The 55,359-nt window shown below is 60.5% G+C and carries 57 protein-coding genes (1 of these 57 only partly in view); 23 read left to right on the forward strand and 34 right to left on the reverse strand.

The features are described 5' to 3' along the window. The first annotated feature begins 139 nt into the window (after positions 1-139). On the forward strand, positions 140-1,489 hold the full coding sequence (gene glpT, locus AABM52_RS29440) for a glycerol-3-phosphate transporter (RefSeq protein WP_008048696.1): 1,350 nt from the start codon (positions 140-142) through the stop codon (positions 1,487-1,489). Here glpT and AABM52_RS29445 read toward each other — a convergent pair. From AABM52_RS29445 to AABM52_RS29475, 7 genes are all read right to left on the reverse strand, one after another. After that, positions 1,465-2,133, reverse strand: coding sequence for a gamma-glutamylcyclotransferase (locus tag AABM52_RS29445; RefSeq protein WP_223443898.1), 669 nt, complete (start codon positions 2,131-2,133; stop codon positions 1,465-1,467). The two genes, glpT and AABM52_RS29445, sit on opposite strands and share 25 nt — an antisense overlap. A gap of 221 nt (positions 2,134-2,354) precedes the next feature. Then, positions 2,355-3,323, reverse strand: a complete 969-nt coding sequence (locus AABM52_RS29450) for a CDP-6-deoxy-delta-3,4-glucoseen reductase (protein ID WP_347909686.1) — start codon at positions 3,321-3,323, stop codon at positions 2,355-2,357. Then, positions 3,323-4,789 carry a 4-hydroxy-3-polyprenylbenzoate decarboxylase gene (ubiD, locus tag AABM52_RS29455; protein ID WP_008048693.1) on the reverse strand — a complete coding sequence of 489 codons (1,467 nt, stop codon included), beginning with the start codon at positions 4,787-4,789 and terminating at the stop codon, positions 3,323-3,325. The genes AABM52_RS29450 and ubiD overlap by 1 nt, the downstream gene beginning before the upstream one ends. Positions 4,790-4,858: 69 nt before the next feature. After that, positions 4,859-6,856, reverse strand: a complete 1,998-nt coding sequence (locus AABM52_RS29460) for an acyltransferase family protein (protein ID WP_347909687.1) — start codon at positions 6,854-6,856, stop codon at positions 4,859-4,861. Between the two features lie 196 nt (positions 6,857-7,052). Then, positions 7,053-8,312: a transcription termination factor Rho gene (gene rho, locus AABM52_RS29465; RefSeq protein WP_046039047.1), complete on the reverse strand. Its 1,260-nt coding sequence runs from the start codon at positions 8,310-8,312 to the stop codon at positions 7,053-7,055. A 247-nt stretch (positions 8,313-8,559) separates the two neighbouring features. Continuing rightward, the gene (trxA, locus tag AABM52_RS29470) at positions 8,560-8,889 is read right to left on the reverse strand and encodes a thioredoxin TrxA (protein ID WP_003206727.1); all 330 of its coding nucleotides are present in this window, start codon (positions 8,887-8,889) and stop codon (positions 8,560-8,562) included. Positions 8,890-9,009: 120 nt separating this feature from the next. Beyond that, positions 9,010-9,717 carry a FadR/GntR family transcriptional regulator gene (locus AABM52_RS29475; protein WP_347909690.1) on the reverse strand — a complete coding sequence of 236 codons (708 nt, stop codon included), beginning with the start codon at positions 9,715-9,717 and terminating at the stop codon, positions 9,010-9,012. 256 nt (positions 9,718-9,973) lie between these two features. Here AABM52_RS29475 and AABM52_RS29480 point away from each other — a divergent pair, with 256 nt between their 5' ends. From AABM52_RS29480 to ppx, 5 genes are all read left to right on the forward strand, one after another. Continuing rightward, positions 9,974-10,759 carry a transporter substrate-binding domain-containing protein gene (locus tag AABM52_RS29480; protein ID WP_046039044.1) on the forward strand — a complete coding sequence of 262 codons (786 nt, stop codon included), beginning with the start codon at positions 9,974-9,976 and terminating at the stop codon, positions 10,757-10,759. Between the two features lie 22 nt (positions 10,760-10,781). Then, positions 10,782-11,450: an amino acid ABC transporter permease gene (locus tag AABM52_RS29485; RefSeq protein ID WP_046039042.1), complete on the forward strand. Its 669-nt coding sequence runs from the start codon at positions 10,782-10,784 to the stop codon at positions 11,448-11,450. Beyond that, positions 11,447-12,097 (forward strand): amino acid ABC transporter permease, encoded by a 651-nt coding sequence (locus AABM52_RS29490; RefSeq protein ID WP_347909691.1) that lies wholly within the window; start codon positions 11,447-11,449, stop codon positions 12,095-12,097. Before AABM52_RS29485 ends, AABM52_RS29490 begins: the two co-directional genes overlap by 4 nt. Continuing rightward, the gene (locus AABM52_RS29495) at positions 12,084-12,821 is read left to right on the forward strand and encodes an amino acid ABC transporter ATP-binding protein (protein WP_347909692.1); all 738 of its coding nucleotides are present in this window, start codon (positions 12,084-12,086) and stop codon (positions 12,819-12,821) included. The genes AABM52_RS29490 and AABM52_RS29495 overlap by 14 nt, the downstream gene beginning before the upstream one ends. Positions 12,822-13,036: 215 nt before the next feature. Further along, positions 13,037-14,539 (forward strand): exopolyphosphatase, encoded by a 1,503-nt coding sequence (ppx, locus tag AABM52_RS29500; RefSeq protein ID WP_347909693.1) that lies wholly within the window; start codon positions 13,037-13,039, stop codon positions 14,537-14,539. A gap of 166 nt (positions 14,540-14,705) precedes the next feature. Here ppx and ppk1 read toward each other — a convergent pair whose 3' ends face one another. Beyond that, the gene (ppk1, locus tag AABM52_RS29505) at positions 14,706-16,934 is read right to left on the reverse strand and encodes a polyphosphate kinase 1 (protein WP_347909694.1); all 2,229 of its coding nucleotides are present in this window, start codon (positions 16,932-16,934) and stop codon (positions 14,706-14,708) included. 18 nt (positions 16,935-16,952) lie between these two features. Next, a complete protein-coding gene (gene hemB, locus AABM52_RS29510; RefSeq protein ID WP_046039035.1) occupies positions 16,953-17,966 on the reverse strand; it encodes a porphobilinogen synthase in 1,014 nt (337 codons plus the stop codon). 208 nt (positions 17,967-18,174) lie between these two features. Between hemB and AABM52_RS29515 the strand changes: the two genes are divergently transcribed. Next, positions 18,175-18,807, forward strand: a complete 633-nt coding sequence (locus AABM52_RS29515; protein ID WP_347909695.1) for a DedA family protein — start codon at positions 18,175-18,177, stop codon at positions 18,805-18,807. Here the strand turns inward: AABM52_RS29515 and AABM52_RS29520 are convergent. After that, positions 18,788-20,023 carry a sterol desaturase family protein gene (locus tag AABM52_RS29520; RefSeq protein WP_347909696.1) on the reverse strand — a complete coding sequence of 412 codons (1,236 nt, stop codon included), beginning with the start codon at positions 20,021-20,023 and terminating at the stop codon, positions 18,788-18,790. The genes AABM52_RS29515 and AABM52_RS29520 overlap by 20 nt on opposite strands. Before the next feature lie 115 nt (positions 20,024-20,138). On the opposite strand from AABM52_RS29520, the gene elbB reads away from it, so the two are divergent. Continuing rightward, positions 20,139-20,807: an isoprenoid biosynthesis glyoxalase ElbB gene (elbB, locus tag AABM52_RS29525; protein WP_347909697.1), complete on the forward strand. Its 669-nt coding sequence runs from the start codon at positions 20,139-20,141 to the stop codon at positions 20,805-20,807. A gap of 85 nt (positions 20,808-20,892) precedes the next feature. On the opposite strand, the gene AABM52_RS29530 is transcribed toward elbB, so the two are convergent. From AABM52_RS29530 to AABM52_RS29550, 5 genes are all read right to left on the reverse strand, one after another. After that, complete coding sequence (locus AABM52_RS29530) at positions 20,893-21,348, reverse strand: YaiI/YqxD family protein (protein WP_347909698.1); 456 nt, start codon at positions 21,346-21,348, stop codon at positions 20,893-20,895. Positions 21,349-21,456: 108 nt separating this feature from the next. Next, the gene (locus AABM52_RS29535) at positions 21,457-23,355 is read right to left on the reverse strand and encodes an FTR1 family protein (RefSeq protein WP_347909699.1); all 1,899 of its coding nucleotides are present in this window, start codon (positions 23,353-23,355) and stop codon (positions 21,457-21,459) included. Positions 23,356-23,515: 160 nt separating this feature from the next. After that, complete coding sequence (gene rhtB / locus AABM52_RS29540) at positions 23,516-24,148, reverse strand: homoserine/homoserine lactone efflux protein (protein WP_347909700.1); 633 nt, start codon at positions 24,146-24,148, stop codon at positions 23,516-23,518. 236 nt (positions 24,149-24,384) lie between these two features. Further along, positions 24,385-24,966 (reverse strand): mechanosensitive ion channel family protein, encoded by a 582-nt coding sequence (locus tag AABM52_RS29545; RefSeq protein ID WP_347909701.1) that lies wholly within the window; start codon positions 24,964-24,966, stop codon positions 24,385-24,387. Further along, positions 24,966-26,876 carry an ATP-binding cassette domain-containing protein gene (locus tag AABM52_RS29550; protein ID WP_347909702.1) on the reverse strand — a complete coding sequence of 637 codons (1,911 nt, stop codon included), beginning with the start codon at positions 26,874-26,876 and terminating at the stop codon, positions 24,966-24,968. The genes AABM52_RS29545 and AABM52_RS29550 overlap by 1 nt, the downstream gene beginning before the upstream one ends. A 50-nt stretch (positions 26,877-26,926) precedes the next feature. Between AABM52_RS29550 and AABM52_RS29555 the strand changes: the two genes are divergently transcribed. Then, a complete protein-coding gene (locus AABM52_RS29555; RefSeq protein WP_347909703.1) occupies positions 26,927-27,391 on the forward strand; it encodes a TIGR02444 family protein in 465 nt (154 codons plus the stop codon). Here the strand turns inward: AABM52_RS29555 and AABM52_RS29560 are convergent. Next, entirely contained in the window at positions 27,388-28,518 is a 1,131-nt protein-coding gene (locus tag AABM52_RS29560; protein WP_347909704.1) for an AlgP family protein, read from the reverse strand. The two genes, AABM52_RS29555 and AABM52_RS29560, sit on opposite strands and share 4 nt — an antisense overlap. 192 nt (positions 28,519-28,710) lie before the next feature. Between AABM52_RS29560 and AABM52_RS29565 the strand changes: the two genes are divergently transcribed. Beyond that, a complete protein-coding gene (locus AABM52_RS29565; RefSeq protein ID WP_347909705.1) occupies positions 28,711-29,376 on the forward strand; it encodes an FKBP-type peptidyl-prolyl cis-trans isomerase in 666 nt (221 codons plus the stop codon). Between the two features lie 60 nt (positions 29,377-29,436). Here AABM52_RS29565 and rsd read toward each other — a convergent pair whose 3' ends face one another. The 7 genes from rsd to AABM52_RS29600 form a co-directional block, all read right to left on the reverse strand. Next, on the reverse strand, positions 29,437-29,895 hold the full coding sequence (gene rsd, locus AABM52_RS29570) for a sigma D regulator (RefSeq protein WP_347909706.1): 459 nt from the start codon (positions 29,893-29,895) through the stop codon (positions 29,437-29,439). Between the two features lie 177 nt (positions 29,896-30,072). After that, positions 30,073-30,624 carry a disulfide bond formation protein B gene (locus AABM52_RS29575; RefSeq protein WP_347909707.1) on the reverse strand — a complete coding sequence of 184 codons (552 nt, stop codon included), beginning with the start codon at positions 30,622-30,624 and terminating at the stop codon, positions 30,073-30,075. Between the two features lie 263 nt (positions 30,625-30,887). Continuing rightward, the gene (locus AABM52_RS29580) at positions 30,888-32,126 is read right to left on the reverse strand and encodes a heme biosynthesis protein HemY (protein ID WP_347909709.1); all 1,239 of its coding nucleotides are present in this window, start codon (positions 32,124-32,126) and stop codon (positions 30,888-30,890) included. Beyond that, positions 32,123-33,295: a uroporphyrinogen-III C-methyltransferase gene (locus AABM52_RS29585; protein ID WP_347909710.1), complete on the reverse strand. Its 1,173-nt coding sequence runs from the start codon at positions 33,293-33,295 to the stop codon at positions 32,123-32,125. The genes AABM52_RS29580 and AABM52_RS29585 overlap by 4 nt, the downstream gene beginning before the upstream one ends. Before the next feature lie 16 nt (positions 33,296-33,311). Further along, entirely contained in the window at positions 33,312-34,079 is a 768-nt protein-coding gene (locus AABM52_RS29590; protein ID WP_347909711.1) for a uroporphyrinogen-III synthase, read from the reverse strand. Then, positions 34,076-35,017 (reverse strand): hydroxymethylbilane synthase, encoded by a 942-nt coding sequence (hemC, locus tag AABM52_RS29595; RefSeq protein WP_347909712.1) that lies wholly within the window; start codon positions 35,015-35,017, stop codon positions 34,076-34,078. The genes AABM52_RS29590 and hemC overlap by 4 nt, the downstream gene beginning before the upstream one ends. Positions 35,018-35,155: 138 nt before the next feature. Further along, a complete protein-coding gene (locus AABM52_RS29600) occupies positions 35,156-35,902 on the reverse strand; it encodes a LytTR family DNA-binding domain-containing protein (RefSeq protein ID WP_008048635.1) in 747 nt (248 codons plus the stop codon). A gap of 460 nt (positions 35,903-36,362) precedes the next feature. Here AABM52_RS29600 and argH point away from each other — a divergent pair, with 460 nt between their 5' ends. After that, complete coding sequence (argH, locus tag AABM52_RS29605) at positions 36,363-37,757, forward strand: argininosuccinate lyase (RefSeq protein ID WP_347909714.1); 1,395 nt, start codon at positions 36,363-36,365, stop codon at positions 37,755-37,757. 55 nt (positions 37,758-37,812) lie between these two features. Here argH and AABM52_RS29610 read toward each other — a convergent pair whose 3' ends face one another. Together AABM52_RS29610 and AABM52_RS29615 are read right to left on the reverse strand one after the other, a co-directional pair. Next, complete coding sequence (locus AABM52_RS29610) at positions 37,813-38,481, reverse strand: glutathione S-transferase (protein ID WP_347909715.1); 669 nt, start codon at positions 38,479-38,481, stop codon at positions 37,813-37,815. 182 nt (positions 38,482-38,663) lie between these two features. After that, positions 38,664-39,323 (reverse strand): glutathione S-transferase, encoded by a 660-nt coding sequence (locus tag AABM52_RS29615; RefSeq protein ID WP_347909716.1) that lies wholly within the window; start codon positions 39,321-39,323, stop codon positions 38,664-38,666. A 124-nt stretch (positions 39,324-39,447) separates the two neighbouring features. Here AABM52_RS29615 and AABM52_RS29620 point away from each other — a divergent pair, with 124 nt between their 5' ends. The 3 genes from AABM52_RS29620 (at position 39,448) to AABM52_RS29630 (ending at position 43,267) form a co-directional block, all read left to right on the forward strand. Continuing rightward, positions 39,448-39,732, forward strand: coding sequence for a hypothetical protein (locus AABM52_RS29620; RefSeq protein WP_046039010.1), 285 nt, complete (start codon positions 39,448-39,450; stop codon positions 39,730-39,732). A gap of 251 nt (positions 39,733-39,983) precedes the next feature. Next, positions 39,984-40,229, forward strand: coding sequence for a TIGR02647 family protein (locus AABM52_RS29625; RefSeq protein WP_347909717.1), 246 nt, complete (start codon positions 39,984-39,986; stop codon positions 40,227-40,229). A gap of 194 nt (positions 40,230-40,423) precedes the next feature. Then, positions 40,424-43,267 (forward strand): class I adenylate cyclase, encoded by a 2,844-nt coding sequence (locus AABM52_RS29630; RefSeq protein WP_347909718.1) that lies wholly within the window; start codon positions 40,424-40,426, stop codon positions 43,265-43,267. A gap of 6 nt (positions 43,268-43,273) precedes the next feature. Here AABM52_RS29630 and rnk read toward each other — a convergent pair whose 3' ends face one another. The 3 genes from rnk to cyaY form a co-directional block, all read right to left on the reverse strand. Next, the gene (gene rnk / locus AABM52_RS29635; RefSeq protein ID WP_007980800.1) at positions 43,274-43,684 is read right to left on the reverse strand and encodes a nucleoside diphosphate kinase regulator; all 411 of its coding nucleotides are present in this window, start codon (positions 43,682-43,684) and stop codon (positions 43,274-43,276) included. Between the two features lie 126 nt (positions 43,685-43,810). Continuing rightward, entirely contained in the window at positions 43,811-44,035 is a 225-nt protein-coding gene (locus tag AABM52_RS29640) for a DUF1289 domain-containing protein (protein ID WP_347909719.1), read from the reverse strand. 4 nt (positions 44,036-44,039) lie between these two features. Continuing rightward, the gene (cyaY, locus tag AABM52_RS29645; protein WP_347909720.1) at positions 44,040-44,372 is read right to left on the reverse strand and encodes an iron donor protein CyaY; all 333 of its coding nucleotides are present in this window, start codon (positions 44,370-44,372) and stop codon (positions 44,040-44,042) included. A gap of 209 nt (positions 44,373-44,581) precedes the next feature. Between cyaY and AABM52_RS29650 the strand changes: the two genes are divergently transcribed. The 6 genes from AABM52_RS29650 to AABM52_RS29675 are packed head-to-tail and all read left to right on the forward strand — an operon-like array spanning position 44,582 to position 49,198. Then, a complete protein-coding gene (locus tag AABM52_RS29650; RefSeq protein WP_007980804.1) occupies positions 44,582-44,758 on the forward strand; it encodes a lipoprotein in 177 nt (58 codons plus the stop codon). 12 nt (positions 44,759-44,770) lie between these two features. Beyond that, complete coding sequence (lysA, locus tag AABM52_RS29655; RefSeq protein WP_347909721.1) at positions 44,771-46,018, forward strand: diaminopimelate decarboxylase; 1,248 nt, start codon at positions 44,771-44,773, stop codon at positions 46,016-46,018. Between the two features lie 4 nt (positions 46,019-46,022). After that, positions 46,023-46,853 (forward strand): diaminopimelate epimerase, encoded by an 831-nt coding sequence (gene dapF, locus AABM52_RS29660; protein ID WP_347909722.1) that lies wholly within the window; start codon positions 46,023-46,025, stop codon positions 46,851-46,853. A 13-nt stretch (positions 46,854-46,866) separates the two neighbouring features. Continuing rightward, positions 46,867-47,592, forward strand: a complete 726-nt coding sequence (locus AABM52_RS29665; protein WP_056726356.1) for a DUF484 family protein — start codon at positions 46,867-46,869, stop codon at positions 47,590-47,592. A 2-nt stretch (positions 47,593-47,594) separates the two neighbouring features. Continuing rightward, a complete protein-coding gene (gene xerC / locus AABM52_RS29670; RefSeq protein WP_347909723.1) occupies positions 47,595-48,494 on the forward strand; it encodes a tyrosine recombinase XerC in 900 nt (299 codons plus the stop codon). Beyond that, complete coding sequence (locus tag AABM52_RS29675; protein ID WP_347909724.1) at positions 48,491-49,198, forward strand: HAD-IA family hydrolase; 708 nt, start codon at positions 48,491-48,493, stop codon at positions 49,196-49,198. Before xerC ends, AABM52_RS29675 begins: the two co-directional genes overlap by 4 nt. A 99-nt stretch (positions 49,199-49,297) precedes the next feature. Here AABM52_RS29675 and sutA read toward each other — a convergent pair whose 3' ends face one another. The 4 genes from sutA to glnK form a co-directional block, all read right to left on the reverse strand. Continuing rightward, the gene (gene sutA, locus AABM52_RS29680; RefSeq protein ID WP_108217207.1) at positions 49,298-49,618 is read right to left on the reverse strand and encodes a transcriptional regulator SutA; all 321 of its coding nucleotides are present in this window, start codon (positions 49,616-49,618) and stop codon (positions 49,298-49,300) included. Positions 49,619-49,719: 101 nt separating this feature from the next. Then, on the reverse strand, positions 49,720-50,145 hold the full coding sequence (locus tag AABM52_RS29685; protein WP_008015517.1) for a secondary thiamine-phosphate synthase enzyme YjbQ: 426 nt from the start codon (positions 50,143-50,145) through the stop codon (positions 49,720-49,722). A gap of 213 nt (positions 50,146-50,358) precedes the next feature. Continuing rightward, positions 50,359-51,696 carry an ammonium transporter gene (locus tag AABM52_RS29690; RefSeq protein WP_347909725.1) on the reverse strand — a complete coding sequence of 446 codons (1,338 nt, stop codon included), beginning with the start codon at positions 51,694-51,696 and terminating at the stop codon, positions 50,359-50,361. Between the two features lie 35 nt (positions 51,697-51,731). Beyond that, the gene (gene glnK, locus AABM52_RS29695; RefSeq protein WP_002555808.1) at positions 51,732-52,070 is read right to left on the reverse strand and encodes a P-II family nitrogen regulator; all 339 of its coding nucleotides are present in this window, start codon (positions 52,068-52,070) and stop codon (positions 51,732-51,734) included. 408 nt (positions 52,071-52,478) lie between these two features. On the opposite strand from glnK, the gene AABM52_RS29700 reads away from it, so the two are divergent. Both AABM52_RS29700 and AABM52_RS29705 read left to right on the forward strand, forming a co-directional pair. After that, positions 52,479-52,739 (forward strand): accessory factor UbiK family protein, encoded by a 261-nt coding sequence (locus tag AABM52_RS29700; RefSeq protein WP_046038993.1) that lies wholly within the window; start codon positions 52,479-52,481, stop codon positions 52,737-52,739. 432 nt (positions 52,740-53,171) lie between these two features. Then, positions 53,172-53,693, forward strand: coding sequence for a Bro-N domain-containing protein (locus AABM52_RS29705; protein WP_347909726.1), 522 nt, complete (start codon positions 53,172-53,174; stop codon positions 53,691-53,693). A gap of 51 nt (positions 53,694-53,744) precedes the next feature. Here the strand turns inward: AABM52_RS29705 and AABM52_RS29710 are convergent, their stop codons facing one another. Then, positions 53,745-54,050, reverse strand: a complete 306-nt coding sequence (locus AABM52_RS29710; RefSeq protein ID WP_007980826.1) for a HigA family addiction module antitoxin — start codon at positions 54,048-54,050, stop codon at positions 53,745-53,747. 8 nt (positions 54,051-54,058) lie between these two features. After that, positions 54,059-54,337: a type II toxin-antitoxin system RelE/ParE family toxin gene (locus AABM52_RS29715; RefSeq protein ID WP_007980828.1), complete on the reverse strand. Its 279-nt coding sequence runs from the start codon at positions 54,335-54,337 to the stop codon at positions 54,059-54,061. 272 nt (positions 54,338-54,609) lie between these two features. On the opposite strand from AABM52_RS29715, the gene AABM52_RS29720 reads away from it, so the two are divergent. Further along, positions 54,610-55,359: the 5' portion of a YifB family Mg chelatase-like AAA ATPase gene (locus AABM52_RS29720; protein WP_347909727.1), read on the forward strand. 744 nt of this gene lie beyond the right edge of the window; 750 of the gene's 1,494 nt are visible here — the first part of the coding sequence; it begins with the start codon at positions 54,610-54,612; its stop codon lies off the right edge, out of view.

The raw sequence follows: 55,359 nt of genomic DNA on the forward strand, positions 1-55,359 counted from the left end.
CATCTGAGCGACATGTTCATAAAGGAACGCGCGATATCCAACATTTCCGCTGTTTTGCCAATGAGAACCGGTGCTATTTTCGGTAACGAAACTGTAACATTCGTATCCGCAGTCAAAACAAGAAATTTGGAGCTCTTGAATGTTTGCTTTCTTTCGTCCTGCCGCACATCAGGCTCCATTGCCTGAAGAAAAAATAGACAGCACCTATCGGCGCCTTCGCTGGCAGATTTTCGCCGGCATCTTCATTGGCTATGCCGGTTACTACCTGCTGCGCAAGAACTTCTCCCTGGCCATGCCGTACCTGATCGACGAGGGCTACTCCCGTGGTCAGCTGGGCTTGGCGATGTCCGCCATCGCGATTGCCTACGGTCTGTCGAAGTTTCTGATGGGCTTGGTGTCCGACCGTTCCAACCCACGTTTCTTCCTGCCGTTCGGTCTGCTGGTGTCGGCTGGGGTGATGTTCATTTTCGGTTTCGCGCCCTGGGCGACGTCCAGCGTGACCATGATGTTCATTCTGCTGTTCATCAACGGCTGGGCGCAGGGCATGGGCTGGCCGCCGAGTGGCCGGACCATGGTGCACTGGTGGTCGCAGAAGGAACGTGGCGGCGTGGTGTCCGTGTGGAACGTGGCGCACAACGTCGGCGGTGGCCTGATCGGCCCGTTGTTCCTGATCGGCATGGGCCTGTTCAATGACTGGCACGCCGCGTTCTATGTGCCGGCTGCGGTGGCGCTGGCGGTAGCGGTGTTTGCCTTTGTGACCATGCGCGACACTCCGCAATCGGTTGGCCTGCCGCCAATCGAGCAATACAAGAACGACTACCCGGAAGGCTACGACGCCAGCCACGAAGAGGAATTCAGCGCCAAGGAAATCTTCGTCAAATACGTGCTGCGCAACAAAATGCTCTGGTACATCGCCCTGGCCAACGTCTTTGTCTATCTGCTGCGCTACGGCGTGCTGGACTGGGCGCCGACCTACCTCAAGGAAGCCAAGGGTTTCACTGTGGATAAAACCTCGTGGGCATACTTCTTCTACGAGTGGGCAGGTATCCCGGGCACGCTGCTGTGCGGCTGGATGTCGGACAAGATCTTCCGGGGCAACCGTGGCCTGACCGGCATGGTGTTCATGGCACTCGTGACGGTCGCGACGCTGGTTTATTGGCTCAACCCTGCCGGCAATCCGATGGTCGACATGATCGCACTGCTTTCCATTGGCTTCCTGATCTACGGCCCGGTGATGCTGATCGGCTTGCAGGCGCTGGAACTGGCACCGAAGAAAGCGGCCGGTACGGCGGCGGGCTTTACCGGTCTGTTCGGTTATCTGGGTGGTTCGGTCGCGGCCAGTGCAGCGATGGGCTACACCGTGGACCATTTCGGTTGGGACGGCGGTTTCGTGCTGCTGGTCGGCGCCTGCCTGCTGGCGATGGCTTTCCTGGCCCCGACACTACGGCACAAACAAATCGCCAGTCAGGGCCGCGAAGCACTCGCTTGATCGGCCGTTGATTTACAGCGCTTGAGCCGAGCCTCCAGATTCCGGTCTGGCATGGCGTGGCTGCGCAGGGCGTGCGCGGTCTGCTCGACATAATCGCGAGTGGTGCCGTAGCGCCCGCAGGCGTTTTCGAATACATGGCTCAGCACATGGTCCGGCAAGTTGCCGGCATAGCTGGGCAGATGTCGCTCCAGAACGAATCCCAATGCCTGTACCTGGCTGCCATCTTCGAGACGGCAGTTGAGCCAGTGCGGGCGGTAGGAAGGAAAAGGCATCTCGCGCTGCCAAAGTGCGTAGAGCGAGGCTTCGAGCTGTTCTTCGGGCAAGCGATAGGCGAAACCGCTGCAAGAACCCCCGCGATCCAGGCCAAACACCAGGCCGGGCATTTCCGGTGTGCCGCGATGTTCGTGGGACCACAAGTACAACCCGCGATGATAGCCATGCACCCGGCCGCGAACCCGCTCAACCGCCGTGCATTCAGGGCGCCAGATCAGCGAACCATACGCAAACAACCAGACCGGCCCACCCTTGTGGCGCGCCATGGTCGATTGCATCGAGCTGAGCAATTGTTCGTGAGTGAGCTGCGGTCCCAGATCGAGCCGCGGAGGGTAAGCCAGATTCAAAAAAGCAGATTCGATGGCGCTCATGGCGAATAGCGTTCAGCTCCCCGCGGGTGAAGAATTACTTAATAGAACGCACAGCTGTAACAATAAGGCACATAAGTTTTAAGGCAATTTGAATGACATGGCACAGCTCTTAAATAAATACCTTCGTTAAATATAACCTACCGAAATTTATAAAAGATTATAAATACCGATAGGCTATATAGAGAGTTATAAACCTGTAGGAGCAGTATCAGGATCCAGGCTCAAGAGCGCGGTGCGTAGGCAAATACGTCGGCACGCATCTGATGCGCGTCCATCCCCGCTTCCACCAGCGCATCCAGCGTGCCGTAGACCATGGCCGGAGAGCCACTGGCGTAAACATGCAGCGGCTTGAGGTCAGGGAAGTCTTCACAGACCGCTTCATGCAACATGCCGCACCGCCCTTCCCAACCGCATTGATCACTTACGACCTTGTGCAGGAACAGGTTGGGCAGCTTCAGCCATTCGTCCCAATGCTCGACTTGATAAAAATCTTCTGGACGACGCACCCCCCAATACAGATGCACCGGATGCTTGAAACCCGAGGCCCGGCAATGTTCGATCAGGCCGTGGACCTGGCCCATGCCGGTACCAGCGGCGATCAGCACGAGAGGACCGTCCGGCAACTCCTCCAGGTGGGTATCACCAAACGGCAACTCGACCCGCACCATGCTGTTGCGCTGGAGCTGTTCGATCAGGCTCAGCGCACTGGATTCGCGCGCCAGTACGTGGATTTCCAGGTCGCGCCCCGCATGCGGTGCCGAGGCGAGGGAAAAGGCGGACTTTTCGCCGTTCTCGCGCTCGATCATCAGGTACTGGCCGGCGTGGTAGCGTGGCGTTTTGCCGGCCGGAGCCCGCAGACGCACGCGCCAGGTGTCGCCGCCCACCTCCTTGCACTCAATGACCTGACACGACACGCTGCGCACCGGCAGTTCTCCCAGCGCGAGCACGCCATCCCACAGCACGATGCAGTCTTCCAGCGGCTCCGCTATGCAAGTGTAGAACTCGCCATGGTCACGCACATTGCCAGCCTGCTCGACCCGGCCTTCCACCAGCAGCGCCGCACACACGTGGCAATTGCCGTTGCGGCAGCTTTGCGGGCATTCGTAGCCCAGACGTCGTGCGCCATCGAGAATCCGCTCGCCGGGCAATATCTCAAGCACTGCTCCGGAGGGCTGCAAGGTTACACGCATCAATCTATTCCTAACTGATTCCAGATGGCATCGATCCGCTGGGTCACGGCATCGTCCTTGACGATGACCCGGCCCCATTCACGGGTAGTTTCGCCCGGCCATTTATGCGTGGCATCGAGGCCCATTTTCGACCCCAGGCCGGAAACCGGCGAGGCGAAGTCCAGGTAGTCGATCGGCGTGTTGTCGATCATCACCGTGTCGCGCTTGGGGTCCATGCGCGTGGTGATGGCCCAGATCACGTCATTCCAGTCCCGGGCGTTGATATCGTCGTCGGTGACGATAACGAACTTGGTGTACATGAACTGTCGCAAAAACGACCAGACACCCAGCATTACCCGCTTGGCGTGGCCCGGATACGACTTCTTCATGGTCACGATGGCCATGCGGTACGAGCAGCCTTCGGGCGGCAGGTAGAAATCGGTGATCTCCGGGAACTGCTTCTGCAGGATCGGCACGAACACTTCGTTCAACGCCACGCCGAGGATCGCCGGCTCATCCGGCGGACGGCCGGTGTAAGTGCTGTGGTAGATCGGCTTGATCCGGTGGGTGATGCGCTCGACGGTGAACACCGGGAAGCTGTCGACTTCGTTGTAGTAACCGGTGTGGTCGCCGTACGGGCCTTCATCGGCCATCTCGCCCGGATGGATCACGCCCTCGAGGATGATTTCGGCGGTGGCCGGCACTTGCAGGTCGTTGCCGCGGCACTTCACCAACTCGGTGCGGTTACCGCGCAAGAGACCTGCGAAGGCGTATTCGGAAAGGCTGTCGGGCACCGGGGTCACGGCACCGAGGATGGTCGCCGGGTCCGCACCCAGGGCCACGGAAACCGGGAACGGCTGGCCCGGGTGCTTTTCGCACCACTCGCGGTAATCCAGCGCGCCGCCACGGTGGCTCAGCCAGCGCATGATGACCTTGTTGCGACCAATCACCTGCTGACGGTAGATGCCGAGGTTCTGGCGATCCTTGTTCGGACCTTTGGTGACGGTCAGGCCCCAGGTGATCAGCGGACCGACGTCGCCCGGCCAGCAGGTCTGCACCGGCAACATGGCCAGGTCGACGTCGTCGCCTTCGATGACCACTTCCTGGCACACCGCGTCCTTGACGACTTTCGGCGCCATCGAAATGATCTTGCGGAAGATCGGCAGCTTGGACCAGGCATCCTTCAGGCCTTTCGGCGGCTCGGGTTCCTTGAGGAACGCCAGCAGCTTGCCGATTTCGCGCAGTTCGCTGACCGACTCGGCACCCATGCCCATGGCGACCCGCTCGGGGGTACCGAACAGGTTGCCGAGCACCGGGATGTCATAGCCTGTCGGCTTTTCGAACAACAGCGCCGGGCCTTTGGCACGCAGCGTGCGATCACACACCTCGGTCATCTCCAACACTGGAGAGACGGGGATCTGGATGCGTTTCAACTCTCCGCGCTGCTCAAGCTGCTGCACGAAATCCCGAAGATCCTTGAATTTCATTGATGATGGCACCCGAAAAATAGGCGTACATCCTACCTGCTCTGCCGGCCGCTGGCAGCTTATCGCTGCTTATCTGGATGCATTCACCTGCGGTTTCCCCGGGTTTGCCCTGGCTTGCAGACTGACAAACAGCGGTTCGAGAATCGGCGCCACCCACCGCGCACCGACCTCCGAGAGGTGATTGTCATCGGTGTACAACGAGTAGCCGCCGCGTTCGGCGCGGCACAGGCCGTTTGCACCACATAGCCTTGGAGCCGGGTCCACCACCTGTACCGCCGGGTCTTGCGCCAGTTGCGCGAACAATTGACTGATGAATGCCTGGCGTTTGTGGTGCTCTGCGAGCGCCAGCCCGACATCGTCGACCGGACGATCCAGCATTGCCAGACGTGTGAGGCGATACGGTGGGCTGAAGGCCTGCAACGGCACCTCTTTTACCAGCCAGACCCGATGCCCGCCGGCTCGCAATTGCGCGACTCGTGCACGCAAGCCATCGGCCAGACGATGTTCAGCACTGGCGCGGTCGTAATGCCCGTCAGCGCTTTTCAGAGCGTGGCCCAGATCACCTTTGCCGTCGCCGTAGAGGTACAGGCTCCAGTGCGCGACCAACACCACATCGCTGACAGCTTGCGGCTGCAAGGCCTGTTCAACGCGTCGATTGAACCGCGCGCAACGCGCATCGTGCTCCAGGTCTTCGACTGGCACACAACCGGGAGAACTGGCGAGCATCACGTTGACGCCATGGGTCTTGGCACCCTCGTCGAAAACCGGAATCAACGCCGTGGCATGGCTATCGCCCCAGACAAGCGCTGGGGGCAGGCGGTTTTGCGCGCCATAACGGCAGAACAACTTGTCATCCGGCGTCTTGTCATCGGCCAGGCAGGCCATGAGCTCTGGCCGCCATTCGCGACCCTTGGCGTATTGCAGGGCCTGGTCAGACAGACGCCACGGCAAGCCGTCGGTCCATCGCAAGGTTTGCCCGGCCAGGCCGAGCACCAGGACGCCGCAGGCGCCAGCGAGCAGAATCTGCCGGCGCCCGGCGAGCAGGCGTCGCTCACGAAACGGGGTTTCGACGAGTTTCCAGGACAGATAACCCAGCAACAGCGTCAGCAGAATCAACCCGGCACGGTCGACAGCGCCGAGCTCACTGACGCTGGCATAGCGGGAAAATACGAACACCGGCCAGTGCCACAGGTACCAGGAGTAAGAAACCAGGCCAAGGCCGACAATTACCCGACTGCTCAAAAACTGACCAATCCAGGTTTCACGATGACCATTTGCCAGAATCAGCAGTACCACACCAAGCACCGGCAGCAACGCCGCGACGCCCGGGAATGGCGTGGCCTTGTCATAACCGAACACCGCCAGCAGGATCAGCACCATGCCGAGCAGGCTCAGCCACTGCGCTGCCATCGGCTTGAGACGCCATGCAGACTTGGGCGCTACCGCCAGCATCGCTCCGGCCAATAGCTCCCACGCACGCATCGGCAACAAGAAGAAAGCTTTTTCCGGATGATGGGCGACGGCCCACACGCTCAAGCCAAAGGACAGCAGCAATACGCCGAACAGCGCCAGTCGCCAATGTTTCAGACGGCTCGACAGCAGTGTCAGCAGCAACGGGAAGACGATGTAAAACTGCTCCTCCACCGCCAGCGACCAGGTGTGCAGCAGGGGTTTAAGATCGGAGGCGACATCGAAATAGCCGTCCTGGCGCATGAACAGGATGTTGGACACGAACATCACCTGGTAACGCACCGATCGCCCCAGCTCTTCGTAATCCTTCGGTGCCAGCAAAAACCAGCCGACCGCCAACACCGCAACGATCATCGCGAACAACGCCGGCAAAATCCGCCGCGCACGCCGGGCCCAGAAATCGACGAAGCTGAACTGCCCGGCCTGGCGCTGATTCCAGATGATCGAGGTGATCAAGTAACCGGAAATCACGAAAAAAACGTCCACGCCGACAAAGCCGCCGGTAAACCCCGGAACGCCAAAATGAAACAGCACGACAGCGATCACTGCCACTGCGCGCAAGCCGTCGATGTCCCTTCGATAAGCCAGTGTGCTCATAAACATAAAACCAGTCAGATCGTTGTTTTCAGCGCGCTTGAGCATCGTCCCCGGAGATGACTGCAAACGCGGCTGGTTGAAGTGTTAACCAACTGACCCTGGCCAATCAAAAACATCCCATGGCCCGGGCAAAAAAGTGCGGGCAAAAAAATGGCGCCCCACCGGGGCGCCATTCTCTTGAACTCAACGGGCGATGTTACTTGCGCTTCATCGACAGGAAGAATTCGTCGTTGGTCTTGGTCGTTTTCAGCTTGTCGACCAGGAACTCGATGGCAGCCACTTCATCCATCGGGTGCAGCAGCTTGCGCAGGATCCACATGCGTTGCAGCTCGTCGTCGGCAGTCAGCAACTCTTCGCGGCGGGTGCCGGAACGGTTGATGTTGATGGCCGGGAAGACGCGCTTTTCAGCGATACGGCGATCCAGCGGCAGTTCCATGTTGCCGGTGCCTTTGAACTCCTCGTAGATCACTTCGTCCATCTTCGAGCCGGTTTCAACCAGCGCGGTGGCGATGATGGTCAGCGAACCGCCTTCTTCGATGTTCCGCGCGGCGCCGAAGAAACGCTTCGGTTTCTCCAGGGCGTGGGCATCGACACCACCGGTCAGTACCTTGCCGGAGCTCGGGATCACGGTGTTGTAGGCGCGAGCCAGACGGGTGATGGAGTCAAGCAGGATCACCACGTCTTTCTTGTGCTCGACCAGGCGCTTGGCCTTCTCGATCACCATTTCGGCAACCTGCACGTGGCGGGTTGGCGGTTCGTCGAACGTCGAGGCAACCACTTCGCCGCGCACGGTGCGCTGCATTTCGGTTACTTCTTCCGGACGTTCATCGATCAGCAGCACGATCAGGTGAACTTCAGGGTTGTTACGCGCGATGTTCGCGGCGATGTTCTGCAGCATGATCGTCTTGCCGGCTTTCGGCGGTGCAACGATCAGACCGCGCTGGCCTTTACCGATCGGGGCGCACAGGTCGATGACACGACCGGTCAAGTCTTCGGTGGAACCGTTACCGGCTTCCATCTTCATGCGCACGGTCGGGAACAGCGGGGTCAGGTTCTCGAAGAGAATCTTGTTTTTCGCGTTTTCCGGACGGTCGTAGTTGATCGTGTCGACCTTGAGCAGCGCGAAATAACGCTCGCCTTCCTTTGGAGGGCGGATCTTGCCAACGATGGTGTCACCGGTGCGCAAGTTGAAACGACGGATCTGGCTCGGCGAGACGTAGATATCGTCTGGACCGGCGAGATAGGAAGCGTCAGCGGAGCGCAGGAAGCCGAAGCCGTCCTGGAGAATCTCCAGCACGCCATCACCGGAGATTTCCTCACCGCTTTTCGCGTGCTTCTTGAGCAGGGAGAAAATCACGTCCTGCTTGCGCGAACGGGCCATATTTTCTATGCCCATCTGTTCGGCCAATTCGAGCAGTTCGGTAATCGGCTTTTGCTTGAGTTCAGTCAGATTCATATAGGAATGACGTAATCATTTATGGAGGGGGGAAATTAAGCTTTTGGCTTAATGAGGCCGCGCCGCAGAGAAGGCGACAGGATCGCGTACTTATTCGAAAAGGAGTGCGTCGGCGACGGCTAGCAGGGGGCAATGGAGAAACCAGTGCGGGGCCGAATGTACCACCTGAGTTTAGGAGCGTCTAGCCCTGAATACGCAAAAAGCCCCGCTATTTGCGGGGCTTTTTCAGGATACTTTGCAGCGACGCTTAAATGTTGGCGTCGAGGAAGGCAGCCAGTTGCGACTTCGACAGTGCGCCGACCTTGGTCGCTTCAACGTTGCCGTTCTTGAACAGCATCAGGGTCGGGATACCGCGCACGCCGTGCTTGGCCGGGGTTTCCTGGTTTTCGTCGATGTTCAGCTTGGCAACGGTCAACTTGCCTTTGTAAGTCTCGGCAATTTCGTCCAGAACCGGAGCGATCATTTTGCAAGGGCCGCACCATTCAGCCCAGTAGTCGACCAGTACAGCGCCTTCGGCCTTGAGTACGTCGGCCTCGAAGCTAGCGTCGCTAACGTGTTTGATAAGATCGCTGCTCATGGAATTCTCCAGGTTGTAAGCAAAAAAACGTGGCCCATCATAGCTGCCCTTCCCTCGTTCAGGAAGGTGCAGATGATTGAGTCTCGCTATGGTGATTCATGAGTTTGGGTATAGCTCAGGTCATGAATTGACGGGAGCGATGAACGCGATTCCGGTGCGCAACGCGGCGTTGCGTACGTGTTCTTGCATGGCCTTTTGCGCGGCGCCAGACGCTCGACGGGCCAGCGCACGAAGGATTTTACGGTGTTCCTGCCAGGTTTCCATGGCCCGCTCGACCCGGATGAACGGTAGCTTCTGGCTTTCCAGGAAGATGTCGGCGCTGGCGGTCAGGATGCTCAGCATCGCCTGATTGCCGCTGGCCAGCAGGATGCGGCGGTGGAATTCGAAATCCAGGCGGGCAGCGGCTTCGAAGTCGCCGGACTTCAGCTCGTTGCGCATGGCGGCGACATTGTCTTCCAGCGCATCGAGTTCGTCGGTGCTCAAGGTTACAGCCGCCAATCCCGCCGCAAACCCCTCCAGCGCATAGCGCAGCTGAAAGATGTCCAGCGGCGAAGCCTGCGCCGCGAACGGCCAGCCCGGCGCCGCATCGCCCCGCGGCAGCTCCACCGGCGATTGCACGAACACGCCTTTGCCCGGCTGGATGCTGATGACGCCCAGCGCACTAAGCGATGACAACGCCTCGCGCAAGGATGCCCGACTGACCCCCAATTGCACCGCCAGGTCCCGTTGCGAGGGCAAGGCATCCCCAGGGCCGAAGCCCTGTTCGGTAATCAGTTTGCGGATGGCTTGCAGCGCCACTTCAGGTACGGCGCGGGAGATCGAGTTCATGGTTTTCCAGACGAACCAGGCCAATGTGCGCTCAGTTGTAAAGCTATTCGCAACGCTGGGCAAGTCGTGCCCCATGGGGGTTCGGTGATTTTCACGGCTGCGCCATCGGGGTGCGAAACGCAACCTGACTGTTCAGACCAGTAAGACCGTGCGAAACCAGTAAAACCGCGCTCTGGCGCCCTCAAACCCCCATGTTGGCATGGCCCATGCTCTGTCGATCCGCAGAAATCACTTCTTGCCGATCCGGAGATTTGCCATGACCCAGCGTTACAGCGCCCTCCTCGCAGCCCTGTTTGCCAGCCTGATGCTGAGCCAGGCACCCGCCCACGCCGACGGTCTGGAGGATGTGGTCAAGCGCGGCGTCCTCAAGGTCGCCGTGCCTCAGGACTTCCCGCCCTTCGGCTCGGTCGGCCCGGACATGAAACCCCGTGGCCTCGATATCGACACCGCGAAACTGCTGGCCGACCAGCTCAAGGTCAAACTCGAACTGACCCCGGTCAACAGCACCAACCGCATCCCGTTCCTGACCACCGGCAAGGTCGACCTGGTGATCTCCAGCCTCGGCAAGAACCCGGAGCGCGAAAAAGTCATCGACTTCTCCCGCGCCTACGCGCCGTTCTACCTCGCCGTATTCGGTCCACCAGACGCCGACATCAAAGGCCTGGACGATCTCAAGGGCAAGACCATCAGCGTTACCCGTGGCGCCATCGAAGACATCGAACTGACCAAGGTCGCCCCCGAAGGCGTGACCATCAAACGTTTCGAAGACAACAACTCGACCATTGCCGCGTACCTGGCCGGGCAAGTCGACCTGATCGCCAGCGGCAACGTGGTGATGGTCGCGATCAGCGAGAAGAGCCCGAAACGCGTGCCGGCGCTGAAAGTGAAGCTCAAGGATTCGCCGGTCTACGTCGGCGTGAACAAGAACGAGCCGGCGCTGCTGGACAAGGTCAACCAGATCCTCGTGACCGCCAAGACTGACGGCGCGCTGGAGAAGAACGCCCTGACCTGGCTGAAAGAACCGTTGCCGGCCGATCTCTGATTCGGCGCGCTGGAGACGTTTTATGGCTTATCAGTTCGATTTCCTGCCGGTGGTGAACAACACCGACCTGTTGCTACGAGGTGCGTTGTTCACCCTTGAGCTGACCGCCATCGGCGCTGTGCTCGGCGTGGGGCTGGGCATCGTCGGGGCGCTTGTGCGGGCGTGGAACATCCGGCCTTTCGCGGGGATTTTCGCGGTCTACGTCGAGTTGATCCGCAACACGCCATTCCTGGTGCAGTTGTTTTTCATCTTCTTCGGCTTGCCGTCCCTGGGCGTGCAGATTTCCGAATGGCAGGCGGCGGTGCTGGCGATGGTGATCAACCTCGGCGCCTATTCCACCGAGATCATCCGCGCCGGCATCCAGGCAATTCCCCGGGGTCAGCTGGAAGCGGCGGCGGCACTGGCGATGACGCGCTTCGAAGCGTTCCGCCATGTGGTGCTGCTACCGGCACTGGGCAAAGTCTGGCCGGCCCTGAGCAGTCAGATAATCATCGTCATGCTCGGTTCGGCGGTGTGTTCGCAGATTGCTACGGAGGAGCTGAGCTTCGCCGCCAACTTCATTCAGTCGCGCAACTTCCGCGCCTTTGAAACCTATGCGCTGACCACACTGCTGTACCTGTGCATGGCGCTGCTGATCCGCCAGTTGCTGAACTGGATAGGCCACCGCTTCATTGCAAGGAGCAGCCGATGAGCGACTTCACCTTCTGGGACATCGTGCGCAATCTGCTCATGGGTCTGCAATGGACGCTGGCGTTGTCGCTGGTGGCGTTCATTGGCGGCGGGCTGATCGGCTTGCTGATCATGGTCATGCGCATCTCGGACAAACCCCTGCCGCGCAGTTTCGCCCGCACCTACATCGAACTGTTCCAGGGCACACCGCTATTGATGCAGCTGTTCCTGGTGTTTTTCGGCGTGGCGTTGGCCGGGATAGAGATTTCGCCGTGGATGGCGGCGGCGATTGCACTGACGCTGTTCACCAGCGCTTATCTGGCGGAGATCTGGCGCGGTTGCGTCGATTCGATTCCAAACGGCCAATGGGAAGCCTCATCGAGCCTGGCGCTGAACCCGCTGGAACAATTGCGTCATGTGATCCTGCCCCAGGCCCTGCGCATCGCCGTGGCGCCGACCGTGGGGTTTTCAGTGCAAGTGGTCAAAGGCACCGCTGTGACCTCGATCATCGGTTTCACCGAGCTGACCAAAACCGGCGGCATGCTCGCCAACGCCACCTTCGAACCTTTCATGGTCTACGGCCTCGTCGCCCTCGGCTACTTCCTGCTCTGCTACCCCTTGTCGCTCAGTGCGCGCTACCTGGAAAGGAGACTGCATGCCTCTGCTTAGAATTTCCGCCCTGCATAAATACTACGGCGATCACCATGTGCTCAAAGGCATCGACCTGAGCATCGAGGAGGGCCAGGTGGTGGCGATCATCGGCCGCAGTGGCTCGGGCAAGTCCACCTTGCTGCGCACCCTCAACGGCCTGGAGTCGATCAACGACGGCGTGATCGAAGTCGACGGCGAGTACCTCGACGCCGCCCGCGCCGATCTGCGCAGCCTGCGGCAGAAAGTCGGGATGGTGTTCCAGCAGTTCAACCTGTTCCCGCACCTGACCGTGGGCGAGAACGTCATGCTCGCGCCGCAAGTGGTGCAGAAAGTACCGAAAGCCAAGGCCGCCGAACTGGCGCGGCAAATGCTGGAAAGGGTCGGACTGGGGGAAAAGTTCGATGCTTTCCCTGATCGGCTGTCCGGTGGGCAGCAACAACGGGTGGCAATTGCCCGGGCACTGGCGATGTCGCCGAAGGTGTTGCTCTGCGACGAAATCACTTCGGCGCTGGACCCGGAACTGGTCAACGAAGTGCTGAGCGTGGTCCGGCAACTGGCCAGGGAAGGCATGACGCTGATCATGGTCACCCACGAAATGCGCTTCGCCCGGGAGGTTGGGGATAAGTTGGTGTTCATGCACCAGGGCAAGGTGCATGAGGTTGGGGATCCGAAACTACTGTTCGCCAACCCGCAGACAGCAGAGCTGGCGAATTTCATCGGGACGGTTGAGGCGGCGGGCTGACAAATCTTCAGCGCCAGCAATGCCGTCATCGTCGGAACGCCGCCCGGACCAAGCTCGCTCCCACATGAGGCCTGCGCCGGTCGCGGGATTAGAGGCAACCTGGAACCCTGTGGGAGCGAGCTTGCTCGCGATTGACCGCGAAGCGGTCACCTACGCGTTGGCGCCAGCCTTTGATCGTGGCACGATGTCGAGGTTATCGACCGAGACCCCTGACCATGCCGCAATCCCAAGCCAAGAATCTGTCCCTGATCGCCGCAATCGACCTGGGCTCCAACAGCTTTCACATGGTCGTGGCCAAGGCCCAGAACGGCGAGATCCGTATTCTCGAGCGTCTCGGGGAGAAGGTTCAGCTGGCCGCCGGCATCGACGAAGAGCGCCAGCTCAGCGAAGAATCGATGCAACGCGGGCTCGATTGCCTCAAGCGCTTCGCCCAACTGATCAGCGGTATGCCCACCGGCGCCGTTCGTATCGTCGGCACCAACGCCTTGCGTGAAGCCCGTAACCGCGCCGAATTCATCCGTCGCGCCGAAGAAATCCTCGGCCATCCGGTGGAAGTCATTTCCGGTCGTGAAGAAGCGCGCCTGATCTACCTCGGCGTGTCCCACACCCTCGCCGACACCCCGGGCAAGCGCCTGGTGGCCGACATCGGCGGCGGCAGTACCGAATTCATCATTGGCCAGCGCTTCGAACCGCTGCTGCGCGAAAGCCTGCAGATGGGTTGCGTCAGTTACACCCAGCGCTATTTCAAGGACGGCAAGATCACCCCGGCCCGTTACGCCCAGGCGTACACTGCGGCACGGCTGGAGATCATGAGCATCGAGCACGCCCTGCACCGCCTGACCTGGGATGAAGCCATTGGCTCCTCGGGCACCATCCGCGCCATCGGTCTGGCGCTGAAAGCTGGCGGTCACGGCACCGGCGAGGTCAACGCCGAAGGCCTGGCCTGGCTCAAGCGCAAACTGATCAAGATGGGCGACGTCGAGAAAATCGATTTCGAAGGCATCAAACCGGATCGCCGGGCGATTTTCCCGGCCGGCCTGGCGATCCTCGAGGCGATCTTCGACTCCCTCGAACTGCAACGCATGGATCACTGCGAAGGCGCCCTGCGCGAAGGCGTGCTCTATGACCTGCTGGGCCGTCATCATCACGAAGACGTGCGCGAACGCACCCTCACGTCACTGATGGAGCGCTACCACGTCGATCAGGAGCAAGCGGTACGGGTCGAACGCAAGGCGCTGCATGCGTTCGATCAGGTGGCCGAGGACTGGGATCTGGAAGACGGCGTCTGGCGCGAACTGCTCGGCTGGGCGGCCAAGGTCCATGAGGTGGGCCTGGACATCGCTCACTACCAGTACCACAAGCACGGTGCCTACCTGATCGAGCACTCGGACCTCGCCGGGTTCTCCCGCGAAGACCAGTTGATGCTCGCACTGCTGGTACGCGGCCACCGACGCAACATTCCCAAGGACAAGTTCGCCGATTTCGGCGATGACGGAACCAAGCTGATTCGCCTGTGCGTGCTGCTGCGCTTTGCGATCCTGTTCCATCACATCCGTGGCACCCAGCAAATGCCCCAGGTGGAACTCAATGCCAATGGCAACAGCCTGGAAGTGGTGTTCCCGGAAAACTGGCTGAACGAAAACCAGCTGACCCAGGCCGACTTCGAAATTGAAGCGCAATGGCTGACCCGGGTCGACATCGTGTTGACCGCTCGCTGAAATTGAAAAAGGCCTTCTTCGGAAGGCCTTTTTTGTATTCGAGATTCTGCAGACACAGCTAAACCTGTAGGAGCGAGCCTGCTCGCGATGGCGTCGGATCAGCCAACATTGATGTCAACTGACACTTCGCTATCGCGAGCAGGCTCGCTCCTACAGGGTTTATGCGTTACCGGACGGCAAGGATCGGACTGCCCAAACGCTCCAGCAATGTCGCCTGGGCGCTACGCGGGTTCTGGTTGCCGGTCGGAGTGTTACGGATGTAACGACCGTCCGACTGCAGACTCCAGCTGTGGGTGTTATCGGTCAGATACAACTCCAGCTCTTTCTTGACCCGCATGATCAGCTTCTTGCCTTCCACCGGGAAGCAAGTCTCGACGCGCTTGTCGAGGTTGCGTTCCATCCAGTCGGCACTGGACAGGAACATCTGCTCGTCGCCACCGTTGAGGAAGTAGAAGACCCGGGTGTGCTCCAGGAAGCGGCCGATGATCGAACGCACGTGGATGTTGTGGGAAACCCCGGCGATGCCCGGCCGCAGGCAGCACATGCCACGCACTACCAGATCGATGCGCACGCCAGACTGGCTGGCCTTGTACAACGCGCGGATGATCTTCGGATCAGTCAGCGAGTTGAACTTGGCGATGATGTGCGCCGGCTTGCCGTCGAGGGCGAATTGGGTTTCCCGGGCAATCATGTCGAGCATGCCCTTTTTCAGGGTGAACGGTGCGTGCAGCAGCTTCTTCATGCGCAGGGTCTTACCCATGCCGATCAACTGGCTGAACAGTTTGCCGACGTCTTCGCACAAGGCGTCGTCGGAGGTCAGCAAGCTGTAGTCGGTATACAGGCGGGCGTTGCCGGCGTGATAGTTACCGGTGCCGAGGTGCGCATAACGCACGATCTCACCTGCTTCGCGCCGCAAAATCAGCATCATCTTGGCGTGGGTCTTGAAGCCGACCACGCCGTAGATCACCACCGCACCGGCCGCTTGCAGACGGCTGGCCAGTTGCAGGTTGGACTCTTCGTCGAACCGCGCGCGCAATTCGATCACAGCCGTGACTTCTTTGCCGTTACGCGCCGCATCCACCAGCGCATCGACGATTTCCGAGTTGGCGCCGGAACGGTACAGGGTCTGCCGCACCGCCAGCACATGCGGGTCCTTGGCGGCCTGGCGCAGCAGGTCGACCACTGGGGTGAACGACTCGAAAGGGTGCAGCAGCAGGATGTCCTGCTTGCTGATCACGCTGAAAATGTTCTCGCTGTTCTGCAGCAGTTTCGGAATCTGCGGGGTGAACGGCAGGTATTGCAGCTCGCGCTGGCTGTCCAGGCCGGTGATGCTGAACAGCCGCGTCAGGTTCACCGGACCGTTGACCTGATACAACTCCGTCTCGCTCAGGTTGAACTGCTTGAGCAGGTAGTCGGACAGGTGTTTCGGGCAGGTGTCGGCCACTTCCAGACGCACCGCATCGCCATAGCGACGGGAGAACAGTTCGCCGCGCAAGGCGCGGGCCAGGTCTTCGACGTCTTCGGAGTCCAGCGCCAGGTCGGCGTTACGGGTCAGGCGGAACTGGTAGCAACCCTTGACCTTCATGCCCTGGAACAGGTCATCGGCGTGAGCGTGGATCATCGACGACAGGAATACATAGTTGTCGCCAGCGCCGCCGACTTCTTCCGGCACCTTGATGATGCGCGGCAGCAGGCGTGGTGCCGGGATGATCGCCAGACCGGAATCGCGGCCAAAGGCGTCGATGCCTTCGAGCTCGACGATGAAGTTCAGGCTCTTGTTCACCAGCAACGGGAACGGGTGCGTCGGGTCGAGGCCGATCGGGGTGATGATCGGCGCGATCTCGTCACGGAAATAGCGGCGGACCCAGGTCTTGAGCTTGGCCGTCCAGTTGCGGCGACGGATGAAGCGGACCTGATGTTTTTCCAGTTCCGGCAACAGAATGTCGTTGAGGATCGCGTACTGGCGATCGACGTGACCGTGGACCAGTTCGCTGATGCGCGCCAGCGCCTGATGCGGTTGCAGACCATCGGCACCGGCCTGTTCACGGGCGAAGGTGATCTGCTTCTTGAGGCCGGCGACGCGAATCTCGAAGAACTCGTCCAGGTTGCTGGAGAAGATCAACAGAAACTTCAGCCGCTCCAGCAATGGGTAGGACTCGTCCAGCGCCTGCTCCAGCACGCGGATGTTGAACTGCAGTTGCGAGAGCTCGCGGTGGATGTACAGGCTGCTGTCATCCAGACCGGGAATGGCCAGCGCTGGCGCTGTCGCTGTCACGGCGGTTTCGACGACCGCCGCGGGCGGAGCTGGCTCCAGTTCCGGCGGGGTCTCGTCGACTTGCTCCACCACAGGTTGAGCGTCTTTTACGGCAACTTCAGTGAGCACTTCGGTATTCATCGAATGTTCCTGGGAGGGCTATTTTTGCTCTCGTAACAATTGAGCGGCACGAACGGCAAAGTACGTCAGGATGCCATCAGCCCCTGCACGTTTGAAAGCGGTCAAGGACTCCAGGATAACCCCTTCGCTCAACCAGCCATTCTGGATCGCCGCCATGTGCATGGCGTATTCGCCGCTGACTTGATAAACAAACGTCGGCACTTTGAATTCTTCTTTTACCCGGCACAGGATGTCCAGGTACGGCATGCCCGGCTTGACCATGACCATGTCTGCACCTTCTGACAAGTCCGCGGCCACTTCGTGCAGGGCTTCGTTGCTGTTGGCCGGGTCCATCTGATAGGAGGCCTTGTTGGCCTTGCCCAGGTTCAGCGCCGAACCGACCGCATCGCGGAACGGGCCGTAATAGGCGCTGGCGTACTTGGCCGAGTAGGCCATGATCCGCACGTTGACGTGACCGGCCACTTCGAGGGCTTCGCGGATCGCCTGGATGCGACCGTCCATCATGTCCGATGGGGCCACGACCTGAGCGCCGGCTTCGGCGTGGGACAGGGCTTGCCTGACCAGTGCGTCGACGGTGATGTCGTTCTGCACGTAGCCTTCTTCATCAAGAATGCCGTCCTGACCGTGGGTGGTGAACGGGTCAAGGGCTACGTCGGTGATCACGCCCAGCTCAGGGAATCGCGCACGCAGCGCACGGGTCGCGCGTTGGGCGATGCCTTCGGGGTTCCACGCCTCGGCGGCGTCCAGGGACTTGAGTTCCGCGGGTGTCACCGGGAACAGCGCCAGCGCCGGAATCCCCAGCTCGACCCACTTGGCCGCTTCTTCCAGCAACAGGTCGATGGTCAGGCGTTCGACGCCAGGCATCGAAGCCACCGCTTCGCGACGGTTTTCACCGTCCAGAACGAACACCGGCAGAATCAGGTCATCGACGGTCAGGACGTTTTCACGGACCAGGCGACGCGAGAAGTCGTCACGGCGGTTGCGGCGCAGGCGGGTTGCGGGGAACAAACGGTTGGCGGGGGTAAAGCTCACGGCAGACTCCTGAGCCCGCGCTTACGGGCGAGCGTGACAGTTATAAGCGGCCATTATGACGAACGTATTACAGTTGTGTGCACCCCTGTGACAGGTAGCCGCATTCCATTGTCATTGTAGGAAATGTTCACGTCGAGACACATTTGGACACTTTCCTGAATGTGTCCGAAGGGTTAGGCTGCGCGTTCATTTCGCCAGCACCCAGACAATGCTCCAACAATTTCTGCATGACTTCGGCTACTTTGCCCTTTTTCTAGGCACGTTCTTCGAAGGCGAAACCATCCTGGTGCTCGCGGGCTTCCTCGCGTTCCGTGGATACATGGACATCAACCTGGTGGTGGTCGTGGCCTTTTTCGGCAGTTATGCCGGCGACCAACTGTGGTATTTCCTGGGACGCAAGCACGGCCGTAAGCTGCTGGCGCGCAAACCGCGCTGGCAGATGATGGGTGACCGGGCGCTGGAACACATTCGCAAGCATCCGGACATCTGGGTCCTGAGCTTCCGCTTCGTCTACGGTTTGCGCACGGTCATGCCGGTGGCCATCGGGCTGTCGGGCTATCCGCCTGGCCGCTACCTGCTGCTCAACGGGATTGGCGCGGCAATCTGGGCCGCCGCCCTCGCTGCCGCCGCTTACCATTTCGGCGCGGTGCTCGAAGGCATGCTCGGCAGTGTGAAGAAGTACGAGCTCTGGGTGCTCGGCGCGCTGCTGGTCCTGGGCTTCGCGCTGTGGCTGCGTCGGCGCTTCAAGAATGCCCGCCTGGCCAAACAGGTCTACGCCGACGAACAAGCCCTGAAAGCTACGCGGACCAACACTGAAGGCCCTACGACGCCAACCGAGTGATGCGGTTTCTGCAACAGTAGAGACCGACGCCGCTCAACAGGCTGTAACTGAGCAGGCCGACCCAGCCCACCGCACTGGCCGGCCACAACCCCACCATCGGGGCCAGCCATGCCAATGGCAGATTCGACGCCAGCCGCAGCAGCTCCAGCTTAAACGCCCACGGGCGATTCTCCAGGGCCACGCCCAACACAAACAGACCGAACGCCACCGCTCCCCAGCCCAACACCAGGGCGACGACTGGCAGCTTCGATTCAACATTCATCAAATAACTGCCCAGAGCGATGTAGACGCAGAACTGCAACAGCACGTAAAGCTGCTGACGCCCGTCCAGCGCCACCTCGAATTTACGAAACTGGCTCAAGTCCGGCTTGTTCATCGGGTATCTGACCGCCACGTCGGCCGGGCGCCAGCCGGTGCGCATGAACCAGATCCGCAGCTTGTCCCAGGTGCTCTCGGCACGCCGCGCATCTGTCCACAACTGCGCGTAGAACTGCAGGTTCGCCCACACAGGGTTCCAGCTCGCCAACGGCGTAGTCACGCCGAAGATCACCGGCTCGTTGTCGTCTTCTTCCTGGAACGAGCCGAACAGACGGTCCCAAATAATGAACACGCCGCCGTAGTTGCGATCCATGTAGAGAGCGTTCTGTGCATGGTGGGCCCGATGATTGGACGGCGTGACAAAGAACCACTCGAACCAGCCAAGCTTGGGAATGTGCCGGGTGTGCACCCAGAACTGGTACAGCAGGTTCAGCGCCGCGACGCTGACGAATACCAGCAGCGGCACGCCGGACACCGCCATCGGCAGATAGAAGATCCAGCCCAGCAGGAAGCCGGTACTGGTCTGGCGCAACGCCGTGGACAGGTTGTAGTCCTCGCTCTGGTGATGCACCGAATGGGCGGCCCAGAGGATGTTGCGCTCGTGGCCCAGGCGATGCAGCCAGTAGTAGCAGAAATCGTAGAAGACAAAGGCAAACACCCAGGTCCAGACGCTGTCGGCCGACAGTTCGAACAGTGCCAGGTGCTTGAGGGCAAACGCATAGGTCACCAGCCCCACTGCCTTGGTCAACAGACCTGTAGTGGTCGATAACACGCCGGTGCTGATGCTGTTGATCGCGTCCGCCACCCGATAATTGCTTACCCCGCGCCAACGGTCGGCCAACAACTCGACGGCGATCAGAAAAAAGAAAAACGGCACTGCATACAGAATGAAGTCCATGACGCACCCTGATCGGAATCTTGAGGACAGATGCTATGTGCAGCCGTGAATTAACCCTATGGCAACGCGGGACAAATTAGTGGACATTTAACGCCATGAATCTGGAGAAAAGCCCATGAGCAAAAAAGTTGCAGTGATCCTTTCCGGTTGTGGCGTGTACGACGGCGCCGAGCTCCACGAGAGCGTCATCACTCTGCTGCGCCTGGACCAGCGCGGTGCCCAGGTGCAGTGTTTCGCACCGAACATCGCGCAGTTGCATGTGATCAACCACCTGACCGGCGAAGAAATGCCCGAATCGCGCAACGTGCTGGTGGAATCGGCGCGGATTGCCCGGGGCAACATCAAGGATATCCGTGACGCGAACGTCGATGAATTCGATGCGCTGATCGTGCCCGGCGGCTTCGGCTCGGCCAAGAACCTGTCCAACTTCGCCATCGAAGGCGCCGGCTGCACCGTTCAACCGGATGTCCTGGCACTGACCGAAGCCTTTGCCGAGGCCGGCAAACCGGTGGGGTTGATGTGCATCTCCCCCGCCCTGGCGGCAAAGATCTACGGCCCTGGCGTCACCTGCACCATAGGTAACGACACCGACACCGCTGCCGCGATGAACAAGATGGGCGCGACACATACCGATTGTGCGGTCAGTGAGATCGTCGAGGACAAGGCTCGCAAACTGGTGAGCACACCGGCTTACATGCTGGCGCAATCGATCAGTGAGGTGGCGTCGGGGATCAACAAGCTGGTAGACCGGGTACTGGAACTGACCCACGAAAACGATGCGTAAAACAAGATCAAAAGATCGCAGCCTGCGGCAGCTCCTACAGCTGTACACCGCCCCTTTGTAGGAGCTGCCGCAGGCTGCGATCTTTTCAGGCGTTGCGGGATAACCTGGTCAAAATCCGGTCCAGCGCATTGGCGAACGCCTGCTTCTCACGGTCGCCAAACGGTGCCGGTCCCCCACCCATCTGCCCCTGTTCGCGCAAATCAGTGAACAGGTTGCGCACCGCCAGCCGCTCGCCCATGTTCTGCGCATCAAACTCCTTGCCCCGTGGGTCGAGCGCAGCCACGCCCTTCTTCACCAGACGGTCGGCCAGCGGCACATCGCTGCAGATCACCAGCTCACCGGGCACCGCGTGTTCCACCAGGTAGTCATCGGCCGCATCCGGTCCGCTCGGCACCACGATCAGCTTGACCAGTGCCAGCCCCGGCTTGGTCTGCGGCTGCCCGGCCACCAGCACCACTTCGAACTGGCGCTTGAGGGCGAACTTCACCACCAGATCCTTGGCCGCCCGCGGACAGGCGTCGGCATCGATCCACACACGCATTGAATTTTCCTCTGTTGAAAAGCACCGCGGGCAAGCCCACTCCCACAGGTTAACGCTAAACCTGCGGGAGCGTGGCTTGCCCGCGAAAGTGAGCGAAACGAATGCCGTTTAAGAAACCTGCACCCGCTGCCTCTCAACCACCCGGCTACGACCGTACAACACGACAATCGCAATGATCGCCACAGCCTGGGCGCTCAACGAATACGCATCGGCATGGATCCCCAGCCATTCAAAGTCAAAGAACGGCACCGGCCGCGTGCCGAAGATCCCGGCTTCCTGCAGCGCCTTCACGCCATGCCCGGCAAACACCACCGACAAGGCACACAAAAGACCGGCGTTGATGCTGAAGAACAGCGCCAGCGGCAACTTCGCCGAACCGCGCAAAATCACCCAGGCCAGGCCGACCAGCAGCACCAGCGCCGTGGCCCCACCGGCCAGCACCGCGTTGTGCCCCGCGGGGCCTGCCTGCAACCACAGGGTTTCGTAGAACAGAATCACTTCGAACAGTTCGCGATACACCGAAAAGAACGCCAGGGTCGCAAAGCCGAAACGCCCACCGCCGCCCACCAGGCTGCTCTTGATGTAATCCTGCCAGGCCGCTGCGTGGCGACGATCATGCATCCACACCCCCAGCCACAGCACCATGACGCTGGCAAACAGCGCCGTCGCGCCTTCCAGCAATTCGCGCTGCGAACCGCTGACATCAATCACATAGGCTGCAAGCGCCCAAGTGCCCAGCCCCGCCACAAACGCCAGGCCCCAGCCGACGTTTACGCTGCGCACCGCCGTCTGCTGACCCGTGTTACGCAGGAAAGCAAGAATCGCCGCCAGCACCAGAATCGCTTCCAGACCTTCGCGCAGCAGGATCAGCAGGCCGGAAATATAACTGAGCGACCAACTCAGACCGTCGTTGCCGAGCAGGCCGGCCGATGCCTTCAACTTGTCCTTGGCCACGTCCAGGTGCTGTTCGACCTCGCTCACCGACAGGCCATCCTGCAACGACTGACGGTAGGCCATCAGGGATTTTTCAGTGTCTTTACGTACGTTGGCGTCAATGTTGTCCAGCGAGCTCTCCACCAGCTCGAAGCCTTCCAGATACGCCGCTACCGATAAGTCATAAGCCTGATCATGATCACCGGCACGATACGCCACGATGCTCTTGTCCAGAGTGGCCGCGGTGTAGTCGAGCAATTGCGCCGGGCCACGTTTGACCTGCGGCGGTTGCGCCCGCTGGGCACGGAAGGTCGCGGCGGCTTGCGGGCCTTCGGCGGCCTGTACTTCGGCCGGTGTCTGACGAGCCAGGTCGGCGATGTTGTAGGTCTTTTCAGCCTTGGCTGCCGCCGGGTCAACACTGAAGCTGGCGATATTCGTGGCCAGGTCCCAACGCTGACGATCATCCAGTTGATCGGCAAAGGCCGGCATGTCAGTCCCTTCGACGCCCTGGCCCAAGGTGCTGTAGATCGCGTAGAGGCTCAGTCGATCCAGTCGTGTGGTATCACGCAGATTGGATGGCGGCGGCGTCATGCCGACACTTGCCGGGCCGTCGCCGGCCCCTGTATCGCCATGGCAGACCGAGCAATGCTGAGCGTACAGCGGCGCGCCACGCGCCGGGTCCGGCGTAATGACCGGGGCCTGGCTGACTTCATAGGTCACGGCCAGCTTCGCACCCAGTTGCCGGGCCTGGCGAGTGACCTCAGTCCCCTCCTGACGGGCGCCGATGGAATTTCCCAGTGCAGCCAGGCTTTGCTCCAGCCCAGCTTTTTCCGGTTTGGCCGGCATGGCTGCAATCAGGCTTCCCAGCGTCTCGACCGACTCTTGCTGCGCGCGAAATCCGGCCTGGTCCGTGATGCTGCCCGCCTGCACCGTGTCCGGGTAATCCACGCCGATGTAATCGAGCAAGTGCAGCGCCTGCGGCGCGCCTTCGGCGGGAGCGGCCAGCAGTTGAAAGCTGCACGCAGCCAACAGCGGCAGCAATAGCCAGGCCAGGAAACGGGAGGGGGAAATCATGAATGAATCTCAATTGGAAATACGAAGTTACACATTGTTAACGCCAGACGGGTTTCGCTCAAGCTTTGTTGATACTTCTTCGTAATTGCATTGGTTTCTGGAATTGCTCCCCAAACGAAAAAGGCGACCTCCAGGGTCGCCTTTTTTGTAAGTCGCCGTTTTACACGGCGGCTCTGCGCAACGTTGCCATGAACGCCGCCGCCCCGATGAACAGCCCGGCAAAGGTGCGGTTCATGCGTTTTTGCTGTTTCGGTGTGCGCAACAGACGCAGCACTTTGGACGCCAGACCGGTGTAGCCGGCCATGACGATCAGGTCGACGCAGACCATGGTCACGCCGATCACCAGATACTGAATCAGCAGCGGAGCATGGGGGTCGATGAACTGCGGCAGCACCGCCAGCATGAACACCAAAGCCTTGGGGTTGCTGATATTCACCAGAAAACCGCGGAACACCAGGGCCGTCGGTTTGCCGATCTGGCGCACTGCTGCGTCATCGCTCATATCGCTGGGCAGCGCACGCCATTGCTTGATCGCAAGGTAAACCAGATACGCCACGCCAAACCATTTGATGGCGTAGAACGCCGTGGCCGAAGCCGTGAGAATGGCGCCGACACCGGCACCGACGATGGCGATCTGCAAAGCCAGGCCCAGTTGCAGGCCCAGGGCGTTCCAGTAGCCGCGCCAGAAACCGTATTGCAGGCCGCTGGACATCGACGCAATGGCTCCGGCACCGGGGGACAGGCTGATCACCCAGCAGGCGGCAAAAAACGCCAGCCATGTTTGAAGCTCCATTGCACACCTCGACTCAGACTCGTGACAGACGTCTAAGCTAATGCGGCTTTGGGCCGATGACTACCGATTTTTTGCAGGACATGGCGACGGCCGACCAGCGTTTACAGCGGCGACCCCCTTCGCGAGCAGGCTCGCTCCCACATTGGCTCTCAGGCGCTCACAAAATTTGCGTCCACTGAAGATCAACTGTGGGAGCGAGCCTGCTCGCGAAAGCAATCTGTCAGGCAACAGAAGGCTTACTTTTCAAACCCGCTGGAAGGAAACACATCCGTCCCGCGCCAGCGCCGTACCGAACGCTGGAAGAACAAACTGTTGGGCACCTGCACCATGGCGCTGCCAGTGCCGAGTTCTTCGGCCTCGACCAGCGTGGTGTAAAGAAGATTGATCGCCACCACCCGGCCTTTGACGCCGGGCTTGTCGGTGGTGTCCACCAACTCGACCACGTCACCGATGCGAAACGGGCCGACGGTAAAGATCAGGATCGCGCACAGCAGGTTCGAGAGCACGCTCCATATGGCGAAAAACGCCACCGCCGCGACTGCGACGAAACCGGACAACGCGGTCCAGAGCACCGTGGCCGAGACACCGAGTCGCTCCAGGACGAAAATCAGCGCGCTGCCCATGATCAGCCAGCGCAATCCGCCCCGCAGCGGCATCATCAGCTGCGGCGGGAACGGGTAGCGCTCACCGAGGCGGGTCAGGCCTTTGGCGACGAAGCGCTGGGTGAAGTAGCCGGCGAGCAGGATCAGCAGGATTTGCACGCCAAGCCAGATCGGCTCGGCCCACACCGCTGGCAGCGGCAGCTTGAAGGCGTCCATCAGGACAGTGCCTCCAGCTCCGCCTGCATGCTTTCCAGCAATTCCAGGGCGTCCATCCACGCTTCTTCCAGCTCCGCCTCGCGCACCTTCAGCCTGGCCTGTTCGGCCAGCAGATCACGCAATTCGTTCTTGCGCGCCTGCTCGTAGATGTCGCTGTCGCCGAGGCTGGTATCGACCTTCGCCAGCTTTTCGTGGAGCTTGCCGAGTTCGGCTTCGAGCTTGTCAGCCTCGCGCTTGTGCGGTGCCAGTTGCTCGCGCAACGCAGCAGCGGCCTGACGCTGGGCTTTCTTGTCGGTCTTGTCCGGGTTGACCGGCGTGTTGCTGACCGGGGCGTTGCGCTGGCGATACTCCACCAGCCAGCGGGTGTAGTCCTCCAGATCGCCGTCGAACTCTTCGACCTTGCCGTCCGCCACCAGATAGAAATTGTCGGTAGTGCTTTTGAGCAAGTGGCGATCGTGAGAGACCACCAATACCGCACCACTGAATTCCTGCAGGGCCATGGTCAGCGCCAGACGCATTTCCAGGTCCAGGTGGTTGGTCGGTTCGTCGAGCAGCAACAGGTTCGGTCTATCCCAGGCGATCAAGGCCAACGCCAGGCGTGCCTTCTCGCCACCGGAGAAATTCAGTACCGGCTCGTCGATTCGCGCGCCACGGAAGTCGAAACCGCCGAGGAAGTCGCGCAGGGTCTGCTCGCGCTCGGTCGGCGCCAGGCGCTGCAAGTGCAGCAACGGGCTGGCCTTGGAGTCCAGCGAGTCCAGCTGATGCTGGGCGAAGTAACCAACGACGGTGTTCTCGCCACGGGTCAAGCGGCCAGCCAATGGCGACAGCTCACCGGCAAGGTTCTTGATCAGGGTCGATTTACCGGCGCCGTTCGGGCCGAGCAGACCGATCCGCGCACCCGGGGTCAGTTGCAGCTTGACCTTCTCCAGCACAGCTATGTCGCCGTAACCCAGGCGGGCATCGGACAGGTCGATCAGCGGGCTGGAAATTTTCTGCGATTCACGGAAAACGAAATCGAACGGCGAATCGACGTGGGCAGCGGTCAGCTCTTCCATCCGCTCCAGAGCCTTGATCCGACTCTGGGCCTGACGGGCCTTGGTGGCCTGGGCCTTGAAGCGGGCGATGTAGCTTTCCATGTGCGCACGTTGCACCTGCTGCTTCTCGTACGCCTGCTGTTGCTGGGCCAGGCGTTCGGCACGAGCGCGCTCGAAGGCGCTGTAGCCACCGCGGTACAGGGTGATCTTGCGCTGATCGACGTGGGCTATGTGGTCGACCACGGCATCGAGGAAATCCCGGTCGTGGGAGATCAACATCAAGGTGCCGGGATAACTCTTGAGCCACTCTTCGAGCCAGATGATGGCGTCGAGGTCGAGGTGGTTGGTCGGTTCGTCGAGCAGCAACAGGTCCGATGGGCACATCAAGGCTTGCGCCAGGTTCAGGCGCATCCGCCAGCCACCGGAGAAATCCCCGACCTGACGATCCATCTGTTCGTTGGTGAACCCAAGGCCGGCCAGCAACTTGCGCGCCCGGGCGTCGGCGGTGTAACCGTCGGCGCTGTCGAGTTCCGAGTGCAGGCGGGCCTGAGCGGCACCGTCATGGGCCGCTTCGGCTACCGCCAGGTCGCGTTGCACCTGGCGCAGGCGCAGGTCGCCATCGAGCACGTAGTCGACCGCCAGACGTTCGAGGGTGTCGACCTCCTGGCGCATGTGGGCGATACGCCAGTCGGCCGGCAGGAAGCAATCACCCGAGTCCGGGTGCAGTTCGCCCCGAAGCAAGGCGAACAGGCTCGATTTGCCGGCGCCGTTGGCACCGATGAGGCCGGCTTTCTGGCCGGCGTGCAGCGTCAGCTCGGCGTCTTCTAGCAGACGTTGCGGGCCACGCTGTAAAGTCAGGTTCTGAAGTCGAATCATAATGGCGGCGGAGTCTACCAGCTTCGCTCGCAACTGGCGCGAGTAGCACTATGTCCTCTGACCTGTGGAGCTTTTCCCTGACCACTTACGCCCGCCCGGGCGTTGAGCAGGCGTGCCTGCAATTGCAGTCGGCGGGAGTCAATGTGTGCCTGTTGCTGTGTGGTGCGTGGTTGGGACAGCGAGGGGTGGCCTGCGATGAGCAGCGCTTGCAGCAACTACGCAGCGTGGCCGTAGCCTGGGACACCGATGTCGTGCGGCCGTTACGCGCCTTGCGCACACAGTGGAAAGCCGCGGCCACGCAAGACGCCGATTTGCATACCTTGCGTGAACAAGTGAAGGCACTGGAGCTGGAAGCCGAACGGCATCTGTTGTTGCGGCTGGAGAGAGCGGCGCAGAGTTGGCCGCAAAATACCGAGACCGATCTATCGGCCTGGCTGGAAGGTGCGGCGGCTGAGGCCGCCCACCTGCACCGCGACGCGCTGCATCAGCTGCGCGTCGCGGTAACCGGCACTTAGGAAGCGCTGGCTGGGGTGGTTACAACACTCGAAGTTGCGGCAGGCGTTAGCGCTGGCGCAGCTGTTGAGGTAGTTGCTGCCGGAGCAGGTGCTGCTGGCGCAGCCGGAGCGGCTGGCTTGGCAACCGGTGCGGTGGCTGGCTTGGCGGCAACCGGTTTTTTCACTGCAGGCTTGGCCGCTGGTTTTGCAGCGGGTTTTGCAGCAGCCGGCTTGGCGGCGACTGGCTTGGCAGCGGCTGGCTTGGCGGCAACGGCTGGTTTAGCTGCAGCTGGTTTAGCAGCAGGTTTAGCAGCCGCTTTTACAGCAGGTTTTGCCGCTGGTTTAGCTGCCGGTTTGGCTGCCGGTTTTGCAGCGACAGGTTTTGCAGCCGGCTTGGCAGCAGGTTTCGCCGCAGCAGTGCGGGCAGCTGGTTTAGCGGCCGGTTTTACAGCTGGTTTTGCAGCTGGTTTTGCGGCGGCGGTTTTAGCCACAGCTGGTTTGGCAGCCGCAGTTTTTGCAGCGGCAGGACGTGCAGCAGCAGGACGTGCAGCGGCAGGTTTGGCAGCCGTGGTTTTAGCCGCTGGTTTTGCGGCACTGGCAGCAGCCGGTTTTCTCGCAGCAGGTTTAGCAGCAGGTTTAGCTGCGGCAGTTTTAGCGGCTGGCTTGGCAGCAGCAGGCTTGGCCGGTGCTTTTGCAGCAGCCGGTTTGGCAGCGGCTTTCTTCGCAGGTGCCGCAGCAGGTTTGGCCGCGCGCAGGGACAACACCTTGCCGACAGCCTCTTGTACACGACCGACGCCCTGGGCCAGTTTCAGGCTTTCCTGAGCATCGCGCTTGAGTTGCAGAATGTAGCCGCGGGTTTCCGATTGACGATCCTTGAGGGCATCGAGCAGCTCCTCAAGATCGGCCACTACGCCCTTGGCCTTGGCTTGTGCCTTGGCTTTTCCGGCCGCCGCAGCGTCCTGCAATTTGGTGCGGGACTTGTGCAGTTTTTCTTGCGCTTTTCCGCGCTGCTTTTCCAGTTTGGCGAGCAATTTTTCAGCATCAGCCAAGGCTTCGGAACAAGCGGTTTCCAGATGCTCGAGCAGGCTGCTCGAGAGTTGTTGGAGCAAGTGCAACGGAGTGTTTACTGGCTTCTTGGTGGCCGACATGGTTTACCTCCTGGCTGAAGTGAGTGCGGCTCATACTAGACCTCTGCTGCAACCGCCGCTAGGGCATGTTGACACTATCGAAAGCGCTGCGTTGCAAAGGATTGAAAAACTTCTGCCTCGGCGCAAAAGCAGTTCACCGTTGCGCGCATTCTCGCTGGCATAATCGCCCGCAATTCAGGTCGGAGAGAGCTCATGTCGCGCTACCTTTTTTTATCGCTGTGCGTGTTTTTTTCTGTGGCCCAGGCCGGCGAAAAAACGCAGGAAAATGAAGCCCGTGATCTCGCTTACAGCCTGGGTGCAAGCCTTGGCGAACGCTTGCGCCAGGAGGCTCCCGACCTGCAGCTCCAGGCACTGATCGAAGGATTGCAGCAGGCCTATCAGGGCAAACCACTGGCGCTGAAGGACGAGCAGATCCAACAGATATTGGCCGAGCATGAGGCCCGGATCGCCATGCAGTCAGACGAGCCGCAAAGCGAAATGGCACTGGAAAAGGAACAGCGTTTTCTCGCCACGGAAAAAGCCAGACCCGGCGTTCGCGAACTGGATGATGGTGTGTTGCTGACCGAGTTGACGCCAGGCACTGGCGCCAAGGCCGGACCGAACGGCAAAGTGCAGGTGCTGTACATCGGTCGTTTGCCCGACGGTACGGTGTTCGATCAGAACAGTCAGCCGCAATGGTTCAGTCTCGACAGCGTGATCGCCGGATGGCGTAGCGCGCTGCAAAACATGCCGGTTGGGGCGAAATGGCGACTGGTGATTCCATCGGCTCAAGCCTATGGCGCCGACGGTGCCGGTGACGTGATCGCTCCGTTCACTCCACTGGTGTTCGAAGTCGAATTGCGCGGCGCCACCAGCTGACAACGCAAACGAAAAACGGCGTGCCTTGGCACGCCGTTTCGAGATCTTGCAGAAAGAGCTTCAGGCCTGAACCGAATCAGTTTCCTTGTGGGCGGTGTGCAGCACTTCGATCAGACAGTCTTCCAGCTCAAAGCGCTCATGCAACAGGCCGCCGAGTGTCTGGAACTCTTCGGCAACACACTTTCCTGCATCACACAGGTCATTGAAGGCGAGCAGCTTTTCGGTGATGACGTCGATACGCGGGTAGATCGTCTCGGCGAGTTCCAGGCCACGCTGGTCGTTGAAGGCCTTGGCCTCCCCCGTCAGCTGCTCGTAGATCTCGAAGTGCCCGGCCGATACATAATCGACCAGCACGCCGCAGAATTCCTGCAAGGGCTTGCGGTTCTCGCCCAACGCCTCAGGCTTTGCGCCGAGAGCGTCATAGGCCCCGATCAGTTCGTGTCGTTCCTGCAACCAGCGATCGATCAGCAGGTGCACTCCGCCCCAGCGTTCCTGAGCATTCTGACAACTTTCGAGCATGGTGATCTCTCTTCCCTTGTGGGTCAGCTGCTCTATGCCCGCTCGCCTCTTGTAACGTCGGTGGGCGGTCAGGCAGAGCGTCATCGAGCAACATAATTCCAATGACACGTGCGGGCCAGATTATGCCCGCACGACACTGGCTTCAAGGTACGCAGGCGATAAAGTTCATACAAGTGTTTAATCGCCTGCAAAGGCCCGGTGCGACGACTCGCCGCTGAGTGGTCGCTGATAGCTGGTCCAGACCAGTCGCAGCGCCTGGTAAACGGCCAGAATCATCATCGCGACGAAGAACAGCAGGCTCCACTCGGTGAGACTCAGATCGAACAGCGTCCAGGAAATTTCCACACAATCGGCAGCGCCCTTGAACATCTGCTGTACGACCGATAGCCACGGCGAATGGGCCGACAGGTCCGCCAGATGCGTCGAGCACGCTGCTGCCTGTTCCGCCGGAAGGCTTTGCAGCAGGACTTGTCGCCACGCCGTGACAGTGCCGGCCAGGCTGCAACAAAGACTGAGCAGCCAATACAGAACGTTACCGATGCGGCCGGGGCCATGGACCGAAGCCATCAGGCAGATGCCGGTAAGGAGCGCCAGGCAACCCCGCTGAACGAGACATAAGCCACAAGGTCGCAGGCCGACTGCATATTCCAGGTAGTAGGAAACGCCCATCGCCAGGGCACCCGCAATGAAAGCCATGAAAAACAAGGAGCGTGAGCAGGCCAAAGACATAGCTTTTCCGTAAAAGTAGTGACAGACCATTACGGTAGAGGAAAGCGCGACAGCCTTTCAAGGCAAGTGCCCACAGAGACTTCAGCGCAGGAGTAGGGAAATCCCGACGCAGGTGAGAGGATAAAATGTAGTCCCCTGTAGGACTTTGCCTGCGACGAAATTTTGCGACTGAATTTCAACCCGTCATCGCACTGCGGCGAGGGCGATTGCTCCCTCGCCGCAGGTCATCGCTCAGGCGCCGGAGCCCGGCGCCAGCGAACGGGTCAAGCGCGGACTGGCACTGGCAGAGGGGCCGCGAGCAAGCGTTCATCCAACAACCCCAGGCCTTCCTGAAACAGCTGGTTGCTGCGCTCGGCATCGCCCATTTGCGCCAGCAAGCGTGCCAGCTCCGCACAGGCTTCCGGATTGCGTTGTATACGCAGGCTGCTTTCCAGATAGTCCCGGGCCTTGCCCCACAAGCTGTTTTGCAGGCATAGACGACCCAGTGTCAGCAGCAGGCCCGGATCGGTCGGATGGTCCTTGAGCCAGCCTTCGGCGGCCTGCAACTGGCGGGTAGGATCATTGCCGCGAACCAGTCCGTAGAGTCGTGCCAGATGACTGTCGTAGCTGCGTTTGAGCGCGGTGCGCAGCACTTCTTCGGCCTCGACCTGAGCCCCCAGTTGCCGCAACTGCTCGGCATACGCCAGCACCAGTTGCGGCTCCTGACGTTGTGCCGAAGTCAGTTGTTGCCAGGCACGTTCCAGCGATTGCTTCCCTACCGTTCCGTCTTCTTCCCGTTGCGCCGCCAGGGACAGGTTCGCCCCCCAGGCCCGACGCTCCAGCTCGGCGAGTTCGGCCGCCGGCAGGATTTTGTCCTTGCGCAGTTCCGGCAGCAGGCGAATCACTGCCGACCAGTCACCACGCTGTAGAAGCAGGCGCTGCAACTGACGCAGGGTCTGAGCGTTATGAGGATGGCGTTCACGCATGGCTTGCAGGGTGGCGAGGGCACCGTCGGTATCACCGCGATCGGTCTGCAACTGGGCGTGGCTCAAGGCGATCGCCAACTCGGCCTGAGGCTGACGCTCCAGGGCGCGCTCCAGCAAGTTGTCGCTTTCTTCGTAATTGCCGAGTTCGTTCGCGGCACGGGCAGCGCCGAGGTAGTAAAGCAGCGGCTGGCGTTCGGCTTCGGCAGCCCGATGCAAGTGCCGTTGCGCGCTGGCCCAGCGACCCTCGGCCAAGTCCAACTGACCGTGTTCGATCGCCACCTGCACCCGACGGCTGCGGTTACGCCGTGACCATGGGTTGACCACGCCACTGGAAGCCATCACCAGTTCGACCAGCGATTTGATGCCCCAGATCACCAGCCAGAGCACAGCCATCAGCGCCAAGGTAGCCCACAGGCTCGACTCATAGCGGAAGGTCTTGTAGGCAATCAGCACATAGCCGGAGTGTTCGGCAATCGCCAGCCCCAGCGCAGCGGCAGCGGCGATCACGAGGAACACGATCACATAGAGGCGTCTCATGGCGTGGCCTCCGGCGCGGCGTTCGCGGCAGGCCTGGTCAGTGGCTTGACCGAATCCTCGGCGTTGACGTTGCGCCGCTCCAGATAGCCCTGCACCGCGCTCAGGGTGCCGGTCATATCCGGCGTGACGACGGTGACAGGTTGCCTGCTCAACTCGGCGACCTGCTCAAGCATGACTTTGCTTTGGGCGTTGTCCGGGTTGAAGTTGCCCTTGAGGATGTCCCGCGCTTCGTCCAGCACTTGGGAGTAAACCGCCGGCTGGCCATTGAGGGCGGCCCATTGTGCCTGCTCCAGCGCCAGGCTCAGGGCCAGGCGTACCTGGCTCAGGCTCTGGCCGGCCAGCAATGGGCGAACGTTTTTGTCGGCATTGAAATCGATACGGATGTAACGCGAGATCTGATCCCACCATTGCGCCCAGCGACTGGCACCGTCGCCATCGGAGGTCAGGCCCAGCAACGAATCGCCACGATCCTTGTACTCCGGTGCCAGCTCGGTGAGGCTGGCCACTTGATCGCGCAGCGCGCCCAGACGCAGGAACAGGCCGGTGCGATCCGGCTGTTCGGTGCTGCGCAAGGCGATCAGGGTCTTGGCCACCTGCTCGCGAGCGGCAAAGGAGCCCGGGTCGTTCTGCTCGCGCAATATCTCGTCGGCTCCCTGGACCAGTGCCTGGGCACTGCTGATGTCCTGCAACGCTGACAGTCGCAGGCTGGCCAGACGCAGCAGGTGCTCGGCCTCGGCCAGACGCCAGTCCTTGCGACTGGCGCCAAGTACTGTTTCCAGCCGTTGGTTCAGCCGCTGCTGATCACCTTGCAGCTGAACAACCAGACGGCTGCGCGCTTCCAGTTCATCGGCGGGAGGCAATTGTGCCAGCCGTGCGCTCAGGCGCTCCTCATTGAGCTTGAGGCTTTGTGCCTGGTCATTCAGCGCCTGCACCTGGCTCAGCTGCTGCTGATTATTGGCCTGCAGGTGACGCACCTGCCAGACACCCCAACCGCCCACGGCTACACCGGCTGCACCCAATAGCAGCGCGATGATTGCCAGACCATTGCCTCGACGCTGCTCGGCAGCAGGTGGCGGCGGCATTTCATCAACAGGTGCATCGACAGGAGCATCAACAGGTGCATCAAGCACCGGTCGCGAGTCATCTTTAGGCAAGGCTGTTTCGCTCACGTATCCATCCTTTGCATCAGAAAACGGGTACGGGATGCTCCCGCAACGCCGTCAGCAAGGCCGCGGCACTGGCGCCGCGACAATCCACAACTGTTTTGGCCCCGGCGGCACGCGCCATTTCGGCAACCCTGGGGCTCGGTACAAACAACGGCAACCGCGCCAACTGCGGCCAGGCATCGCCGGCCAATTGCTGCAGGTGCTCAAAACCTTGTCCACTGCTGACCACCAGCCCGTTCAGGCGTTCCGCCTGGATCCGTTGCGGCAGCAGCGTCGGCGGGTAAATCGGCAATCCCCGGCGGTACAGTTCCAGATACTCGACACTAGCACCAAGCTCACGCAAACGCTCAGCCAGCAACTCGCGCCCGCCCTCCCCGCGCAGGATCAGCACGCGCGCATCGGGTCGCGCTATAGCCTCGCGCAATCGGGAAAGTTCGAGCAAGGCTTCACTGTCATCGCCTTCTGCCGGGAAGCTCACGTCCAGCCCGTTATCCTCGAGGATCTGCGCAGTCGCCGCGCCGACGCTGAACCACTTCACACCAGGCGGTGACGACCAATATCGCTCGAGCAGTTCGACGCAGATCCGGGCGGCCGGCTTGCTGACCACAATGACGGCGCAGAACTGATCCAGGGCCTGAATCACCTGGCGCATTGTGTCAGTCGCCGCAATGGGCATGATGTCCAAAAGCGGCAGACTGTTACTGAATATCCCCTGCTCGGCCAAAAGGCTGCTCAGCGCCTCCGCTTCTTCGGCGGGACGCGTCAGCAGCAAGCGCCAGCCGATCACTCGTGACCAGCCTCGCCATAGACCGCTTTGAGGATGGCATCGGCACCCTGGCTGAGCAGGTCTTCGGCGACTCGCACACCCAGCGCCTCGGCATCGCCGCGAGGGGCGCGGGCTTGTGCGCTGAGCAACAGGCCACCGGCTGGATCGCCCACCAGTCCGCGCAACCAGACCTGCTCGCCTTCCAGCACGGCGTAGCAGGCAATCGGCACCTGGCAGCCGCCATTGAGGTGCTTGTTGAGGGCTCGTTCGGCAGTCACGCGGGTGGCGGTGTCCTGGTGATGCAGGGGCGCCAGCAACGCATGGATTTCACTGTCGGCGCTGCGGCATTCGATACCCACCGCGCCCTGGCCACCGGCCGGAAGGCTGTCGTCGACGCTGATGGCCGAGGTGATGCGGTCTTCGAATCCCAGGCGAATCAGGCCGGCAGCGGCGAGGATGATGGCGTCGTATTCGCCGGCATCGAGCTTGGCCAGTCGAGTGTTGACGTTGCCGCGCAGGAAGCGGATTTCCAGGTCCGGGCGACGGGTCAGTAGTTGAGCCTGGCGGCGCAGGCTGGAGGTGCCGACGATGCTGCCCTGGGGCAACTCATCCAGGCTGGTGTAGGTGTTGGATACGAAGGCATCGCGCGGGTCTTCCCGCTCGCAGATGCAGAACAGACCGAGGCCTTCGGGGAAGTCCATCGGCACGTCCTTCATGGAGTGCACGGCGATGTCGGCTTCATTTTCCAGCAGCGCGGTTTCGAGTTCCTTGACGAACAGGCCCTTGCCGCCGATTTTCGACAGCGGTGAGTCAAGCAGCTTGTCACCACGGCTGACCATGGGGACGAGGGTCACCAGCAGGCCCGGATGAGCTGCTTCAAGACGGGCTTTGACGTATTCGGCCTGCCACAGGGCGAGAGCGCTTTTGCGGGTGGCGATGCGGATCTGGCGAGAGGACATGGATCAATCCGTACTGAATAGATACGGCGGATAATAACAGCTCAGCCAAATCCACTTTGACTTGTATCAGATACTACTCGGCCTCCCTGGCCCCGGATGTCCGGCAATCGGGTGTAAAATTGGCCTGCGAACAGCTGTTTAAAGCTGTTGCATCATTTTGCGTACCCCAGCCACATGACGCCGGCTGACGATCAGCGCATCACCATTGAGGCCTTTGAGGAACAACTGAAAATGCCCCAGGGGTGTGCGTTGCAATCGCTCGATACGCTCGCGGGCGACCAGTGCATTGCGATGGATACGCACGAAACGGTCACCGAATTCGTCTTCGAGGGCCTTGAGCGGCTCATCGAGCAGCACTTCGCCGCTTTCGTGGCGCAAGGTCACGTATTTGTGGTCGGCAATGAAATACACCACCTGATCCAGCGGAATCAGCTCGATCCCTTTACGGGTCCGGGCGCTGATATGGCTACGCGGCCCGTTGCCGCTTTCGGCAGCAGGGCGGGTCAGGGCGGCGAGCTGGGCACGATTGGGGCGCTCGGCTCTCTTTAATGCGTCATGTAATTGTTCAGTTCTCACAGGTTTCACCAGATAGCCTACGGCGCTGGCCTGTAAGGCTTCCACGGCAAATTCATCGGGCCCGGCGCAGAACACCACGGCGGGGGGAGTTTCGCGTTCGCACAACCGCGCAGCCACTTGCAGGCCATCCAGGCCGGGCATGCGGATATCGAGCAGCACGATATCCGGCTTGTGGCTGTCGATCAGTGCCAACGCCTCTTCGCCATTCGTGGCACTAGGCTCCAGGACACTGTATCCCTCGAGTTCGCCAACCATTCGGCTCAGGCGCTCGCGGGCCAAGGGTTCGTCATCAACGATCAGGACATTCATATTGCGCTGGATTCCTGCGTGAGTCTCGCACAAGGATAGCGTAGACAGGTGAAGTGACATCCGTCACCGCGATCCACGCTAAGACTAGCGCGAGCGCCAAAAAGTGCCGTTGGTCCGGCGGCTAAATTTTCATCTGCCGGGCGATTGGCGGCCCAGGCCCGCGTTGGCGACGCATCGCCACAGGGTTTGCTGATACGCAATATGAACACCCCACTCTTCTTATAGTCAGCGGCTGCACCGAGAAGTGCGCTGATCCTACTGTCCAACTGTAGACGGTTGCCGGGACGATATAGCTCAATTGGAAAATATCGTTCCGCAAAAATGCGCGAGTCTTGCCCGGGCCCGGGCTCTCTCCCCCAAAAAAACGTATCGACCAGTGTCAGCGACAGGATTGGCAACCCTGTTATTATCCGCGCCAGCGTTCCACGCCTTCTTACTTCAAGCCGATACGAGCGAATTCATGAGCACTGACAAGACCAATCAGTCCTGGGGCGGCCGCTTCAGTGAACCCGTCGACGCCTTCGTCGCCCGCTTCACCGCCTCCGTCACCTTCGACCAGCGCCTGTATCGCCACGACATCATGGGTTCGATCGCCCACGCCACCATGCTGGCCAAGGTCGGCGTGCTGACCGATGCCGAGCGCGACAGCATCATCGATGGCCTGAACACCATCCAGGGTGAAATCGAGGCCGGTCAGTTCGACTGGCGCATCGACCTCGAAGACGTTCACATGAACATCGAGGCGCGCCTGACCGACCGCATCGGCGTGACCGGTAAAAAACTGCACACCGGCCGCAGCCGTAACGATCAGGTCGCCACCGACATCCGTCTGTGGCTGCGTGACGAGATCGACCTGATCCTGGCCGAAATCACCCGCCTGCAAAAAGGCCTGCTGGAGCAGGCCGAACGCGAAGCCGCCAGCATCATGCCGGGGTTCACCCACCTGCAGACCGCACAGCCGGTGACGTTCGGGCACCACATGCTGGCCTGGTTCGAAATGCTCAGCCGCGACTATGAACGCCTGGTCGACTGCCGCAAGCGCACCAACCGCATGCCACTGGGCAGCGCGGCGCTGGCCGGCACCACCTACCCGATCGATCGCGAATACACCGCCCAACTTCTCGGTTTCGACGCGGTTGGCGGCAATTCGCTGGACAACGTCTCCGATCGTGATTTCGCCATCGAATTCTGCTCGGCGGCCAGTATCGCGATGATGCATCTGTCGCGCTTCTCCGAAGAGCTGGTGCTGTGGACCAGCGCGCAGTTCCAGTTCATCGATCTGCCCGACCGTTTCTGCACCGGCAGCTCGATCATGCCGCAAAAGAAAAACCCGGACGTGCCGGAGCTCGTGCGTGGCAAGACCGGTCGCGTGTTCGGTGCGCTGATGGGCCTGCTGACCCTGATGAAAGGCCAGCCTCTGGCCTACAACAAGGACAACCAGGAAGACAAGGAACCGCTGTTCGACGCCGCCGACACCCTGCGCGACTCGCTGCGGGCCTTTGCCGACATGGTGCCGGCGATCAAGCCCAAGCACGCAATGATGCGCGAAGCGGCCCTGCGCGGGTTCTCCACCGCCACCGACCTGGCCGACTATCTGGTGCGTCGCGGCCTGCCATTCCGTGATTGCCACGAAATCGTTGGCCATGCCGTGAAGTACGGCGTGGACAGTGGCAAGGACCTGGCGGAAATGAGCCTGGAAGAACTGCGCAAGTTCAGCGATCAGATCGATCAGGACGTGTTCGCCGTGCTGACCCTGGAAGGCTCGGTCAATGCCCGTAACCACATCGGCGGCACCGCGCCGGCGCAGGTGAAGACTGCCGTGGCTCGTGGTCAGGCGTTGCTCGCCAGCCGCTGACACGTGATGCCCGCGCTCGATGGTCACTCGACCATCGAGCGCAACATGTTCAACCCTACGTGCGACCTACCGCCCGCACCCGCTCCAGGAAAGCAGGCGCCTCAGCCAGTCTGTCGGCGGCGATTTTCTGAACATTGGGATTCTCTGCCAGGCGCTCCAGCAACGCACGGGCTTCCGGCATGTCGGACAGAAAGTCGATATCGAACAAACGCCTCCCAACTTCCACGGCCAAATCAACGCTGTAAAGAAAATACAGATCGGCCAGGGTAAACCGCTCACCCGCCGCATACGGCTCAAACCGTGCCCGGTGCTTCAACGCAGTAAACCCCTTGACCAGGTCCCGTTCAGCCTTGGCTTTCAGCGCCTCGGGCGTCGGCCGCCCGCCAAAAAACACTTCGACGTAACAGACTCGTGCCGGCAATTCGATGTATAGCTCGATCTCCTTGACCAACGCCCGCACACCCGCCCGTGCAAACGGCTCGCCCGGCAGCAGGGCTATGCCTGGCTGAGTCTCTTCGAGGTAATCGAGAATGGCGTCGGTTTCGCTCAGGAACCCTTGTTCCGTTTCCAGCACCGGCACTTTCCCACGAGGGCTGACAGCGAGGATTTGCGGATTCTGGCAACCATGAAAGGGCACGGTTTCAAAGGGCACACCCTTTTCTAGAAGCGCCAGTTTGACCATGTTGAAATAATTACTGGCGGCAAAACCATAGAGTTTGAGCATCGGTGGGTCTCCTTGACCGCGTAGGTTCGATGCTCAAGGTAACCACTGCCCGCAAACCCGGAAGGACCGGGTTGTTGCCGTATACGACGACATCGGCTCAAGTCTCTGTCCGGCAAGGGCCCGGGCCATGTAGGTCAAAAGATTACAAATCTCCCGAACCCACGCTGGCCCCGACCGCCCGCTTACTTTTTGCCAGCAATCATCGCCATGAACGCCGGCATCGCGGCCTCGCGGTCCGCCGCCACTCGCTGCACGTTCGGATTACTCCCCAAAAACTCCAGCAGCGCCTTGGCCTTCGGCATCTCGACCAACAGATCGATGCCAAACAACTTCTTGGCGACCCCACACGCCAGCGGCACGCTGAACAGGAAATACAGATCCGCCACGCTCAAGCTGTCGCCAGCCACGTAAGGACTGAATTTGCCGTGCCTGCCCAGCGCCGCCATCCCCAGCAACAATTCGGCTTTGGTTTTTTCCTTGATCGCATCCGGCAGGGTCATGCCGAAAAAGGCTTCGGGATAGCAGGCCCGGCCTGGCAATTCGATGTACAGCTCGATTTCCCTGGCCAGTGCCAGCACCTGCGCGCGCTCGAACGGATCGCTCGGCAGCAGCGGCGTGCCCTTCTGGCATTGCTCGATGTATTCGAGGATCACGCTGGTTTCATTGATGAAGCCCTGTTCTACCTGCAACACCGGGACCTTTCCGCGAGGGCTGATGGCTAGCGCCTCGGGGCTGGTGCCAGCGTAAAACGGTACTTCTTCGAAGGGCAGGCCTTTTTCCAGCAGCGCCAGTTTGACCATGTTGTAGTAGTTACTGACGGAGAATCCATAAAGCTTGATCATCACAAAGCCTCCAGGCCATGCGGGGTGGGCAGTGCCTGTTTATAGAACGCTGCCGGAATTCTTGCCAGCAGCATCACGCCGCTGAATGCGGGTAAACTGGCCGCCTTTCCCTGAGGAGCCTGCCATGAGCGAGCCAACCGATATCGACAACGACGAAGAAGAGTTCGCCGAAAGCACCCTGATCCAGGCCATCGAAAACCAGATCGAAAGCGACAACCCGCCGGCTGCCAAAGCGACGTTCAACAAGTTGACGCTGGTGGGTTACGAGCGGGAAGAAATCCTCAACCTGATGGCTCACGTTTTGGCGGTAGAAATCGACGCGATCCTCGAAGAAGACCGCGCGTTCAACACCGAATGGTACGAAGCTGCCCTGCGCGCCTTGCCCGAGTTGCCGCCGGAAAAGCAGTAAGCATCGACACCGGCTCCTGTGGAGAGGGAGCAAGCTCCCTCTCCACAAAATGCTGCTCCTACACATTTTGTTGCCAATCCCGCCTGCCGTCCCCCGACACCTGACTACACTGGAAACACCCCGCTGCCCCACCATCCACCGGGGGAAGGCTACCCGAGGCAAAAAACCCTGTCGCGAGCACTGGACATGCCGCGCAAGTGGGCTCACCTTAGGGGCGCTGTCGTCCAATTCCTAGAAAGTCTGGAGTCCTTATGTCGCTTACCCCTGAGCTGGTTGCCGAACTGGAAATCCTCGCACTCTTCAACCTGGACAGTTCCCAGGAAGGTTTGAAAATTCATCAGACCGCTGCCCCGAAAGCCATTGCCGCCGCCAAACGCCTCTTTGAAAAAGAACTGACCGACCAGCCTGATGGCGGTTACCTGACCAGCCTGGGTCGTGACGCCGCGCAAAATGTGCAAACCGTGCTGACCATTCTTAACGCCGAAGTAACAGCCTGAATTCTGCCGCATCGCCCACGGAAACCCCGATCCAGGGATTTCCGCGGGCACACTCCCCTGATTTCTGTCTCCAGCCGTTAGAAATCTGACGCCAGAAAAACAAAATCAGCTTAAAAGTCCTCGCCTCAAGGCGCTAAACTGCCCCTCATCCGAAGAGCCCCACGTCCGAGCCCTGCGAGCCGGTTTGAGCTGACATGACACGCACCCATGAAATCCGCCCTGATCTGGACGAGGGAATCGACCGCAAGGTTCTCAGCCAGCTGCGCGCACGCTTTCTGAAACTCAACGAAGGACGCATGGCTCGCGCCATGGAGGGGTTGTCGACCCGCCAGCAAGGGGTCCTGACCTTGCTGCCGCTGTTTTTCCACGTTAACCATCCGCTGTTGCCCGGCTACGTTTCCGGCAGTACGCCGGCCGGGCTGTCGAATTTCGAACCGGATGCCAATGTCCTCGCTGAAGCCCAACGCCTGACCCGCTCGTTTTCCTACAAGCCGCGCCACGGCAGCAACCCGCCAAGGCCGATTCACGGACTGTTCCTGATGGGCAGCCTCGGCACCCTGGCGCAGGCCGACCAGAGCGACATGGATGTGTGGGTCTGCCATGGGCCGGACCTGACCGAAAACGAACTCGCCGAGCTGCGCAAGAAATGCCAGTTGCTGGAAGTCTGGGCCGCCAGCCAGGGCGCCGAAGCGCATTTTTTCCTGATCGACCCGAGCCGTTTTGTCCGTGGCGAGCGCGATACACAGTTGAGCTCGGAAGATTGCGGCACCACCCAGCACTACTTGTTGCTGGACGAGTTTTACCGCACCGCGATCTGGCTCGCCGGGCGCACACCGATCTGGTGGCTGGTGCCGGTCTACGAAGAGTCGAGCTACGACCGTTACACCCACGCCTTGATCTCCAAACGCTTCATCCGTGCCGATGAAACCCTCGACCTCGGCAACCTGGCCTACATTCCGCCCGGCGAATTTATCGGTGCCGGACTCTGGCAGTTGTTCAAGGGCATCGAGTCGCCCTACAAGTCGGTACTCAAGCTGCTGCTGACGGAGGTTTACGCCAGTGAGCACCCCAGGGTCCACTGCCTGAGCCTGCGCTTCAAGCAAGCGGTGTTCGCCAACCGCCTCGACCTCGACGAGCTGGATCCGTACGTCGTGGTGTACCGGCGCATCGAGGAATACCTGATCGCCCGCAACGAACCGGAACGTCTGGAACTGGTGCGTCGCGCGCTGTACCTGAAGGTCAATCGCAAACTCACCGGCAGCAGCCGCACCCAGAGCTGGCAGCGCTCTTTGCTCGAACGCCTGGCCCACGAATGGCACTGGGACCAGCGCCAGCTGACTCTGCTCGACAGCCGCAGCCAGTGGAAAGTCCGCCAGGTCAGCTCCGAGCGGCGGGCACTGGTCAACGAGCTGAACTACAGCTACCGCTTCCTCACTCAGTTTGCCCGTCACGAACAAACGGTCAGCCGCATCAACAAGCGCGACCTGAGTGTCCTCGGCCGTCGCCTGTACGCCGCTTTCGAGCGCAAGGCCGGCAAAGTCGAATTCATCAACCCCGGCATCGCCCCGGACCTGGCTGAAGACACCCTGACGCTGGTGCACGCACCGAACAAGAAAGAACCGGGGCAAAGCCAGTGGGGTTTGTACAACGGCAGCCTGACAGCACTGGAGTGGGAGCATTTCGCGCCGATCAAACGCAGCCGTCACTTGCTCGAACTGCTGACCTGGTGCCACCGCAATGGCGTGATCGACAGCAGTACCCGCCTGGCCTTGCACCCCGGTACCAGCGACTTGAGCGAATTCGAACTGTTCAACCTGCTCGGCAGCCTGCAACAGACCATCGCCCTGCCCTTGCCCACCGTCGCCGAAGAACCTCTGTTGCGCGCCAGCGTGCCGAGTGAAGTGTTGATCCTGGTGAATGTCGGCATCGATCCGCTCAAGCACCATCGCGACCTGAACATCCTCATGACTACCGAACGCACCGATTCCCTGAGCTACGCCGGTGTCCGGGAAAATCTGGTGCTGACCCTGGACCAGGTCACGCTCAACAGCTGGAACGAGGTGCTGGTCGGCCGCTACGACGGCCCCCACGCCCTGCTCGACTGCATCCGCGACTACCTCAACAACCTGCCGGCCGGGCCACAACAGCCGAAGCTGCGGGTGCGCTGCTTCTGCCATAACCGCGCGCAGTTCATTGCCCAACGGGTCGAGGAAATCCTCGATACCGCGCAGAACCTGCTGCTGAGCCGGCTCAATCATCGCTACCTGATCCAGGTCCAGCAGCACTACCACGTGCTGGAGTTGGTCCCGGGCCAGGTCCAGCACATCGCGCTGGCCACTCTGCCAGCGTTGATCAATTACCTGGGCGAGGAAATGGCGAGTTACAGCCCGCTGCACCTCGATCCGAAGGCACTGGAAGACCACGACCTCGCGCTGTTCCTGCCAACGGGCCAGCCGGACTGCATCCAAGTGTTCTACCGGGTCAACGAAGATCAGGCTGATCTGTACGTGCTCGATGAGTTCAATGCCCTGTGGCAGCAACGCCTGCCCTGGCACGATGAGCAAAGCCTGCTGGTGCCGCTGCAGCGTTTCCTGCAGTCGATCCAGTACCGTCGCGATGCCCTGTTGCCAATGGACGCGGCCCACCCCTTGAGCCTCGACACCCTGTATTGCCAGTTGCTGCCATCAGGCCCTGGCCGGGCGCGCCGCATCGAAGCCCGGCCGGCACCGCAGACACCGGTGAACAAGCCGTTCTACGATGTGCAGGCGATCGTCGGCAAAGCCGCACCGGGTCAGGTGCAGGTGACGTTGTATTGCAATCAACGGGAGTTTTCCGAGCTGGAACATGGCGACCAGTTGTTCCGCGTGGTCGCCCGGGAAATCGTCGGGCAGCGCCGGGAAACCGAACGCTACCGCTGCTACATCACCGACCTCGACCTGTCAGGCCTGCTGGGCGAAGGGCAGAGCTCCACCCATCTGTACCTGCGCTACAAAGCCGACCTGGAGCACGCGTTGAACGAGGCGCTCGATCAGGTCTGAGGGAAATCACTCCGGGAACGCGCCGCCATTGGCCGGCTGCGATTCAACTTCCAGCAGCGTCAGCTTCAGGGTCTTGCCGCCGGGAGCCGGCCAATCAATGTGCTGGCCAACCTTCAGGCCGAGCAACGCACTGCCCACCGGCGCCAGGATCGAGACCTTGCCTTCGTCGGCGTTCGCATCCTTGGGGTACACCAAGGTCAGGTGGTAGTCCTTGCCACTGCCTTCTTCGCGGCAATGCACACGGGAATTCATGGTCACGACATCCGCCGGCACTTCATCGTGGCCGACCACGGTATCGGCGCGATCCAGTTCGGTTTGCAGCGCAATAACGCCCGGCAGCGTGTCGTCCAGGCTGTCGATCAGACGCTCCAGACGCTGGACGTCCAGACGGGTAAGGGTGATGGAAGGTGCGGTCATGATCTGGGCAGACTCCTTTCTTCTGCACGAAAAAAGCAAAACCCCGCCAGAAAAAGGCGGGGTTTTCATAAGCCTCGATAGGTTGAGGCGTTTCCGGACACTATCACAGCTCAAAAAATATACAAGTCATGGCCCGGAGCCCAGTTTGCGCTGCGAGGCCAGCGCGCAAATCACCCGCCGACGCTGATCATCGGCCGAACGCCACTCACGAATATCTTCGACATGACGAAAGCACCCCAGGCAGACTTTCTGCTCGTCCAGCCGGCACACTCCGCTGCAGGGCGAAGGCACCGCCGAGCTGACGTTGCTGTAGAGCGGCTTGGGCGCACGGACAGGCGCAGGCTGGGTCACGATTTCACAGGCCTTCGAAATCGAGCTCGACACCGGCCTGCTGCTGGACGATACGCTCAAGCATTTCGCCCAACTGCTCTTCGCTCTTGTCACACATCCAGCGCTCGCTTTCTTCGTCGTAGTCGAAGTGGAAACCACCGGACACCGCCGCCAGCCACAGCTGACGCAGCGGCTCCTGGCGACTGAAGATCAACTGGCTGCCGTTCTCGAACTTGACGGTCAGCACACCGGCCGAGCTTTCGAGGTCGATATCCAGGTCGCTCTCGTCAAAGATGTCCTCCAGGGTTTGCTGGGTGGCATCGACAAGGTCATGGAAACGCGCTTCGGTCAAACTCATTACGGCAACCTCAAAAAGTGTCTGATCAGGCTCAAGCGCCGCAAGATACGACCGAGCCCCGTCGATTGCAAAGAATAACGACCTATGGGATTGCGTGATACCGGCCGGCCACGGGACAAGCCCCGCCGGACGGGCGGTCCGTTGCATAGGCAAGCTGCCGGGTGGCCGGTATACTCCGGCGCAATTAATGCATTTTCAAGGATTTCGCCATGAAGCGCCTGATCTCTTCCCTTGCTGCGCTCCTCGCGGTTGCCTGCCTTGTGTCGGCCTGCGGTCAAAAAGGCCCGCTGTACCTGCCCGATGAAGACCAGGACCCTGTCGAGCAAGCCAAGTCGTCGCAGCAGCAGCCTGCTTCCAAAGCACACAAGCACGACGTCTACCAATAATAAGGGAACCTCATGGACGCTTTTAACTACCGTGACGGTGAACTGTTCGCGGAAGGTGTTGCCCTGTCTGCCATCGCCAAGCGCTTTGGTACACCGACCTACGTTTACTCGCGCGCGCACATCGAAGCCCAATACCTGGCTTACGCCGATGCACTGGCCGGCATGCCGCACCTGGTGTGCTTTGCTGTAAAGGCCAACTCCAACCTGGGCGTGCTGAATGTCCTGGCGCGCCTGGGCGCCGGTTTCGACATCGTCTCCCGTGGCGAACTGGAACGTGTACTGGCCGCTGGCGGCAGCGCCGACAAGATCGTGTTCTCCGGTGTCGGCAAGACCCGTGACGACATGCGTCGCGCCCTGGAAGTCGGCGTGCACTGCTTCAACGTCGAATCCACCGACGAGCTGGAACGCCTGCAAGTCGTCGCCGCCGAACTGGGCGTTCGCGCGCCGATTTCGCTGCGCGTGAACCCGGACGTCGATGCCGGCACCCACCCGTACATTTCCACCGGTCTCAAAGAGAACAAGTTCGGCATCGCCATCGCCGACGCCGAAGACGTGTACGTGCGTGCTGCGCAATTGCCGAACCTGGAAGTGGTCGGCGTCGATTGCCACATCGGTTCGCAACTGACCACCCTGCCGCCGTTCATTGACGCTCTCGACCGCCTGTTGGGCCTGGTCGATCGCCTCGGCGATTGCGGCATCTACCTGCGCCACATCGATCTCGGTGGCGGCCTGGGCGTGCGATACAAGGACGAGGAGCCGCCACTGGCTGCCGACTACATCAAGGCCGTGCGCGAGCGTCTCGACGGTCGTGACCTGGCGCTGGTGTTCGAGCCGGGCCGCTTCATCGTCGCCAACGCCGGCGTGCTGCTGACCCAGGTCGAATACCTCAAGCACACCGAACACAAAGACTTCGCCATCGTCGACGCGGCCATGAACGACCTGATCCGCCCGGCGCTGTATCAGGCCTGGATGGACGTCACGGCCGTGCGTCCGCGCACCTCCGTTGCCCGCGCCTACGACATCGTCGGCCCGATCTGCGAAACCGGCGACTTCCTGGCCAAGGATCGTCAGCTGGCGCTGGAAGAAGGCGACCTGCTGGCCGTGCATTCGGCCGGTGCCTACGGGTTTGTCATGAGTTCCAACTACAACACCCGCGGCCGTACCGCAGAAGTGTTGGTGGACGGTGATCAGGCATTTGAAGTGCGTCGCCGTGAAACGGTAGCCGAGTTGTTTGCTGGCGAAAGCCTGCTGCCGGAGTAAAACCATGCTGCTGCGTTTTACCAAGATGCACGGCCTGGGCAATGATTTCATGGTCCTCGACCTGGTCAGCCAGCACGCGCACATTCTGCCCAAGCATGCCAAGCAATGGGGCGACCGGCACACCGGCATCGGTTTCGACCAGTTGCTGATCGTCGAGGCGCCGAGCAACCCGGACGTGGATTTCCGCTATCGGATCTTCAACTCCGACGGTTCCGAAGTGGAACAGTGCGGCAATGGTGCGCGCTGTTTCGCCCGTTTCGTGCTCGACAAGCGCCTGACCGCAAAACGGGTGATTCGCGTCGAGACCAAAAGCGGCATCATCGAACTGGATGTGCGCAACGACGGCCAGATCAGCGTCAACATGGGCGCTCCACGTCTGGTGCCGGCGGATATTCCGTTCCAGGCACCAGAGCAGGCCAAGAGTTATCAGGTCGACGTCGACGGCACCCCGGTCGATCTGGCTGCCGTGTCCATGGGCAACCCCCATGCCGTGCTGCGGGTCAGCGATATCAACAACGCGCCGGTGCATGAACTGGGGCCGAAAATCGAACATCACCCGCGCTTCCCGGCACGGGTCAATGTCGGTTTTCTCCAGGTCATCGACCGGAGCCGCGCGCAGTTGCGCGTCTGGGAGCGTGGAGCCGGGGAAACCCAGGCTTGCGGAACCGGCGCCTGTGCCGCCGCAGTGGCCGCGATCAGCCAGGGGTGGATGGATTCGCCGCTACTGATCGACCTGCCTGGCGGGCGCTTGTCCATCGAATGGGCAGGCCCTGGCCAACCGGTGATGATGACCGGCCCGGCAGTGCGCGTATATGAAGGACAAGTGCGTCTTTGAGTGAGCGAAATCCATGACCGACAAGCCTCAGGTACCCGCACGACAAGCTGACGAATCACCGTCCGAAAGCCTGGAGGCGGCGGCTATTGCCGCGTACCTGGAGGCTCATCCGGACTTCTTCGTCGAGCACGAAGAACTGCTGCCGTCCCTGCGTATTCCCCATCGGCGCGGCGACACCGTGTCGCTGGTGGAGCGTCAGATGACGATCCTGCGCGACCGCAACATTGAACTGCGTCATCGCCTGTCGCATTTGATGGACGTGGCCCGGGACAACGACCGACTGTTCGAAAAGACTCGTCGCCTGATCCTCGCGTTGATGGATGCTGCCAGCCTGGAAGATGTGGTGATGTGCGTCGAAGACAGCCTGCGCCAGGAGTTCCAGGTGCCCTTCGTCAGCCTCATCCTGCTCGGCGACAACGCCATGCCGGTGGGCCGCTGGGTCACCCATGCCGAAGCTCAAGTGGCCATCGGCGGTTTGCTCTCGGAAGACAAAAGCGTCAGCGGCAGCCTGCGCGAACATGAACTGGACTTCCTGTTCGGCGAAGAACAGCGCAAGCAGATCGGCTCCACCGCGGTCGTTGCCATCAGCCACCAAGGCATCCACGGCATCCTGGCCATCGCCAGCCGTGATCCGCAGCACTATAAAAGCTCGGTGGGCACCTTGTTCCTGAGCTACATCGCTGAAGTCATGGGTCGCGTGCTGCCACGGGTCAACAACTCCCTGCGCTCGGTACGCTGAACATGGAACGACAACTGGACGCTTACTGCGAACACCTGCGCAGTGAGCGGCAGGTGTCGCCGCACACGCTGTCGGCCTACCGCCGCGACCTCGATAAAGTGCTGGGCTGGTGCGTCAAACAGAATATCGGCAGCTGGACGGCGCTGGACATCCAGCGCCTGCGCAGCCTGGTTGCCCGTCTGCACGCCCAGGGTCAATCGTCCCGCAGTCTGGCGCGATTGCTGTCGGCCGTTCGCGGGCTCTATCACTACCTGAACCGCGAAGGCCTGTGCGACCACGACCCGGCCAATGGCCTTGCGCCGCCTAAAGGCGAACGCCGCCTGCCGAAAACCCTCGATACCGACCGCGCACTGCAACTGCTGGAAGGTGGTGTGGAGGATGACTTTCTGGCTCGCCGGGATCAGGCGATTCTCGAGCTTTTCTATTCCTCCGGGCTGCGGCTGTCGGAGCTGACAGGGCTCAATTTCGATCAACTCGACCTGGCTGACGGCATGGTCCAGGTGCTCGGCAAAGGCAGCAAGACCCGTCTGCTGCCGGTAGGCAAGAAGGCCCGCGAAGCGCTGGAGCAGTGGCTGCCATTGCGGGCCATGGCCAACCCGGCGGACGATGCGGTGTTTGTCAGCCAGCAAGGCCGCCGCCTCGGCCCCCGGGCGATCCAGGTGCGGGTCAAGGCTGCCGGCGAGCGCGAACTGGGGCAGAACCTGCACCCGCACATGCTGCGGCACTCCTTCGCCAGCCATTTGCTGGAATCCTCCCAGGACCTGCGCGCGGTACAGGAACTGCTTGGCCACTCGGACATCAAGACCACGCAGATCTACACCCACCTGGACTTCCAGCACCTGGCCACGGTCTACGACAGCGCCCACCCACGGGCCAAACGCATTAAGGGCGACGATTCATGAGCATTCAGTTGATCACCTTCGACCTCGACGACACCCTGTGGGATACCGCCCCCGTCATCGTCAGCGCCGAAGCCGTTTTGCGTGAATGGCTGACCGAGCACGCGCCCAATCTGGGGGCGGTGCCGGTGGAGCATTTGTGGGCCATTCGTGAGCGCATATTGAGCAACGAGCCCAGCCTCAAGCACCGCATCAGCGCCCTGCGTCGACGGGTACTGTTCCATGCACTGGAAGAGTCCGGTTATGGGCATGACGAAGCCTCGGATCTGGCGGACAAGAGTTTTGAAGTATTCCTGCACGCTCGGCATCAGATCGAAGTATTTCCAGAGGTCGAACCGACCCTGGAAATCCTCGCCAATCATTACGCCCTCGGCGTGGTCACCAATGGCAACGCCGATGTGCGTCGGCTGGGCCTGGCGGATTACTTCAAGTTTGCGCTGTGTGCCGAAGACATCGGCATCGCCAAACCCGATGCACGATTGTTCCATGAGGCCTTGCAGCGCGGTGGCGTGACCGCTGAATCGGCGGTGCACATTGGCGATCATCCGGGGGATGACATTGCCGGAGCGCAACAGGCGGGAATGCGGGCGATCTGGTTCAACCCGGCGGGCAAGATCTGGGAAGCCGAGCGCTTGCCCGATGCGGAGATTCGCAGCCTGACCGATTTGCCGGCGCTATTGGCGAGTTGGAACAAGGCCTCGGCCTGACGAAAAAACCCGTGGGATCACCACAGGTTTCAAATTTTTGTTTCAGGCATGAAAAAGCCCGCAGCGACGGCGGGCTTTTTCAGCAAGCGGATAGCAGGCTCAGATAGGCCGGCTGCCGTACTTGTTGTCCGGCTTCTTGGGCGGATCGGCGACCACATTGGCCTCCACTTCCTGCACCTTGCCACCTTTGGCCAAAAACTCCTCCATGGCCCGCGCGAGAGCATCGCGTTCCTTGTTCTTGGCTTCGACACTCGGCAGCTCATCGACCGATACCGCTGCCTTGGCCTTGCCTTTGGCGGTCGGAACCGGCGCATCACCGCCGTCGTCTTCAGCGACGTCTTCCGCCGCTGCTTCCAGACCTTCTTCGGTTTCGTCGTCGCCTACTTCGAGGTCGTCGTTTTCCAGATCATCGTCGCTCATGTTCTACCTCATGACTTGCGAAAAGCAGATTAGTTATAGCCCAGCTTTGCCCTCTGTCGAAGGCTGCAGGAAAAAATTCAACAGCCGCTGCTGACCAGCGGCTATGCCTCTTCACCGTGCACGGTGGCGAGGACTTTACGGGCACCGCCATGATCACGGTGCTCGCCCAGATAAACACCTTGCCAGGTCCCCAACGCCAACCGGCCTGCCGAAATCGGCAAACTGAGCTGACAGCCAAGTACGCTGGCCTTGAAGTGCGCCGGGAGGTCGTCCAGGCCTTCGTCGTTATGCTCATAGCCGTCTGTTCCTTGTGGGATCAGACGATTGAAAAATCGTTCGAAGTCGCGACGTACCGCCGGATCGGCGTTCTCGTTGATGGTCAACGACGCCGAGGTATGCTGCAGCCACAGATGCAACAGACCAACCCGACACGCCTTGAGTTCAGGCAGGCCGGCGAGTAACTCGTCCGTTACCAGGTGAAAGCCCCGGGGCCTCGCCCGCAAGGTAATCAGAGTCTGTTGCCACATACAGTTCTCCGCACGTTCGGGGCGCATTCTAGCGCGCTCTGGGAAAAAACAAAGGCCCTAATATTCCTTCAATCCTGTAAGCCTTTGGCTGCACAAAAACACCCGACGTAAACATCGTAAAACCTGTAGGAAAAAACCTTTCAGCTCAGCCTTCAATGACAAATTCCAGACAAAAAAATGCCCGGCAAGCCGGGCAGTTTTTTATGCGCTTGCTTACAAGTTGTAGCCGCGTTCGTTGTGAAGCGCCAGATCGATGCCGACCGCTTCTTCTTCTTCGTTGATACGCAGGCCCATGACCGCATCCAGCACCTTGAGGATGATGTATGTAGCGATCGCGGTGTAGATCACCGTGAAGCCCACGCCTTTGCACTGAATCCACACTTGTGCGGCGATGTCGGTCACGGTGCCGAAGCCACCCAGGGACGGCGCAGCGAACACACCCGTCAGGATTGCGCCGAGGATACCGCCGATACCGTGCACGCCGAACGCGTCCAGGGAGTCGTCATAGCCGAGCTTGCGCTTGAGGGTGGTGGCGCAGAAGAAGCACACCACGCCAGCCGCCAGACCGATTACCAGCGCGCCCATCGGGCCAACGGTGCCGGCAGCCGGAGTAATTGCCACCAGACCGGCAACCACGCCCGAAGCGATGCCCAGTGCGCTAGGTTTGCCGTGTGTTAGCCACTCGGCAAACATCCAGCCCAGCGCAGCAGCGGCGGTAGCAATCTGAGTCACCAGCATCGCCATGCCGGCGGTGCCGTTGGCCGCAGCGGCGGAACCGGCGTTGAAACCGAACCAGCCGACCCACAGCATGGCCGCGCCCATCAGGGTGTAACCGAGGTTGTGCGGCGCCATCGGCGTGGTCGGGAAGCCCTTGCGCTTGCCCAGCACCAGGCAGGCAACCAGACCAGCCACACCGGCGTTGATATGCACCACGGTGCCACCAGCGAAATCGAGCACGCCCCAGTCCCACAGCAGACCACCGTTGCCGGACCAGACCATGTGTGCGATCGGCGCATATACCAGGGTGAACCAGATGCCCATGAACACCAGCATCGCGGAGAACTTCATCCGCTCGGCGAAGGCGCCGACGATCAGCGCCGGAGTGATGATCGCGAAAGTCATCTGGAAGGTGACGAACACCGCCTCAGGGAACAGCGCCGCAGGCCCGGTCAGGCTGGCTGGCGTGATGCCGGCGAGGAATGCCTTGCCCATGCCGCCGAAGAACGAGTTGAAGTTGATGACGCCCTGCTCCATGCCCGTGGTGTCGAACGCGATGCTGTAGCCATAAATGACCCACAGGACGCTGATCAGACCGGTAATGGCGAAGCACTGCATCATCACGGAAAGAATGTTTTTCGACCGAACCATGCCGCCGTAGAACAGCGCGAGGCCAGGAATGGTCATGAACAGCACCAAGGCTGTCGAGGTCATCATCCAGGCGGTGTCGCCGGAGTTGAGGACTGGGGCCGCCACTTCGTCTGCCGCCAGAGCAAGGCTGGGCATTACGATGGACAACAGGGCTCCTAGCCCTGCGAGTTTACGCAGAGTCATATTGTTTTCTCCTGGGGCGTTGGGTTTGTGGCGGCTTAGATTGCGTCGGTATCGGTTTCGCCGGTACGGATGCGAATCGCCTGTTCCAGATTGACCACGAAGATCTTGCCGTCACCGATCTTGCCGGTGTTGGCAGCCTTGGTGATGGCCTCGATTACCCGGTCCAGATCCTTGTCGTCGATGGCGACGTCGATCTTCACCTTGGGCAGGAAATCGACCACGTATTCCGCGCCGCGATACAGCTCGGTGTGACCCTTCTGCCGACCAAAGCCTTTGACTTCAGTGACGGTAATGCCCTGCACGCCGATCTCGGACAGCGACTCGCGTACGTCGTCCAGCTTGAACGGCTTGATGATGGCAGTGACTAGCTTCATGAAAACTCTCTCCCGAATTGGTGGACTTGCCCCAGGAAAACAAACCCGACTCAAGTCTAAGCGCAGTGCCTGGCTTTGTAACGCATCGTCGGCCCTGACCTGCCCGTCCGACGCCCCTCACGAAACACTCCCCCGCTTCGCTTGGCGCACTGCGTTCGTCACAGTGACTGCATCAGTGCATGGGTCATCAGGGTCTAAGCAGAAAGCTTGCCATCTCCACAAAAACTATTGTTTTCAATCCTTTACCCGCAGATGACTGCTACTTCGCAACAACACCCGACGCGATACGCACAACAACGGTGCGACACCGTCCGTCCCCATGCGCGAAAAGCGTGCATCACTTGCCCGCGCAAATGACTATAGACACCGCGTGATACACTGCCCGGCATTGTTTCCAGGACATTGCTCATGCTCGCGCCAAAAGATTTCCTCGACGCCCTCACCGGCACCGCCTCCCGCCTCTTCAGCGGCGACACGCCTTTGCCGAAAGCAGAAATCGAAAGCCAGTTCAAAATGTTGCTGCAGAGCGGCTTCAGCAAACTGGATCTGGTGAGCCGGGAAGAATTCGATAGCCAGATGGTTGTATTGGCACGCACCCGGGCGCGGCTGGAGAGCCTTGAGGCGAAGGTGGCGGAGCTGGAGGCGAAGCTGAATCCGCCGACTGAATAAATTCTGATGTGAAATGCAGTCCCCTTGTGGGAGTGAGCCTGCTCGCGATTGAAGGTCGGAACGACCTTGCGCTTCACCTGTAGGAGCTGCCGAAGGCTGCGATCTTTTGATCGCAAGCCCCGCAACAATCCCGGCAACGTCCTACATACATCACGCCGCAGTCCGATTGCGTCGCCAAGTATCCAGTCTCTAAGCTCATCCCCTGCTGAATGTTCAGCATCGGGTTTGGCGACCTGGATAGCATCCGACGCACCGCGACCACGTTCGAACCGGGGAAGTAACCCATCTCGAATTATGGCAGCTGTGCGTGGGAGACCTTCGGGTCTGCCGGTTTCCGGATGCACCGGTTCGCCAACCCGCGCATAGCTGCCACCCTTTTCGTTTGGCGACGATCAGAGGCAGTTTCCTCCATTCGAATCCGGGAGCTGCACCATGGACGAAAACCATCTAATCCCTCACGTCTTCACCCGACACAAACTCCACCTCCACGCCCTTCTTATAGAAAACCAACCCTGGTTCAGCGCCCGCGACCTGGGCCGCCTCCTTCGCCTTTATATCGACGAACGCACCGTCCGAAAACTCGACCCAGACCAACGCCAAACCGCCCGAGCATTCATCCACGGTCACATCGAAAACACCCTGCTGATCAGCGAATCCGGCGTCTACGCCTTGCTGGTCTATCACTACTGCCCCGAATACCGAGCCTTACGCGAATGGCTCACCCACGAAGTTGTTCCCGCCCTGCGAGATGCCCAATACCCCACCACAACTGAACGCCCGCAACTGAGCCTGCTCAACTGGCCGGAAATGTCGTTGAGCCTGCTGCACTGGAACAACCAGCCGTGGATCCGGTTGCAGGATGTGCCGCAGCTATTGCCTGATCAGGTTACTCCCAGGCCTGCTATCAATGCGCCTTGGTGGAAAAGAGCCGCGAAGATGCTTCACGCATTCTGAATAAAAAACCCCACGCTTTCGGCGTGGGGTTCAATAAATCCAAGACAACAATCAGGCGCAGTGCGCAAGCCGCTCGACCTGATCCCGGATCGCAGCCCCTCGTTCAATCTCGGCTTTGCGCAAATCGTAAGTCGATTGCAGGTTCAGCCAAAATTCCGGGGTCGTGTCCAGACAGATAGATAACCTAAGAGCCATATCAGCACTGACACCCCGACGCTGGAGCACAATATCGTTCACCGTAGGTGTCGACACGTTCAACGCTCTGGCCAACGCTGCAGCCGTAAGGCTCAGAGGCTCCAGGTATTCCTCTTTGAGGATCTCGCCAGGATGAACCGGGCGCATACCATTCTTAGTCATTACTCACCTCAGTGATAATCGACGATTTCGACATTCTCTGGCCCGTTAGGACCCCAAATGAAGCAAATTCGCCATTGAGCGTTGATACGGATGCTGTACTGACCTTTTCGATTTCCCTCCAGCGCCTCTAAGCGATTACCCGGCGGGGATCGAAGGTCTATCAGCACGGCAGCAGCATCAAGCATCGTCAGCTTTCGTTCCACGACGCTCAGAATGGCTGACCACATACGGGTCTTACCGTTGCGAAACAGGTACTCGGTCTCAGAACACTTAAAGCTAACGATCATAATTTAAAGCTTAACGTTATGCATTAATCTTGAGTGTATAAGCTGACTTGCCAAATGCAACCAAGAGGGCGTGACTCTCAGTGACCTTTCAATATTTTAGGAAAAGGACTACCAGCTCGACTCCACGATGCCTTCATTGATCGTCTCGCACTTCAGCGCAGGCAATATCCTGCGATAGTTTCCCTACCCCTGCCGTCACGCTAAAACGCCAACACACAGCTACCCTTCAAAAGCCCGCAGGAAGCGGCCCCCGTTTAGCTCAAGGAACGACCATGTCCCTCTCCATCGTCCACAGCCGCGCCCAGATTGGCGTAGATGCGCCAGCCGTTACTGTTGAAGTCCATCTGGCCAACGGTTTGCCGTCTCTGACCATGGTCGGGCTGCCCGAGGCGGCTGTGAAGGAAAGCAAGGATCGGGTGCGCAGCGCGATCATCAATTCCGGGCTGCAGTTTCCGGCGCGACGGATCACGTTGAATCTGGCACCCGCGGATTTGCCCAAGGATGGCGGGCGGTTCGATCTGGCGATTGCCCTGGGGATTCTCTCGGCCAGCGTGCAGGTGCCTACGTTGACGCTCGATGATGCGGAATGCCTTGGGGAGTTGGCGTTATCAGGTGCTGTGCGGGCGGTTCGCGGGGTTCTGCCGGCGGCGCTGGCGGCACGCAAGGCCGGGCGCTGGTTGATGGTGCCGCGAGCTAACGCCGAGGAAGCGTGCCTGGCCTCGGGACTGAAAGTAATTGCGGTGGATCATCTGCTTGAGGCCGTTGCGCATTTCAATGGGCATACACCGATTGAGCCTTATGTCTCCAACGGCTTGCTCTATGCCAGCAAACCCTATCCTGACTTGAATGAAGTGCAAGGCCAACTCTCGGCCAAGCGCGCTTTGCTGATTGCAGCGGCGGGGGCTCACAATCTCCTGTTCAGCGGGCCGCCGGGGACGGGGAAAACGCTGTTGGCGAGTCGTTTACCGGGTTTGCTCCCACCGCTAGCCGAAAATGAAGCTCTAGAAGTCGCAGCCATTCAA

This window comes from Pseudomonas grandcourensis, from assembly GCF_039909015.1.
Taxonomy (GTDB): Bacteria; Pseudomonadota; Gammaproteobacteria; order Pseudomonadales; family Pseudomonadaceae; genus Aquipseudomonas; species Aquipseudomonas grandcourensis.

Excerpts from the sequence above, each read along its gene's own strand:
- glpT (WP_008048696.1), top strand. The coding sequence starts at position 140 with ATGTTTGCTTTCTTTCGTCCTGCCGCACATCAGGCTCCATTGCCTGAA.
- AABM52_RS29445 (WP_223443898.1), bottom strand. The coding sequence starts at position 2,133 with ATGAGCGCCATCGAATCTGCTTTTTTGAATCTGGCTTACCCTCCGCGG.
- AABM52_RS29450 (WP_347909686.1), bottom strand. The coding sequence starts at position 3,323 with ATGCGTGTAACCTTGCAGCCCTCCGGAGCAGTGCTTGAGATATTGCCC.
- ubiD (WP_008048693.1), bottom strand. The coding sequence starts at position 4,789 with ATGAAATTCAAGGATCTTCGGGATTTCGTGCAGCAGCTTGAGCAGCGC.
- AABM52_RS29460 (WP_347909687.1), bottom strand. The coding sequence starts at position 6,856 with ATGAGCACACTGGCTTATCGAAGGGACATCGACGGCTTGCGCGCAGTG.
- rho (WP_046039047.1), bottom strand. The coding sequence starts at position 8,312 with ATGAATCTGACTGAACTCAAGCAAAAGCCGATTACCGAACTGCTCGAA.
- trxA (WP_003206727.1), bottom strand. The coding sequence starts at position 8,889 with ATGAGCAGCGATCTTATCAAACACGTTAGCGACGCTAGCTTCGAGGCC.
- AABM52_RS29475 (WP_347909690.1), bottom strand. The coding sequence starts at position 9,717 with ATGAACTCGATCTCCCGCGCCGTACCTGAAGTGGCGCTGCAAGCCATC.
- AABM52_RS29480 (WP_046039044.1), top strand. The coding sequence starts at position 9,974 with ATGACCCAGCGTTACAGCGCCCTCCTCGCAGCCCTGTTTGCCAGCCTG.
- AABM52_RS29485 (WP_046039042.1), top strand. The coding sequence starts at position 10,782 with ATGGCTTATCAGTTCGATTTCCTGCCGGTGGTGAACAACACCGACCTG.
- AABM52_RS29490 (WP_347909691.1), top strand. The coding sequence starts at position 11,447 with ATGAGCGACTTCACCTTCTGGGACATCGTGCGCAATCTGCTCATGGGT.
- AABM52_RS29495 (WP_347909692.1), top strand. The coding sequence starts at position 12,084 with ATGCCTCTGCTTAGAATTTCCGCCCTGCATAAATACTACGGCGATCAC.
- ppx (WP_347909693.1), top strand. The coding sequence starts at position 13,037 with ATGCCGCAATCCCAAGCCAAGAATCTGTCCCTGATCGCCGCAATCGAC.
- ppk1 (WP_347909694.1), bottom strand. The coding sequence starts at position 16,934 with ATGAATACCGAAGTGCTCACTGAAGTTGCCGTAAAAGACGCTCAACCT.
- AABM52_RS29515 (WP_347909695.1), top strand. The coding sequence starts at position 18,175 with ATGCTCCAACAATTTCTGCATGACTTCGGCTACTTTGCCCTTTTTCTA.
- AABM52_RS29520 (WP_347909696.1), bottom strand. The coding sequence starts at position 20,023 with ATGGACTTCATTCTGTATGCAGTGCCGTTTTTCTTTTTTCTGATCGCC.
- elbB (WP_347909697.1), top strand. The coding sequence starts at position 20,139 with ATGAGCAAAAAAGTTGCAGTGATCCTTTCCGGTTGTGGCGTGTACGAC.
- AABM52_RS29530 (WP_347909698.1), bottom strand. The coding sequence starts at position 21,348 with ATGCGTGTGTGGATCGATGCCGACGCCTGTCCGCGGGCGGCCAAGGAT.
- AABM52_RS29535 (WP_347909699.1), bottom strand. The coding sequence starts at position 23,355 with ATGATTTCCCCCTCCCGTTTCCTGGCCTGGCTATTGCTGCCGCTGTTG.
- rhtB (WP_347909700.1), bottom strand. The coding sequence starts at position 24,148 with ATGGAGCTTCAAACATGGCTGGCGTTTTTTGCCGCCTGCTGGGTGATC.
- AABM52_RS29545 (WP_347909701.1), bottom strand. The coding sequence starts at position 24,966 with ATGGACGCCTTCAAGCTGCCGCTGCCAGCGGTGTGGGCCGAGCCGATC.
- AABM52_RS29550 (WP_347909702.1), bottom strand. The coding sequence starts at position 26,876 with ATGATTCGACTTCAGAACCTGACTTTACAGCGTGGCCCGCAACGTCTG.
- AABM52_RS29555 (WP_347909703.1), top strand. The coding sequence starts at position 26,927 with ATGTCCTCTGACCTGTGGAGCTTTTCCCTGACCACTTACGCCCGCCCG.
- AABM52_RS29560 (WP_347909704.1), bottom strand. The coding sequence starts at position 28,518 with ATGTCGGCCACCAAGAAGCCAGTAAACACTCCGTTGCACTTGCTCCAA.
- AABM52_RS29565 (WP_347909705.1), top strand. The coding sequence starts at position 28,711 with ATGTCGCGCTACCTTTTTTTATCGCTGTGCGTGTTTTTTTCTGTGGCC.
- rsd (WP_347909706.1), bottom strand. The coding sequence starts at position 29,895 with ATGCTCGAAAGTTGTCAGAATGCTCAGGAACGCTGGGGCGGAGTGCAC.
- AABM52_RS29575 (WP_347909707.1), bottom strand. The coding sequence starts at position 30,624 with ATGTCTTTGGCCTGCTCACGCTCCTTGTTTTTCATGGCTTTCATTGCG.
- AABM52_RS29580 (WP_347909709.1), bottom strand. The coding sequence starts at position 32,126 with ATGAGACGCCTCTATGTGATCGTGTTCCTCGTGATCGCCGCTGCCGCT.
- hemC (WP_347909712.1), bottom strand. The coding sequence starts at position 35,017 with ATGTCCTCTCGCCAGATCCGCATCGCCACCCGCAAAAGCGCTCTCGCC.
- AABM52_RS29600 (WP_008048635.1), bottom strand. The coding sequence starts at position 35,902 with ATGAATGTCCTGATCGTTGATGACGAACCCTTGGCCCGCGAGCGCCTG.
- argH (WP_347909714.1), top strand. The coding sequence starts at position 36,363 with ATGAGCACTGACAAGACCAATCAGTCCTGGGGCGGCCGCTTCAGTGAA.
- AABM52_RS29610 (WP_347909715.1), bottom strand. The coding sequence starts at position 38,481 with ATGCTCAAACTCTATGGTTTTGCCGCCAGTAATTATTTCAACATGGTC.
- AABM52_RS29615 (WP_347909716.1), bottom strand. The coding sequence starts at position 39,323 with ATGATCAAGCTTTATGGATTCTCCGTCAGTAACTACTACAACATGGTC.
- AABM52_RS29620 (WP_046039010.1), top strand. The coding sequence starts at position 39,448 with ATGAGCGAGCCAACCGATATCGACAACGACGAAGAAGAGTTCGCCGAA.
- AABM52_RS29625 (WP_347909717.1), top strand. The coding sequence starts at position 39,984 with ATGTCGCTTACCCCTGAGCTGGTTGCCGAACTGGAAATCCTCGCACTC.
- AABM52_RS29630 (WP_347909718.1), top strand. The coding sequence starts at position 40,424 with ATGACACGCACCCATGAAATCCGCCCTGATCTGGACGAGGGAATCGAC.
- rnk (WP_007980800.1), bottom strand. The coding sequence starts at position 43,684 with ATGACCGCACCTTCCATCACCCTTACCCGTCTGGACGTCCAGCGTCTG.
- cyaY (WP_347909720.1), bottom strand. The coding sequence starts at position 44,372 with ATGAGTTTGACCGAAGCGCGTTTCCATGACCTTGTCGATGCCACCCAG.
- AABM52_RS29650 (WP_007980804.1), top strand. The coding sequence starts at position 44,582 with ATGAAGCGCCTGATCTCTTCCCTTGCTGCGCTCCTCGCGGTTGCCTGC.
- lysA (WP_347909721.1), top strand. The coding sequence starts at position 44,771 with ATGGACGCTTTTAACTACCGTGACGGTGAACTGTTCGCGGAAGGTGTT.
- dapF (WP_347909722.1), top strand. The coding sequence starts at position 46,023 with ATGCTGCTGCGTTTTACCAAGATGCACGGCCTGGGCAATGATTTCATG.
- AABM52_RS29665 (WP_056726356.1), top strand. The coding sequence starts at position 46,867 with ATGACCGACAAGCCTCAGGTACCCGCACGACAAGCTGACGAATCACCG.
- xerC (WP_347909723.1), top strand. The coding sequence starts at position 47,595 with ATGGAACGACAACTGGACGCTTACTGCGAACACCTGCGCAGTGAGCGG.
- AABM52_RS29675 (WP_347909724.1), top strand. The coding sequence starts at position 48,491 with ATGAGCATTCAGTTGATCACCTTCGACCTCGACGACACCCTGTGGGAT.
- sutA (WP_108217207.1), bottom strand. The coding sequence starts at position 49,618 with ATGAGCGACGATGATCTGGAAAACGACGACCTCGAAGTAGGCGACGAC.
- AABM52_RS29685 (WP_008015517.1), bottom strand. The coding sequence starts at position 50,145 with ATGTGGCAACAGACTCTGATTACCTTGCGGGCGAGGCCCCGGGGCTTT.
- AABM52_RS29690 (WP_347909725.1), bottom strand. The coding sequence starts at position 51,696 with ATGACTCTGCGTAAACTCGCAGGGCTAGGAGCCCTGTTGTCCATCGTA.
- glnK (WP_002555808.1), bottom strand. The coding sequence starts at position 52,070 with ATGAAGCTAGTCACTGCCATCATCAAGCCGTTCAAGCTGGACGACGTA.
- AABM52_RS29700 (WP_046038993.1), top strand. The coding sequence starts at position 52,479 with ATGCTCGCGCCAAAAGATTTCCTCGACGCCCTCACCGGCACCGCCTCC.
- AABM52_RS29705 (WP_347909726.1), top strand. The coding sequence starts at position 53,172 with ATGGACGAAAACCATCTAATCCCTCACGTCTTCACCCGACACAAACTC.
- AABM52_RS29710 (WP_007980826.1), bottom strand. The coding sequence starts at position 54,050 with ATGACTAAGAATGGTATGCGCCCGGTTCATCCTGGCGAGATCCTCAAA.
- AABM52_RS29715 (WP_007980828.1), bottom strand. The coding sequence starts at position 54,337 with ATGATCGTTAGCTTTAAGTGTTCTGAGACCGAGTACCTGTTTCGCAAC.